Here is a 56990-nt window from a genome sequence, read left to right as displayed (position 1 = left end):
CGCGAGATCGCCTCGTGGATTCTCGGAAAGGAACTGTCTTAAGTGAGCTCCAACTCTCGCCTCCGCACCCTCGGCGACAAGATCGCCGGCCCCGGCCACCCGGTCTACGTCACCGGTGAGATCGGCATCAACCACAACGGCGACCTGGAGAACGCGTTCAAGCTGATCGACGTCGCCGCCGAGGCCGGCTGTGACGCGGTCAAGTTCCAGAAGCGAACCCCGGAGATCTGCACCCCCCGTGACCAGTGGGACATCGAGCGTGACACCCCCTGGGGCCGGATGACCTACATCGACTACCGCCACCGCGTGGAGTTCGGCGAGGCCGAGTACACCGCCATCTCCGAGCACTGCAAGAAGCGCGGCATCGACTGGTTCGCCTCCCCGTGGGACACCGAGGCCGTCGCCTTCCTGGAGAAGTTCGACGTCCCGGCCCACAAGGTGGCCTCGGCCTCGCTGACCGACGACGAGCTGCTGCGCGCCCTGCGGGCGACCGGCCGCACCGTCATCCTGTCGACGGGCATGTCCACCCCCAAGCAGATCCGCCACGCGGTGGAGGTGCTGGGCAGCGAGAACATCCTGCTGTGCCACGCCACCTCCACGTACCCGGCCAAGGCCGAGGAGCTCAACCTGCGCGTGATCAACACGCTGCAGGCCGAGTACCCCAACGTGCCGATCGGCTACTCCGGCCACGAGACCGGTCTGCAGACCACGCTGGCCGCCGTCGCCCTGGGTGCCGCGTTCGTCGAGCGCCACATCACCCTCGACCGCGCCATGTGGGGCTCGGACCAGGCCGCCTCCGTCGAGCCGCAGGGCCTGACGCGCCTGGTGCGCGACATCCGCACCATCGAGGAGTCCCTCGGTGACGGCGTCAAGAAGGTCTACGAGAGCGAGCTCGGCCCGATGAAGAAGCTCCGCCGCGTCGCGGGCGTCGTCGCCGAGTCCGACTCCGCCGACCGCGAGCCCGCCGCGGTCTGAGGCACTCTGCCGTGAATCCTCCGGCCGGTGTGCCCGGCCCTCGCCCGGAAGCGGCGGGCACCTCTGACGCGTCAGGGGCTGCCCGCCGCATCCGGGCCCTGCCTTTGGACGGTGCGATGGTCTCCGCTGCCCCCCTTGCCCCTCCGGCCACACTCGCCTTCGTCGAGAGCCCGGTTCAGCTCCTGAACGTGCTGGAGTGGGCGTACGCCGACGCCCGGCGCGCCCAGGGCCCGGAGGCCACGGCCCCCCAGGACCTCACCGTGGTGGTGCTCTCCCCGCACGACCCGATGACCCGCGGCCAGCTGCGCCGGATGGCCGAGCTGGCGCGGGACGAGGGCTTCGCCGTGCGCTGGGAGGACGCGCGGGGCGGGGCCGGTGCGCCGGTCAAGACCATCGGCGGGCTGCGCGGACCGCTGCGCCGGGCCGCACGGATCGTGATAGGCGATCCGTTCTCCCGCTATGTCCAGCTCCTGCTGACCCTCACCCGCGCCAGGGACCTGGTCGTGGTGGACGACGGCACGGCCACCATGGAGTTCATCTCCCAGCTCGCCAAGGGCGAGCCCCTGGTGCGCTGGCACCGGCGCGGCAACCGGGGGCCGCGCGACATGGTGTTCGCGCCGGTCTCCGCCACCGCGCGCCGTCGGCTCACCCCGGGCGCCAAGCGCCGGGTCGAGGTCTTCAGCTCGATGCCGGTGGAGGCGCCCGACGGGGTCACCATCACCGCCAACGACTTCGCCTGGACCCGGGCCCGGTTCGGCCCGCCCCGGCTCACCGGCGGCACCGACCTGGTCGGGACCTCCCTGGTGGAGACGGGCGTGGTGGACCTGGAGCGCTATCTGGAGGCGGTCGGCTCGCTGACCCGCGCCCATGGCGCCACCCGCTACTTCGCCCACCGCCGCGAGAGCGCCGAGAAGCTGCACCGGGTCTCGGCCGAGGTGGGTCTGGAGATCGTACGGCCCGATCTGCCGCTCGAGCTGATAGCCCGCCGAGGCCCCATCGGCCACACGATCGTGAGCTTCCCCTCGACCGTGGTGCACACCCTGCCGCTGGCGCTCGTGGGCACCGGGGTGCAGGTCGCGGTCTGCGATGTGGACCCCGCCTGGCTGACCAGCAACGCCTCCCCGCGCGCCCAGGGCTTTCTGTCCGGGGTCACCGGGACGGCCCGCGATGTGCGCCGGCTGAACTCGGGGCCGCCGACGGACCCGGCTCCGCCGAAGGGTTCGGTCCCGCCGAGGGATCCGGCCCCGCCGGGGAGCCCGGGTTCGCCCGCGGCACCGGTCGCGGCGTCCTGAGCTCATCGCCCGTACGGCCGTGTGGCGCTTCTCACCCGCGACCGGCCGCAAAATCGGCTGTTATACCCCCTGACTAGGGGGATCATGCACCGGGCCGGGTACTTTTGCGTACCCGAAGAGATTGAATTTTTGTTGATCGACATTCGGTGGGCCCACCTGGCGTTCTACGCTTCTTCAGGTGAAGCAATTGATGTCCCTCGATGCGACCGATGCCACACCCGCCGAAGCGCCGGCCCTGCCCGGCACGCTCCCCGACGAGCTGCGTGCCGAACTCATCGCCTTCCGGCGCGATGTACATATGCACCCCGAGCTCGGCAATTGCGAGTTCCGCACCACCGCCGCGATCAAGGCGCGGCTGGAGCAGGCGGGACTCGAGCCGCGGGTGCTGCCGTCGGGCACCGGCCTCATCTGTGACATCGGCCCGCGCGATGGCGTAGCGCCCCTGCTGGCCCTGCGCGCGGACATCGACGGACTGCCCATCCCCGACACCAAGACGGTCGACTACCGCTCGACCATCGCCGACCGCGCCCACGCCTGCGGCCACGATGTGCACACCACCGTGGTGCTCGGCGCCGGTCTGGTCCTGGCCGAGCTGGCCCGCGAGGGACGGCTGGCGCGCCCGGTGCGGCTGCTGTTCCAGCCCGCCGAGGAGGTGCTGCCCGGCGGCGCGGCCGACGCGATCGAGGCGGGCGTGCTGGACGGCGTCGGCCGGATCCTGGCGCTGCACTGCGACCCGAAGGTCGAGGTCGGCCGGATCGGGCTGCGCGTCGGGCCGATCACCTCGGCCTGCGACCGGCTGGAGATCTCGCTGGACGGGCCGGGCGGCCACACCGCGCGCCCCCATCTGACCACCGACCTGGTGACCGCCACCGCCAAGGTGATCACCGAGGTGCCCGCGCTGCTGGCCCGCCGGGTCGACGCCCGCTCGGGCATGGCCGTCACCTGGGGCCGGGTGGAGTCGGGCCACGCCTGCAATGTGATCCCGCAGCACGCCGAGCTGTCCGCCACGGTCCGCTGCCTGGACCTGCCCGCCTGGCGCGAGGCGCCCGACCTGGTGCATGCCGCGGTGGACGAGATCGCCACCCTGCATCGCGCCAAGTCGGAGATCAACTACATCCGCGGGGTCCCGCCGGTGGTCAACGAGGCGAGCTCCGCCGAGCTGCTGCGGGACGCCATGATCGCCCGCCGCGGCGCGCACGCGGTCGAGGACACCGAACAGTCCCTGGGCGGCGAGGACTTCTCCTGGTACCTGGAGCGGGTGCCCGGCGCGATGGCCCGCCTCGGCGTCCGCACGGTCGGCGACACCACCCGGCGCGACCTCCACGCGGGCGACTTCGATGTGGACGAGGGCGCGATCGCGGTGGGCGTGGAGCTGTTCACGGCGGCCGTGCTGCTGGACCGGAACGCGTAAGCCCTGACGGCCGGGTGGACCGCGCGTCGGCCCGGCCCCGGCATCGCCGACCGCGTCGGCACCGCACCGTCCGGCGCTTCTGCAGTACGTCTCCCCCTCGTCCGGCCCGCGTGCCGGACGAGGGGCTTTCGTCAGGCCCGGCGGGATGCCCCGTCCGGCCAGACGACATCCACAGGGATGTCCGCCTCGCGCGCCTGGTGCACCACGTCCGCCGTCCCGCCGCCCTTGCCCGTGGGCGGCCGGCCGTTCCACACGGCCACCAGCCGATCGGCACGCTCCAACAGCACGGCGTTCGCCGCTTCGTACGCTTGACGGCTTGCCGTGGCATGAGGCATCACCAGCACTTCGTCCGCTGCCTCCACCAGCCGGTCGAAGGTTTCGGCATGCTCTGGCTTCACCTTCGCCTGCCGATAGTCCTCCGAAGGGATCACCACGGCCAGGCGCCCGCCCGCTGCCAGGACCGCATCCGCGAAGAGGCTGTCGCTGCCTTTCGCGATGCACGACACTCCGACCAGGCTGGAGGGCTCATAGGCGGCAAGGATCTTGTCCAGCTCCCCTCGCACCAGCGGCGCCGATGCGTCGGTGATGTCCATGTGCCCCGTCACAGCGATCGTCGTCATCGCGCCTTCCTCGTTATGCGGTCAGCAGGCTCCGGATGCTACCGCGCACGTCAGCCACGGCTCGGGGTACGCCGTCTCCCACTGTGTAGGGGTACAGCTGTGCCAGCTGTACGCGCACGCGACCGGAGCGAAGGCTGGACGCGGCGTCGACGGCGCGTCGTGAGTGGTCGGCCGCGCTCTGCGTGGGTACCGCTCAGCGCTGTGGGCGTGCGATCAGCCTGACGTCCGGCCCGGACCGGGCCACGTCCACCAGCTCGCATCGGAGGATGTCGTCGATCGTCTCGATGGTGCCACCCTCCAGTCCGCTCTTTCCGCGGCCGAGGAGCGCGGGTGCGATGTAGGCGACGATGCGGTCCACCAGCCCGGCCGACACGAACGACGCGGCGAGAGTGGGGCCACCTTCGAGGAACATCCCGCGCACGCCGCGCTGGTGCAGTTCGCGGAGGAGCGCTTCCACGTCCAGGCCGACCTTCGCACGGGGGAGCCGTACGACGGTGGCCACGTCGTCCAGGTGGGATGCGTCGGCGTCGTCGGCGACGGCGATCATGGTGGGGGCGGCTTCATCGAGCACACGGGCATCAGCCGGGGTCCGGGCGTTGGTGTCGACGATCACGCGCCACGGCTGCTCATCGACCGGCACCGCCACCTTCAGGTTGGGGTCGTCCTTCACGGAGCGCACGGCGAGGTGGGGGTTGTCCGCCTGCTGGGTGCCGGAACCGACCACGGTCGCCTGGCAGGCTGCACGTAGGGCGTGGACTTCGGCCCGGGACTCGGCGCTGGTGATCCACTGGCTGGTGCTGTCCGCTGCGGCGATCCGGCCGTCCAGCGTGGCCGCGTACTTGTAGACGACGAACGGCCGCCCATCGACTGTGTGCCACTCGTCCGTGCCGACCAACTCGCTGATGTGCATGGCTCCTCCAGGCAGATCTTGGTTCCGGGCAGCGTAGTCACACGGCAGCGACTGCTTCCGTCAGTTCTTGCACCATCGCTGTGCGTCGCCACGGTGCCAAGCCGGTGATGACTCGTCGGAGCTCTGCCGTGGCGCGACGCGACTCGGTCTCACGACTGATCTCCAGTGCTTGCATGGCGGTGGCACAGGCTGCGTCCGGGGCACGGTCGGCGGCGTGTGCGATAGCGAGCCGGGCCAGGTGGAGGCCGCGCTCGCGCTGGTATATGGCCGGCCAGTGGCCGAGGGCTTGCCGGTAGGTGGTCACGGCGTCCGTGGGCTTGCCCAGCCGGAGGTAGCACGTTGCTCGCTGAGCGTGGACGTAGGCGTGGTTGCAGTAACCGCCGAGCTGATCGTTTACAGCCGCGTGTCCCTCGACGAGGGCCTGAGCGGCATCGAGCGCGCGGAGGGTTGGCAGTTCGCCTCCGGCGAGGGCATGGCCGTGTGCTGCCTGGAGGTGGGCGGAGGCGCGGACACGTGCCGGCACGTCGCCGCGTACCCGGAGGGCGGCCGACGCCAGGCCGACTGCTCGCTGCTGCTGTCCGAGCCCGACGGACTGCTGTGCCTTGCGCATCAGGATGAAGGCTTGTCGCACGGGATCGTCAGCTTCCTGTGCCCATTCCATTGCCCGGTCGGACCACCATAAAGCCTGCTCGGAACGGCCGAGGTCCTCGTACAACCACCCGGCGAACTCGGCCCACTCCGCACCGGTTTGGAGGATCTCCCGGCGGAGGGGGCCATGTGCTCCGGGAAGCAACTGCTGCTCGATAACCGTGAGGTGGTCATGGACGGCGCTGATCGCCGCGTGCGGCCCGTAAAGCCCGTCTGATTGCACCAGAGTGGCGCGGAGCTGCTGCAAATGACCAACGACCGCTGGATTGACGGGGCGACGGATCGCGGCGCTGGCCGGGGTGGAAAGGATGCCGAGACCGGCTGCTGCTGCGGTCGTGCCCAGGAAGTCGCGACGATTCACGCCAGCATTGTGTAGCGCGTCCCCTGCCAGCCCGACCTCGGAGGGGTCCATACCGAGCCGGTCGGCGACGAGCGCGAGCACATCGACGTCGCGGGCTGACTGGCGGCCGCGTTCGAGACGGCTGATGGTGCTTTGGCTGTACCCGCACAGATCGGCCAGCTGTTTCTGGGTCCATCCACGCGCGAGCCGAGCGGCTGAGATGGCCTCACCTGCGCTGGAGTGCTGCGCCAACTGTCCCATACACGGTCCCGGTCTGCGGTGACAGGCTCGATAAGGAGATACCCACAGTAGCGGTTCAGCTACATGCGTATGCAGGTTCCGCATACGCACAGCGTGTGATGCATGCGGTAGGGACGGCGATGTGGCGTGCGCGTTTTCCTGGACGTATGAGGCGAGACGCACTGCCGGAGGCATCCCTATGAAAGCCGCAGACCCGCTGTGGACACCGCAGAACGCCAAGGACATCGAGCTCTTACCGGTGGGCAAATGGTGGGACGCCGTCTCCGCCCCTACCACCGTCGCCGACCGAGCCCTGGAACTGCTCGGTGACCGATCCGGCGCCGTCATCCAGGACGACACCTACGGCAAGATGTACTGGCTGATCCGCATCGACACCGCCACCGCCCGCAGTTGGCGCATGCGCCAGGTCCGCGTCCTCACCGCACTCGCTGACGAGGGCACCCTCCTCGGCGTACCGCCCGCGTCCTGGGGCGCCGAGCACCGGACGTACTGGCGGATCCCGCTCGGACCGGACCGGTATCTGACTGACATCAATCACCTGGTCCGCGCCCTGCGCCAGGCCCTCGACGACGTCCTCGGCCCGACGCCGGACGGTCGACAGCTGTGCTACCGATGTCAGCTCCCCACCGACGAACCGGTCCCGGTGGCCATCGAGCACAGCAGCAGTGTGGCCAGCGCGACCGTCTACGCCTGTCCCTCTCACGCTCGGGACTACCCGCGCGCCGCCGTCGCCCAGGCCGTGCGGGGAAGGACCCGATGACGGCCGCCGAGCAGACCGCCGAGCAGACCAAGGACCCCTTCGCCGACGAGGCGTGGCGCGCGGCCATCGAGCATGCCGCGGGCTGCCTGTCCTGCCGGACGCCCGGCGCCAAGTGCGAGACCGGGGAGCGGCTGCTGCGCGCCTATGAGGAGGCCGCGCGGCAGGCCCGGCCGGGACGGGCCTTCACCACAGACGTCCAAGCACCCGCACCCAGGAGGTAGAACGGTGACCGCCGAGAACAAGCACAAGGGCGATCCCGCCCCGATCAAGCCGTGGACGCCCCCGCCGGACGGCACACCACCCCCGAAAGGGAAGTGAGGGCCCATGCACGAGGACTGGCGACCACGTCACACGGCGCTGCTGGAAGCCCTCGCCGCGTCCGGCGAACTCCCGGACGCATGGCGCCCGGCCTTCGACGCCGTTCCACGCCACCACTTCATCCCCGGTGACATCTGGGAACAGCGGACCACCTGCGTCCCCGTCACCACGGACGCGGCCTGGTGGGACCTCGTCTACCGGGATGTGCCGATCGTGACGCAGGTGGACGACGGGCGGAGTGACGGCCCCGGGATCGCGACCTCGTCCAACTCCATGCCCACGATGGTGGCGCGCATGCTCACCGCGCTGGAGGTCGCCGACGGGCAGCGGGTGCTGGAGATCGGCACCGGAAGTGGGTGGAACGCGGCGCTGCTCGCCGCGCGCCTGGGGAGTGAGAACGTCACCACCGTCGAGGTCGATCCGGTGCTGGCGGAGAAGGCCGCGAAGGTCATCAAGGAGGCCGGGTACGGCCCCGACGTCGTGTGGGGCGACGGCGCGCGGGGTGGGGATCCGGGGCGCCGTACGACCGGATCATCGCGACCTGTTCGGTGCGCCGTATCCCCTACGCATGGGTACGGCAGACCACGCCGGGCGGGCTCATCCTCGCCCCGCTGGCGGGGGACTTCTGGTCCGGGGCGCTGGTACGGCTCGATGTGGGCGGCGACGGGGTCGCCTCAGGCCGATTCGTCGGCGGTGCCCGGTTCATGCCGATGCGCTCGGAGCGCCCCGGCCCGGACCTCCCGGTGGACAGCGGAACCGGGCGGCGCGGCAGCACCGGCCCGCTTCCCATCGACACCATGACCGGCCTCGGCTTCGCCCTCTACGCGGGCGCGAAACTCCCCGGAGTGGTCATGGCCGACGGAGCACCGGACGGCAGGTATCAGATCTGGCTGCACGATCGAAACGGGTCGGCGGCCACGGTCACCCACGGGGAGGTGTGGCAGTACGGCCCACGCCGACTATGGGAGGAGGCCACCGCCGTGCACAAGGCGTACGTGAACGACGGCAGCCCGGACTCCGGCGACTTCGGGCTGACCGTGTCCCCCGACGGACAGCGGCTCTGGCTCCGCTCACCTGACGCACCCCTCGGCTGACGGACGAAGCCCACCCCGGCTCCGCCCGTGCGCCACCGCCGTAGTGCGCGGGCGGGGCCCGCACGCCTGGTGGTATGGGAGGACGGCCGGGCGACCCGGCCCTCCTCCTCGAACCCGGAGCCTCGTCCGGCGGATCTCATACCGGGACGTACCGGGCGTAATCGCGGCCGTTTTGCCCGCTCGAAACATTGTGTAGACCTGGCGGACACAAGAGGTTCGCGACGATCCGATAACGGCTTCCGAGGGGGGCGTTATCTGGCATCTACGCGCGTTACGATGCGGCGGAGCCAGCGCCGCAAGGGGCGCTTCGAGATCATCAGAGGGGAACCCTCGTGCGCCGGGTATCCACGATAGCTGTCGCGGGCATTGCCACCGCGGCTCTCGCATTTTCCGTCACCGCGTGTGGCAGCAGCTCAGAAGAGGGAAGCAAGGACGCCGGCATCGGCCTGGCCTACGACGTCGGCGGCCGTGGCGACCACTCCTTCAACGACTCCGCCGCCAAGGGCTATGACAAGGCCCTGAAGGACTTCGACGTCAAGGGCAAGGAGCTGACGGCGAAGGACGGCGACACCGACGCCGACCGCTACGACAAGCTGGCGAGCCTCGCCGAGGCGGGTTACAACCCCGTCGTAGGCGTCGGCTACGCGTGGACCCCCTCGCTCACCAAGGCCGCCAAGAAGTACAAGGACACCGACTTCGCCATCGTCGACTCGGTCGTCGAGGCCAAGAACGTGGCCAGCCTGGTCTCCGCCGAGCACGAGGGTTCCTACCTCGCCGGCGTGGCCGCGGGCCTGAAGACCAAGTCCAACAAGGTCGGCTTCATCGGCGGCACCGACAGCGCGCTGATCAAGAAGTTCGCGGGCGGCTTCCAGCAGGGCCTGAAGGACACCAACCCCAAGGCGTCCCTGGACGTCCAGTGGGTGCAGGTCGGTTCGCCCAAGGGCTTCGGCATGCCGGACCGCGGCAAGGACATCGCCGAGGGCATGCTCTCCAACAAGGTCGACGTGATCTTCTCCGCGGCCGGCGGCTCCGGCGCGGGCGCCATCGAGGCGACCGCCGGGAAGAAGGGCACCTGGTCGATCGGCGTCGACGGCGACCAGTACTACGACAAGGGCCTGGCCCAGTACAAGAACTCGATCATGACCTCCATGGTCAAGACCGTGGACGGCTCGGTCTACGACTTCATCAAGAGCGTCGTCAAGGACAAGAAGCCCGAGAGCGGCGTCCAGTCCTACGACCTCAAGCGCGGCGGCGTCTCCCTCTCGTACTCCGGCGGATTCATCAACGACATCAAGCCGAAGATCGAGAAGGCCAAGAAGAAGATCGTCGACGGCCAGATCAAGGTCAACGACACCTACAAGGACTGACCCTCGGGCCACGGACCCGTACGGCGCCCCTCCCGGGCGTCCGCCCGGGTCCGTGGCGTACCCGGCCGGTCCGGCCCCCGGCCAGCCCCACCCCCCTCCGCCCCTCAGGAGTGCGCCATCAAAGCCGCCAGCCCACCCAAGGGCGCTCCCGCCGGTGCCGTCACCGACGTCGCCGTAGAACTCCACGGAATCACCAAGCGGTTCCCCGGAGTCGTCGCCAACCACGACATCGACATCACTGTGCGCCGCGGCACCGTGCACGCCCTCGTGGGCGAGAACGGCGCGGGCAAGTCGACCCTGATGAAGATCCTCTACGGGATGCAGCGCCCGGACGAGGGCACCATCGCGATCGACGGCGAGACGGTGGAACTGAGCTCCCCGGCGGACGCCATATCCCGTGGAGTGGGCATGGTGCACCAGCACTTCATGCTCGCCGACAACCTCACCGTGCTGGAGAACGTGGTCCTCGGCGCGGAGAAGCTGCACGGCATCAGCGGCAAGGCGCGCGCCCGGATCAAGGAGATATCCGACGCCTACGGGCTGGGCGTCCGCCCCGATGTCCTCGTCGAGAACCTGGGCGTGGCGGACCGTCAGCGCGTGGAGATCCTCAAGGTCCTCTACCGGGGCGCCCGGACGCTCATCCTCGACGAGCCGACCGCCGTCCTCGTTCCGCAGGAGGTCGACGCGCTCTTCGACAACCTCCGCGAGCTCAAGTCCGAGGGCCTGACGGTGCTGTTCATCTCGCACAAGCTGGGCGAGGTGCTCTCCGTGGCCGATGACATCACCGTCATCCGCCGCGGCACCACGGTCGCCTCCGTCGCACCGTCCGAGACCAGCCCCCGGCAGCTTGCCGAGCTGATGGTCGGCAGCGAGCTGCCCTCGCCCGAGACCCGCGAATCCACCGTCACCGACACCGAGATGCTCGTCGTGGACGCGCTGCGGCTGACCGCCACCGATGTGGACGGGGTCGAGCGGGCCGTGCTCGACGACATCGCGTTCACCATCCGCAAGGGCGAAGTCCTCGGCATCGCCGGTGTGGAGGGCAACGGCCAGGCCGAACTGGTCGAGGCCATCATGGGCATGCGCGACCCCGACGCCGGCACCATCACGCTCGACGGCGCCGACATCTCCCACGCGCCCACCCGCAAGCGGCGCGAGGACGGCATCGGCTACATCCCCGAGGATCGCCACCGGCACGGACTGCTGCTGGAGGCGCCGCTGTGGGAGAACCGCATCCTCGGCCATGTCACCGAGGTGCCCAACAGCAAGGGCGGGCTGCTCAACCCGGCCGCCGCCCGGCGGGACACCGAACGGATCGTCGCCGAGTACGACGTACGCACCCCCGGGATCGAGGTCACCGCGGCCTCGCTGTCCGGCGGCAACCAGCAGAAGCTGATCGTCGGCCGGGAGATGAGCCACCACCCCAAGCTGCTGATCGCCGCGCACCCCACCCGGGGTGTGGACGTGGGCGCCCAGGCGCAGATCTGGGACCAGATCCGCACCGCGCGCCGTGAGGGCCTTGCGGTGCTGCTGATCTCGGCCGACCTGGACGAGCTGATCGGCCTGTCCGACACCCTGCGGGTGATGTTCCGCGGTCGGCTGGTCGCCGACGCCGACCCCGCCACCATCACCCCGGAGGAGCTGGGCTCGGCCATGACCGGCGCCGCCTCCGGCCGTCTGGACCACCCGGCCGACGAGACCGAGGCCGCGACCGGGGGAGAGGCCCGATGAAGAAGCTGGACAAGGAGCGGGTGCTGCTCGCGGTCGCCGCCCCGGTGCTGGCGCTCGCCGCCGCGTTCGTGGTGACCGCGCTGGTGCTGCTGGCGACCGGCAAGGAGCCGTTCAACGCCTTCGGCATCATGTTCGACTACGGGGTGAAGGCCGACAGCCAGGTCTACATCCTCAACAAGGCGACGACGTACTACCTGGCGGGGCTCGCGGTGGCCATCGGCTTCCGGATGAACCTCTTCAACATCGGCGTCGACGGCCAGTACCGGCTCGCCGCCTTCTTCGCCGCCGTGGTCGGCGGGGCGCTGGAGCTGCCGGGGCTGGTGCAGATCCCGCTGATCCTCCTGGTCGCCATGCTCGTCGGCGCCATGTGGGCGTCCATCGCCGGTCTGCTGAAGGTCTACCGGGGCGTCAGCGAGGTGATCAGCACCATCATGCTGAACTCCCTCTCCGGCATCCTCATCAGCTATCTCCTGGTGGACGGGCGGCTGGCCGACCTCGACAAGCAGACCAACATCGTGGCCACCGACCCGCTGCCGTCCTCCAGCCACTTCTTCACCTTCCCCGCGGGCGGCGACCTCGACCCCATCTGGGGCTTCATCGTCGTCGCGGCGCTCGCGGGCGTCGGCTTCTGGTTCCTGCTCGGGCGCACCCGGTTCGGCTTCGACCTGCGCGCGGTGGGCCGCTCCGAGTCCGCCGCCCAGGCCAGCGGCGTCAACGTCAAGCGCATGGTGCTCACCAGCATGGTGCTCTCGGGCGCGATGGCCGGTCTGATCGGCATGCCGACCCTGCTCAACGACACCCACCAGTTCACCTCCGACTTCCCGACCGGCATCGGCTTCACGGGTATCGCCATCGCGCTGCTCGGCCGCAACAACCCGGTCGGCATCGCGCTGGCCGCCGTGCTGTGGGGCTTCCTGGAGCGCGGCGCCAACCGCCTGGAGTTCGAGGGCTACGACAAGGAAATCGTCGGCGTGATGCAGGGCGTGATCGTCCTGTGTGTCGTCATCGCGTACGAACTGGTGCGCCGCTACGGGCTCAAGCGCCAGCAGCAGAGGGTCGGCGCGGAGCTCGCCGCCCAGGCCAGGGCCGACAAGGGTACGGACAAGCAGGAGGTGCCGGCATGAGTGCCACGGTGACCACCACCAAGAGCACGAGCACGCCGGGCAAGGGGAACGGGCCCGCCTCCCGGATGTCCCTGGGCAAGGTGCTGCTGATCGTCGCCGGGGCGCTGGTCGCGCTGTCGGTGCTGCGGGCGTTCGCCGACGCCGCCCAGCAGGCGGACTTCGACCGCGTCACCTCCTCCGGGCAGATCGCCGCCGCGCTCTCCATGGCCGTGCCGATCGGCCTCGCGGGCCTCGGCGGGCTGTGGTCCGAGCGGGCCGGTGTGGTCAACATCGGCCTCGAGGGCATGATGATCCTCGGGACCTTCTTCGGCGCCTGGGCGGGCTATCAGACCAACCCCTGGATGGGCGTGCTCGCGGGCGTCCTCGGCGGCGCGGTCGGCGGTCTGGTCCACGCGGTGGCCACCGTCACCTTCGGGGTGGACCACATCATCTCCGGTGTGGCGATGAACATCCTCGCCCTCGGCGCCACCACCTATCTGGCCAAGCGCTGGTTCGAGCCGCTGTCCGACATCGGCGGCTCCCCGAAGAACTCCCCGCAGGTCGACCCCATCCAGACGTTCACCGTCCCCGGACTGTCCGACTGGCTCGCGGACCTGGAGAACCACCACTGGTTCCTGGTCTCGGACATCGCCGGCATCCTCGGCGGTCTGGTCACCGACATCTCCGCGCTGACCGTCGTCTCCATCCTCCTGGTCGTCGGCAGCTTCTTCGCCCTGTGGCGGACCTCGTTCGGACTGCGGCTGCGGTCCTGCGGTGAGAACCCGACGGCGGCCGAGTCCCTCGGCGTCAACGTCTACCTCTACAAGTACGCGGCCGTGGTGATCTCCGGCGCCCTCGCCGGGCTCGGCGGCGTCTTCCTCGCCCTCGTCCGCTCGCACATCTACAACGAGGGCCAGACCGGCGGCCGCGGCTACATCGGCCTCGCCGCCATGCTCTTCGGCAACTGGCGGCCGGGCGGGCTCGCGATGGGTGCCGGTCTCTTCGGCTACTCCGACGCCCTGCAGCTGCGCAACGGCGGGGCGACCGTCCACGCCCTGCTGCTCCTGGTCGCACTCGGCCTCGCCGCGCTGGCGGTCTGGCGGATTGTCCGCAAGAGTTATGTCGCGGGCGCGGTGTCCGGCGCCGCGGCCGTCGCGCTGCTGCTGTGGTACGCCCTGACCGACACGGTCCCGGGCGGCCTGGTCAGCGCCACGCCGTACATCGTGACCCTGCTGGTCATGGGGCTCGCCTCACAGCGGCTGCGGATGCCCAAGGCGAACAACAGGCCCTATCGAAAGGGACAGGGCACATGAGCACTTCCGCTCCCGACTGGGACGGTCTGCGCGCACAGGCCCGGGACGCCATGTCCCGGGCCTACGCCCCCTACTCGGACTTCCCCGTCGGCGCCGCCGCGCTCGTCGACGACGGCCGCACGGTCAGCGGCTGCAATGTGGAGAACGCGGCGTACGGCGTCGCGCTGTGCGCCGAATGCGGTCTGATCTCCTCCCTCGTCGCCTCCGGCGGCGGCCGCCTCACCGCCTTCACCTGCTGCGACCGCGAGGGCGCCGTGCTGATGCCCTGCGGCCGCTGCCGTCAGCTCCTGTGGGAGCACGGCGGCCCCGAGCTCCAGATGGACACCCTCAGCGGCATCCGCCCGCTCGCCGAGCTCCTCCCGGACGCCTTCGGCCCCGCCGATCTGCGCCGCGCCGCCGCCCACGGCTGACGTTCCCGAACACGAAAGGCCCCGTACCGCCCTCATGGACGCCATCTCCGTCATCCGCGCCAAGCGCGACGGCACCCGCCTGACCGACGCCCAGATCGACTGGGTCATCGACGCCTACACGCGCGGCGAGGTGGCGGACGAGCAGATGTCCGCACTCGCGATGGCGATCTTCCTCAACGGCATGGACCGGGCCGAGATCGCCCGGTGGACCGCCGCGATGATCGCCTCCGGTGAGCGGATGGACTTCTCCTCCCTGCCGCGCCCGACCGCCGACAAGCACTCCACCGGCGGCGTCGGCGACAAGATCACCCTGCCGCTCGCCCCCCTCGTGGCGGCCTGCGGAGCCGCCGTACCGCAGCTCTCCGGCCGGGGCCTCGGCCACACCGGCGGCACCCTCGACAAGCTGGAGTCCATCCCCGGCTGGCGCGCACAGCTCTCCAACGAGGACATGCTGGCCGTCCTGCGCGACGTGGGCCCGGTCATCTGCGCGGCGGGCGAGGGCCTGGCCCCGGCCGACAAGAAGCTGTACGCGCTGCGCGATGTCACCGGAACGGTCGAGTCGATCCCGCTCATCGCCTCCTCGATCATGTCCAAGAAGATCGCCGAGGGCACCGGCTCCCTGGTCCTGGACGTCAAGGTCGGCTCCGGCGCCTTCATGAAGGACATCGACTCGGCGCGCGAACTGGCCACCACGATGGTCGGCCTCGGCAAGGACCACGGCGTCCGGACGACCGCCCTCCTCACCGACATGTCCACCCCACTCGGCCTCACCGCGGGCAACGCCCTCGAGGTCCGCGAGTCCGTGGAGGTCCTGGCGGGCGGCGGCCCCGCCGACGTCGTCGAGCTCACCCTGGCCCTGGCCCGCGAAATGCTGGACGCGGCGGGCCTGCCGGACGCCGACCCCGCCAAGGCCCTGGCCGACGGCACGGCCATGGACCACTGGCGCCGCATGATCGCCGCCCAGGGCGGCGACCCGGACGCCCCGCTCCCCACCGCCCGCGAACACCACGTCGTCACGGCCACCGCCGACGGCGTCCTCACCCGCCTCGACGCCTACGCGGTCGGCCTGGCCGCCTGGCGCCTGGGCGCGGGCCGCGCCCGCAAGGAGGACCCGGTCCAGGCGGGCGCGGGCGTCGAACTCCACGCCAAACCGGGCGACCGCGTCACCACGGGTCAGCCGCTCCTCACCCTCCACACCGACACCCCGTCGACCTTCGCCTACGCCCTGGAGGCGCTGAAGGACGCGGTCACCTACGCTCCCCAGAACACGGGCTTCACGCCTACCCCGATCGTGCTGGAACGCATCGCCTGATCGCCCACGGTCCGCACACCGGGTGCGGACCGTGGGCGCCTCCGGCGGAAAGCCCCCACCCCACCCCTTCCCGAAAGAGGGGGCTCCGCCCCCTCACCCCCGCCGGGGCTCCGCCCCGGACCCCGCTCCTCAAACGCCGGAGGGGCTGAATTCTCGCCCCGCTCCTCAAACGCCGGAGGGGCTGAATTCACGCCACCGACGGGGAGCCGCCGACGAGACGGGAGGGGGCGGGGTCGCAGGGGTGGTGTCCTGGACGCTTACGTGTATTTGTGGCGCCAATCCCCGGCCAACTCAACGCCCCCGGCCAACGGCGCCGTAAATATACGGTCCAGGGCGCCGCCCCGGAGGCCCCGCCCCCGGCACCCACCACAAACAGCAGGCGCACCACCCACACACCCGCACCCAGCGGAACGCGCACCCCAGCAACCACCACCGCACCCGCACCCGCACACAGCGGAACCCGCACCCGCACACAGCGGAACCCGCACCCGCACACAGCGGAACCCGCACCCGCACACAGCGGAACCCGCACCCACTACGTCAGCAGCTGACCCCGCCGTCCCAGCAGAAATTTCTTGAAGGCCGCCACCGGCGGCGTGTCCGGGTGCCCGTCCAGCCAGGCAAGACCGATCTCGCGGACGGCACGCGGCGCGGTGACGGTCAGCTCCGCCACCCCGGGGCGGGGAACGGCGGGCGGAGGGAGGAGGGCCACCCCAAGGCCCGCCGCGACCAGGCCGCGCAGCGTCTCCGCCTCCTCGCCCTCGAAGGCGATCCGCGGTGTGAACCCCGCCTCCGCGCACAGCGCATCGGTGATGCGCCGCAGCCCGTAGCCCGGTTCCAAGGTGACGAACAGCTCCGAGGCGGCCTCGGCGAGCCGGACCCGGCGGCGTCCGGCCAGCCGGTGGTCGTCGGGGACCACCAGCCGTAGCCGCTGTTCGTCCAGGCGGCGGGCGACCAGGTCGGGGGCGTCCGGCACCGGGGAGGTCAGGCACAGGTCGAGGCCGCCCGCGCGCATCCGCTCGATCATCGCCTCGCCGTAGTTCTGGACCAGCTGGAACCGCACGCGCGGATGGTCCACCCGAAAGCTCCGGATCAGACCGGGCACGGTCTCGGTCCCCAGCGTGTGCAGGAAGCCGAACGAGACCAGGCCCGCCGCCGGATCCGCGTCGGCCCGTACGGACTCGGCGGCGCGGTCGACCTCGGCGAGGGCCCGTTCGACCGAGCGCAGGAACGTCCGTCCCGCCGGGGTGAGCGCCACCGTACGGCCCCGGCGGGCGAAGAGCGCCACGCCCAGGTCCTCCTCCAGCCGGACCATCGCCCGGCTGAGCGTCGACTGGGGCACCCCCATCTCCTGTGCGGCGCGCGTCACATGCTCATGGCGGGCGACGGCGGCGAACTGGGCGAGGCGCGGCGTGAGGGCGGCGGCCCAGGACTCCGCCTCGACATCTGCTGTCACCGGAATGTCGTTTTCGTAACTGATGCGTGACACCTACGACCCTGACCTTTACTCATGCTGCAGTGGATTGATTATCGCCATTCCGTGCATTGGACGCATCAACCGTGCTTACGTACGGTCGAAGCATGCCTCCTGCTGATACCGGGGCGTCCACCGGAACCCACCGGGTGGACGCCTCCGCTTCGATGTCGACGACCCCGAACCCCTCCCACCCCTCGGCGACGAGTTCCGCCTCCAAGCAGATGAGCCCGGGCCACCCCGGCTACGCCCGGATGCGGCTCGCCCTCTTCACCTCCGGACTCGCCACCTTCGCGCTGCTCTACTCCACCCAGGCGCTGCTCCCCGCGATCTCCGACGATCTGCGGGTCCAGGCGGACCAGGCCAGCTGGAGCGTCTCCGCGGCCACCTTCGGCCTGGCGCTCGCGGTCGTGCCGCTGAGCGCGCTGTCCGAGCGATTCGGCCGACGCGCCATGATGACCGGCTCGCTCACGGTCGCGGTCCTCCTCGCCCTGCTGGTGCCGTTCGCACCGGACCTGGGCTGGCTGATCGGACTGCGCGCGGTCCAGGGCGTGGCGCTGGCCGGGATCCCGGCCAGCGCGATGGCGTATCTCTCGGAGGAAGTTCACCCGAAGGCGCTGGTCGGCGCGATCGGGCTGTTCGTGGCCGGTAACAGCGTCGGCGGTATGAGCGGCCGGATCCTCACCGGCTGGGTGGCGGACGCCTGGGGCTGGCGGGCCGCGCTGGCCGCGGTCGGCGCGATGGCGCTGCTGTGCGCGGTGGCCTTCCGGCTGCTGCTCCCCAAGGCCCGGAACTTCACCCCGGCCGCGGTGAGCCCGCGGGCGCTGGCCCGCACCCTCGCCGGGCATCTCTCCGATCCGCTGCTGTGCCGGCTGTACGCGATCGGCGCGCTGTTCATGACGGTCTTCGGCGGGGTCTACACGGTCATCGGCTACCGCCTGGTGGCCGAGCCCTTCGGCCTCTCGCAGAGCCTGATCGGCTCGATCTTCCTGATCTACCTGGTCGGCACGGTCTCCTCGGCGGCGACCGGCAAGCTGGTCGGCCGGCTCGGGCGGCGCGGCGCGCTGTACGTGGCGGTGTCCACGACGGCGGCCGGACTGCTGCTGTCCCTGCTCAACTCGATCCCGGCGGTGCTGGCCGGTCTGGTGCTGATCACCGCGGGCTTCTTCGCGGGCCACGCGGCGGCGTCCTCGGCGGTGAGCCGTACGGCAAGGACCGGGCGCGCCCAGGCCGCGGCGCTCTACCAGGCGTCGTACTACATCGGCAGCAGCGTGGGCGGTGCGCTGGGCGCACTCGCCTTCCACGCGGCCGGATGGGGCGGCACGGTCGCCATGGGCCTGGTGGCGGTGGGCGGCGCGGCGGCGATCACGGTGTACGCCACGCGCAAGGCGCAGGCCGAACGGCGCGCGGAGGCCGCACGCCGCGAACTGGTCGGCGCACCGGCCTAGCCCGGCCCCTGGCGCTTGCCCAGCGCAGCCCTCTGAGCCCGAAGGGGCCGCCCCGCCACTGTCCCGGCGGGGCGGCCCCTTCGCCCATGGGGGCGCGAGACGGCGACGCACCCGGTGACGTAAACCCCTACGCGCCCCCGCTACGCCCGCGCGGCCAAGCGCTCAGCGCCGCAGGTTCGCCCCGAACCCCGACGCCAGCGGCATCCGCAGCCCCAGCGGCGGCGGAGCCGCCAGCGCGTCGGCGACCGGGCGGGAGAAGCCGGAGTGGAAGAGGGAGCCGAGGAGGAAGTCCACGGCCAGCGCCTGCACCTCGGAGCGGTGCTGATGCAGCCCGTGCCCGTCGGTGTGCACCTCGAAGCGGCACACATCGCGGTTGGCCTTCTTCGCCCGCTCCGCCAGCCGGTAGGACAGCTCGGGGTCGGACCGCTCGTCGTTCGTGCCGTGAGCGATCAGCACCTGCCGTCCCACCAACTGCTTCACCGGCTCGGGTTCGAGCACCTCGTCCGGCGCCGGAAGCCATGGCGCCAGCGCCACCACCGAGGTGACGGCCGGGTGGCCGGCGGCGCGGAGGGCGGCGCGCCCGCCCATGCCGTGGCCCGCGAGGCAGACCGGCACATCGCCGTAGCGCCGCACCACCTCCTCCACGGCCCACGTGGCATCGGAGGCGGGATCGGCGGCGGCCCCGTTCCAGCCCCGGCGCCGGTAGTGGACGACATGACCGGCCAGCCCCTCCTCCCGGCCCGCCCGGATCAGCCGCCGGGCCAGTGGCAGGGTGGCGGCCGCCGTGAGTCTGGAGGGCCGTCTCGTCCCGTTGGGTTCGCCCTCGGGGAGGAGCAGCACCACACCGTGTACGGTCCTTTGCGCGGCGGCCGCGCCCATCGGCCGCCCCAGCCGTGCGCCCCGCTCGGGCAACGCTTGCTGAGCCATGGCGACACGATCGCAGAAGGATTGGTGTACTCCACTACCCGTGCGGGTCACTGTTCCGTATCTATCCCTCACGTTCTACGCGCGTAGGGGCTATGGTGCCCAGATGACGAGCGAGCACAGCCATGAGCCCACCCCCGAACAGATCCGCCGCGCCCCCAAGGTGCTGCTCCATGACCACCTCGACGGCGGGCTGCGCCCCGGCACGATCGTCGACCTCGCGAGGGAGACGGGGTACGAGGGGCTGCCGGAGAACGAGCCCGACAAGCTGGGCGTCTGGTTCCGCGAGGCGGCGGACTCCGGATCGCTGGAGCGCTATCTGGAGACGTTCTCCCACACCGTCGGCGTGATGCAGACCCGCGACGCGCTCGTCAGGGTCGCCGCCGAATGCGCCGAGGACCTCGCCCAGGACGGTGTCGTCTACGCCGAGATCCGCTACGCCCCCGAACAGCACCTCGAGGGCGGGCTGACCCTGGAGGAGGTCGTCGAGGCGGTCAACGAGGGCTTCCGCGAAGGGGAGCGGCGGGCCTGGGAGAACGGCCACCGCATCCGGGTGGGCGCCCTGCTGACCGCGATGCGGCACGCGGCCCGCGCCCTGGAGATCGCCGAACTCGCCAACCGCTACCGCGACTTGGGCGTGGTCGGCTTCGACATCGCGGGCGCCGAGGCCGGATTCCCGCCCACCCGGCACCTGGACGCCTTCGAGTATCTGAAGCGGGAGAACAACCACTTCACGATCCACGCGGGCGAGGCGTTCGGACTGCCGTCCATCTGGCAGGCGCTGCAGTGGTGCGGCGCCGACCGGCTGGGCCACGGCGTCCGCATCATCGACGACATCAAGGTCGCGGACGACGGCTCCCTCGCCCTCGGCCGCCTCGCCTCGTACGTCCGCGACAAGCGCATCCCGCTGGAACTGTGCCCGACCTCCAACCTCCAGACGGGCGCGGCCAGTTCGTACGCCGAGCACCCCATCGGGCTGCTCCGCCGACTGCATTTCCGTGCCACCGTGAATACGGATAATCGTCTGATGAGCGGGACGAGCATGAGCGCGGAATTCCAGCATCTTGTATCAACGTTCCATTACACGCTTGACGACATGCAATGGTTCACGGTCAATGCCATGAAATCGGCCTTCATTCCTTTTGACGAACGTCTGGCGATGATCAGTGACGTGATCAAGCCCGGATACGCCGAGCTGAAGTCCGAATGGCTGTTCCGAAATGTGGCCTCCGCGTCGGCTGTGACCAGGGATTCCGCGTCCGAGGGAAGCTGACCGAGCGCACGGGGCCCATGGCCCGGGCGGGGTTTCGGGGGCGGTTTTCGGCGTTTGCGGGCAGCCGAAATCCATGGCTACGTTTCCGTATCGGTCAAGCCCCCGTCTCAAGGACAGATTTCTGATGAAGCAGGGAACGCTCAAGACTCTCGGTGTCATTGCCCTCGGCGCCGTCGCCGTCATCACCGGAGGCAGCGCCGCGTCCGCGGCCCCCAGCGCGCCGGTCCCGGGCGGCTCCGCGGGCCGTGTCGCCGCCCCGGGGCAGCCCGCCGCCCAGCCCGGAAAGCCCGCCGCCCAGGCCAAGCCCGGCCAGGGCATGCTGGGTCAGCTCCCGCTGCAAGGTCTGCCGACCGGCAACCTCATCAAGCTGGGCTGATCTCCGCCTGGACACACGGCCGGGCCGCACATCCCGATGGGGTGTGCGGCCCGGCCGTTCCGTATGCCGGGGTCACGCCGCTACGCCGCGACGCCGGCCGAACCGGGTCACCACGCCTCGCGGTAGGCGTTCTCCGCCGGAAGCAGGAACCACAGCGCGAGATAGAGCAGGAACTGCGGCCCCGGCAGCAGACACGAGACCACGAAGAGCACCCGCATCGTCGTCGGGGTGGTCCCGAAGCGCCGGGCGAGACCCGCGCAGACACCGGCGATCTTCTTCTCGTGGCGGGGGCGGACCAGCGGTGCGCTCATGATGGGGACTCCTCCTCGTCGAGTGGGCTCGGGAAGAGCCAAGTTCCCGATGAACTCAACGCTATGTCCGCGTGCTGGAGGAGACGTCGCTCCACGGTGCGATCCCGACCCTGGGAATCGTCGGGGTCGGGGCCAGGGCGCCGTCGTCCCGGGGGAGGGGCGCGGCCCGGCCCCGGTCAGCCCGACGGCGGAGCCGCGTCCGGACGGCGGGGACCACCAATACGTGCGCGAGGGCGACCCCGACGGTGTTCAGCAGCACCGAGTCCACGTTCATGATCTGCCCGGTCATCTCGCTGCGCAGCAGCGCCACCCCCAGGGCCGCCATCGCCCCGCTGAAGGCCGTACGGGCCAGCGAGGCCAGCGGATACGCCTCCACCCGGCCCCCGGCGAGCGGCAGCAGCACCCCCAGCGGCGCGAGCAGCAGCAGCCCGCCTCCGATGGAACGGACGGCCTCCCAGGGGCTGAGCGCCAGATCGGCGCGGATGGTGGCCAGCGGTTCGAGGGTCGCGGCGGACACCCAGGGCACGTTGGTCGGTCGCAGGGTCAGCCAGCAGACGAACACGAGATGTGCGACGAGGAGGACGAAGCCCGCGACGCGGTAGCGAAAGGCGGCCCTGCGGCCGAAGGGACCCTGCACGAAAATCAGGACGCCGCCCGCGGGGGTCGTGGTTCCGCCCGCACCCCGCTGGTCAGCACCTTGTTACCGACAAGTCGCCGACCTGGGACGAGGCGGTACCGGCAGGTAACGAATCAGGAGACCAGGACCCCGGAGTTGACCGCGATCATGGGGTTGCGGCGCATCTCCTCGGTGCACTGGTACGCCTTGAGCGGATCCCGCTGGCTGTCCGGGCCGCCGAGCACCACCTTGCCGTCATCCCCGGCCACCGTGGTGTCCGCGAGAGTGCAGACGATCTGCGCGAGCGCCAGGGACTGGATCTCCTCCGGCGGCCGGCTCAGCCGCAGCGCGCTGTTCGGGTCGTCCTCGGCCGGACCGGAGATCTCCACCCAGTCCTCGACCGCCGTGGAGAACCCGGCCGCCGCCTCGGCCGCCGTCGGCGGCAGCCGCAGCTGCTCCAGCAGCGCCTGGGCGACCCGCACCGGCTCCGGGGACGTCTTCTCCTCGCCCAGCCGGGTCGTCCGGCTCACCGACAGGACCCGCGAGGAGCACAGCAGATAGATCCGTACGGAGCCCCGGCGCATCCCCTCGGCGGCCCGCTCCGACTCGGGCGCCCGGCAGGACGCCCGCGAGGGCGCGGCCCCGGCGTCCACCGGCACCGAGGTGCCGCGTATCCCGCAGCCGGCCGCCAGCAGGACGACCGCGCCGGACAGCAGAAGAGCGGCCGACCGGCTCCACCGCGCGCTCATGGCCTGCCCTCCTCGTTCCGGCCCGTGCCCCTGGCCGCATTCCCGCCCTTGCCCTTGCCCCAGGTCCTGCCCTTGCCCCTGGCCCTGGCCCTGCCGCCGTCGTCGCGCTCGCCCCCGGCGGCGCCCTCGCGGTCGAGACCGTCGAGACCATCGAGATCGCCGAGATCGTCCTCGGCCTCGTCGGAGGCGATCCGGGAGGCGTCCATCGGCAGCCGCAGCGTGAAGACGGCCCCGCCGTCCGGGGAGTTCGCGGCGCTGATGTCGCCGCCGTGGATATGCGCGTTCTCCATCGCGATCGACAGCCCGAGCCCGCTGCCCTCCGAGCGCGGGCGGGACGCGCTCGCCTTGTAGAACCGGTCGAAGACATGCGGCAGCACATCCTCGGGGATGCCCGGACCGTGGTCCCGGACCTTGATCAGCAGCTCATCGCCGTCGGTGCGCACCGAGACCCGCACCGGCGAGCCGCCGTGCTTGAGCGCGTTCCCGATCAGATTCGCCAGGATCACATCCAGCCGCCGGGGATCCAGCCGGGCCACGATCCCGCGCGCCGCGTCCAGCTCCACCGCGTCCAGCCAGGCGCGGGCGTCGATGCAGGCCGTCACCTGGTCGGCGACATCGACATCGTCGAGCACCAGCCGGGCCGTGCCCGCGTCGAAGCGGGTCACCTCCATCAGGTTCTCCACCAGGTCGTTCAGCCGCCGGGTCTCGCTCACCACGAGCTGCACCGCCGGAGCGATCATCGGGTCGAGCGAATCGGCCTCCTCCTCCAGCACCTCGGAGACGGCCGTGATCGCGGTGAGCGGGGTCCGCAGCTCATGCGACATGTCCGCGACGAAGCGCCGGCTGGACGCCTCCCGCGCGGACAGCTCCGCCACCCGCTTCTGCAGCCGCTCCGCGGCCCGGTTGAAGGTGTGGGAGAGATTGGCCAGCTCATCGGAGCCCGAGACCTGCAGCCGGGTGTCCAGATGCCCCTCGCCCAGCCGGTACGCCGCCTCCCCGAGCCGCTGCACCGGCCGCAGCACCGTGGCCGCGGCGGCCTGCGCCAGCAGCGCGGCGCCGATCAGCGCGAGCCCGGTGGCGATCCCCAGCGACCACGCCAGGGAGTTCAGATCCTGGCGCTCGGTGTCCAGGGACTTGAGCATGTAGCCGGTCGGGCCGCCGCCGTTCACCTTGGCCCCGCCGACCAGATACGGGGTGCCGTCCAGCGTGATCCGCTGCCAGTAGAGGTGGTACGGGGAGGCGTTCCCCTTGCCCACCGGGCGCTTCTGGTCCACCGCGCGCCGCAGAGACGCGGGCACCGCGTCGAGGGTGAACAGGCCCTTGTCCGAGGCCGCCGGACAGCTTCCGGCGTCCCGGGTCCGGGTGATCAGCAGCACCTCGTACTTCTGGGTGTTGTCCGCCATACGACCCGCGGCGTCCCGCAACTCGGAACAGGTCGGGACGGAGGGCAGCGGGTCGGTGTCGTCCTTCAGCGATTTACGGAACTCGTCCAGCGCCGCGTCCTGGGTACGGGTCAGCACCGCGTCACGGTTCAGCCAGTACGCGATGGCCGACGCGGACACGGCGGCGGTCAGCGCCACCAGGCCGAAGACCAGCATCAGCCGCAGCCGGAGGCTGAACCACCGCAAGAGCCCCGCGGCCCAGCCCCGGGCCCGGCCGGGCTCATCGCTCACTGCGCTCAATTCCGTACGTCTCCGCCCCGGCGCGCACCACTCATCGCCGCCGCTGTGCCGTCTTGTTCGCTTCTCCGCTCGTGCGGCGAAGGTGGGCGCATCGTCGTCGGCTGCGGGCCGGTGGCCGCACGTGCGTCGCTCGCTGTGCCGTCTTGTTCGCTTCTCCGCCCGTGCGGCGAAAGTGGGCGCATCGTCGTCGGCTGCGGGCCGGTGGCCGCACGTGCGTCGCTCGCTGTGCTGGTTTGTTCGCTTCTCCGCTCGTGCGGCGAAGGTGGGCGCATCGTCGTCGGCTGCGGGCCGGTGGCCGCACGTGCGTCGCTCACTATGGCGCGTCCAGCCGGTAGCCGACCCCACGCACCGTACGGATCAGTGTCGGCGACGACGGGACGTCCTCCACCTTCGCGCGCAGGCGCTGTACGCATGCGTCGACCAGCCGCGAGTCGCCGAGGTAGTCGTGCTCCCAGACCAGCCGCAGCAGCTGCTGCCGGGACAGCGCCTGCCCCGGCCGGCGGCTGAGCTCCAGCAGAAGCCGCAGCTCGGTGGGGGTGAGCTGCAGGTCCTCGCCGTTCTTGGTGACCGTCATGGCCGCGCGGTCGATCAGCAGACTGCCGAAGGCCGCGGAGTCATTGGCCTCCCGCTCGCCCCGCCGCAGTACCGCACGGATCCGGGCGTCCAGCACCCGGCCCTGGACGGGTTTGACGACATAGTCGTCGGCGCCGGACTCCAGGCCGACGACGACGTCGATGTCATCGCTGCGCGCGGTCAGCAGGATGATCGGCAACTGGTCGGTACGGCGGATCCGGCGGCACACCTCGAAGCCGTCGATCCCGGGCAGCATCACATCGAGCACGATCAGATCCGGCCGCTGCTCACGCAGCAGTTTCAGGCCGTCCTCGCCCGTCGCCGCGGTCGCCACACGGTGGCCCTGGCGGGACAGAGAGAGTTCGAGGGCCGTGCGGATGGCGTCGTCGTCCTCGATCAGCAACAGGAAAGGCACGTTGGTCATTCTGGCCTACAAGGGGCCTGTAGTTCGACCGTCAGGGGTTTATCGGCTCGATCCCCTGTGACGAGCCTGTGACAGTCGACAGACAGCCCCATGAAACTGACCCGGCAAAGTCTTCTGTGCACCGGGCGGAACGCCACCGGCCGGGGCAGCCAGCAGACCGATCAGGCTCCACCGACGGGGGGCGCGAAATGAGCACACTGCACTTCACGAACACCAGCGCAGTTCGCACGCGCCTCCACGACACCGGCCGGGGCAACGAGAAGTCCGGTGCCGTGAGCGGGCGGGGGTGCGCTCGCGGCGCCGGGCGTCAGCGGCCTCCTTACATGGTGGCCATTGACGCGATCACGGGGGAGAAGGAGGCCGGTCACGGCCTCGGGGGGGACAACGGGGGACCGGGGGGACACGGGGGAAGCTCGTACAGGGAGGCAGAGGGGGAGCGGCGCACCGCGTCGGAGGCGGAGTTCACCGCCTATGTCCAGGAGCGCCGCGCCTCCCTGTACGCAACCGCCTACCACCTGACCGGTGACCGCTTCGAGGCCGAGGACCTGCTGCAGAGCGCGCTGTTCTCGACCTACCGGGCCTGGGACCGGATCAGCGACAAGGCGGCGGTCGGCGGCTATCTGCGCCGCACCATGACCAATCTGCACATCAGCGCCTGGCGTCGGCGCAAGCTCAACGAGTACCCGACGGAGGAGCTGCCGGAGACGGTGGGCGACCACGACGCGATGCGCGGCACCGAGCTGCGCGCCGTGCTGTGGCAGGCCCTGGCCCGGCTGCCCGAGCTGCAGCGCACGATGCTGGTGCTGCGCTACTACGAGGGCCGGACGGATCCGGAAATCGCGGACATCCTGAACATCAGCGTCGGAACGGTCAAAAGCAGCATCTGGCGCTCGCTGCGCCGGCTGCGCGAGGACGAGAGCCTCAGCTTCGGCCGTGACGAGGAGGAGTCCTTCGGTGAACTGGTCGCCTGACGGCGGCGGGACGACCGAAGGCAGGGGGAAATCGGGGGAAATCGGGGGAAACGGGAGGGGAACAAGAAATCGGGGGAGTACGGGGGAAACAGGCGCGAGGCCGGACATCCGAGGGGGATTGTCCGGCCTCGCGCCTTTCCTTGCGCCCTTTTCCGTTATACGGATGCCTTCTGGCCGGAGGCGGGGACCCGCCCTCCCGCCGTCGCGGCCGCTATCCGGCCCATCGCCGTGCCCTTGCCGCACGCGTACGCGCCCAGCGCCGTCTGCCGGGCCACGATCCCGCGCTCCGCGCGCATCAGCCGCCAGCCGCGCCGCAGCAGATAGTGCGGAGGCTTACGGCCCTCCCGCAGATCGCGCAGCAGCCGGCGCCGGAAGGTGGTGGACGGACGGCCGCGCAGACAGAGCGCGTCCGCGAGGACCCCGAGATCGGCGCAGCGCCCGATGATGTCCGCGGCGAAGATCCCCTCGGCGATGAACAGCGGCGCCCGCCCGATGTCCAGCGTCTCCTCGCCGACGCGGGAGCTGGTGGCGATGTCGTACAGCGGCACGGTCGTCCGTGACGTACGGCAGAGCGTCTCGATCGCCGCGACCGCCGCGTCCGCGTCCCAGGAGCGTGGCGAGTCCCAGTCGGCGCCCCCGCCGTCGGCGAGTTGGGGGAGCGTCGGGTCGCCGCCCTCCTTGTAGAAGTCGTCGAGGTTGAGCACGGGCAATCCGGTGCGGGCCGCGAGCGAGGACTTTCCCGAGCCCGAGGGGCCGGTGAGCAGGACGACACGGGCGGAAGGCGGTTGGCTGGTCACGGAACACCAGTGTGACGCATCCTTTCTCACACGTGACCCCCGCGTGACCGATGACGTAACGTCCGACGTCGCCGTGTCACCACGTCACCACGTCACCACGTCGCCCTGTCACCACGTCGCCGCCCGTGTCTCCCCCGCCGTCAGACGACCGCGCGCGGTCGTTCCGCCGCCGCCGTACGGGCCGGGCGGGTGCGGGGGCCGAAGACCGCCAGGATGAGGGCGCCCAGGAGCCAGGTGCCGGCGATGAAGTAGAAGACGCTCTGATAGCCGGTGCGGTGATAGAGGGCCGCGATGATCAGCGGTCCGGCGGCGTTGGAGAGACGGCCGAGCCCGTAGGAGACGCCCGTGCCCAGTGAGCGGCCGCGGGTGTCGAACAGCTCGGGGGAGTAGGCGTATCCCAGGGCCGTGTAGCCGCGCTCGAAGAGGTTCACCAGGAAGCCGAAGACCACGATCAGGACCGGGTTGAAGGTCAGCCCGTACAGCAGACCGCACAGCGCGATCACCGCACCGAAGGCCACCAGACACCATTTGCGCTCGAAGCGGTCGGTGACCAGGGAGGCCAGGAACGAGCCGAGCGGAGCGCCGACGGTGGTGAGCGCCACATAGAAGACCGACTTCTCGACGCTGAAGCCCTCCTTGGCCAGCAGGGTGGGCGCCCAGCTCGAGTAGCCGAAGAAGCCGATGGTCTGGGTCACCCACAGGACCGTGAGCAGCAGGGTCGGCCCGAGGTAGCGCTTTTGCAGGAGGAGGCGGGGCGACGCCTTGGCGGGCCGGGTCTCGTCGATCGGCGGCGCGGGCTCGGGCAGCGGGCCCTTCTCGGCGGCGACCCGGGTCTCGATCCCGGTGAGGATCGCCTCCGCCGCGTCGTACTCGCCCCTGCTCTCGTGCCAGCGGGGGGACTCCTCCAGATGCCGGGTGAAGAGGACGAAGAGGATGCCGACGGCGCCCCAGAGGTAGACCAGCCGCCATGACCAGTCGCTGAGCGGTACGACGGCGCTGGCGATGAGGTTGGTGGCCGGGGTGCCGCAGATGCCGATGACGATCGCGTACGCCTGGAACTTGCCGCGTACGGCGGCCGGATACATCTCGTTGACATAGATGACCGCCACGACCGTCATCGCGGACAGCCCGGCCGAGGTCAGCACCCGGAACACGCTGAGTGAGGCGAGGTCCCAGGAGAAGGCCGAGGCCAGGGAGAAGACCCCGAAACAGAGCGTGGTGTGGATCAGCGCCTTCTTGCGGCCCCAGCGGTCGGCGAGGGTGCTCGCGACCACGGAGCCGATGAACATGCCGACGAACGACAGCGAGGTGACGTAGGCGATCTGGTCGACCGTGATGCCCCAGAGGTCGATGAGCTGGGGAGCGGTGGTGGCGAAGGTGTTGATGTCCGCGAACTCGAAGAAGTAGGCGAACGAGACGGCCAGCAAGGTGATCTTGTGAAACCGGGAGATGGGGAGTCTGTTCAGCCGGTTCACCGCATTGGAGTGCTGCATGGGCGGCCCTTGTCGAAGAGGCGGGGAGGAGGAGGCGGGGAGGGGGCGGGGGCGGGTCTCGGCGGGCGGTTCGGAGTCAGGCGCCTTCGCCGGGCCAGTAGAGCCTCATGGGGTTGTCGACCAGCAGCTTCCGCCGCTGCTCGGCGGTGACGGCCACCTGGGGCACGTAGTCGACCAGCAGCCCGTCGTCGGGCATATGGCCGGTGAGGTTGGGATGCGGCCAGTCCGTGCCCCACAGCACCCGGTCGGGGAACTCCTCGACCACGCGGCGGGCGAAGGGCACGACATCGGTGTACGGGTGCCGCTCCGCGTTCAGGGCCGGGGGCCCGGTGACGCTGAGGCGCTCGGGGCAGGTGACCTTCACCCACACCTCGTCGCGTTCGGCGAACCGCAGGAAGCGGGTGAAGTCGGGCCCCGTGACCGGTGCGGTCACATCGGGGCGTCCCATGTGGTCCACGACGAGGGGGGTGGGCAGGGAGTTGAAGAAACGTTCCAGCTCGGGCAGGTCGGCGCTTTCGAAGTAGAGGACGACATGCCAGCCGAGCGGGGCGATCCGCTGCGCGATGGCGGCCAGATCGTGCTGGGGCGCGGCGTCGGCCAGGCGCCGCAGAAAGGTGAAGCGCACCCCGCGCACGCCCGCCGCGTCCAGCCGGCGCAGCTCCGCGTCGGTGACATCCGGGCGTACGGTCGCGATACCGCGCGCCCGGCCGCCGGACGCCTGGACGGCGTCGACCATGGCGCTGTTGTCCGCGCCGTGACAGGTCGCCTGGACGATCACATTGCGGCCGACCCCGAGGTGGTCGCGGAGGGCGAAGAGGTCGTCCTTGCCGCCGTCACAGGGCGTGTACTTGCGTTCGGGTGCGAAGGGGAACGCGGCTTGCGGGCCGAAGACGTGGCAATGGGCGTCGACGGTGCCCGGCGGGAGGGCGAAGGCGGGCCGGGACGGGTCGGGGTGCCAGTCCAGCCAGCCGGGGGTCTTGGGGGAGAGCGTGCTCATGAGGGCTCCTCTGGGCGAGTGAGCGGCCCTGCGGTCGTCCTCGTGGGCCGTGCGGTCGTCGTCGCGGACCCTGCGGCCGTCATCGCGGACCGGAGGTCGTCATCGGGGACCTGTGATCGCGATCGGCGGACCGGGCGGTGGCCATCAGCGGCCCTGCTCGGTCAGCAGGGCGTCCAGGCGAGGGTAGACGGTGCGGGCGTTATGTTCGTAGATGCCGGTCAGATCGGTCGCGGAGAGCCCGGCGGCCTCGGTGTAGCGGTGGGTGTCGTCGAAGTGCCGGCCCGTCCGGGGGTCGACATCGCGGACGGCGCCGATCATCTCCGAGGCGAAGAGGATGTTCCGGGCCGGGATGACGTCGAGGAGAAGATCGATGCCGGGCTGGTGGTAGACGCAGGTGTCGAAGAAGACATTGCCCAGGACGTGCTTCTCCAAGGGCGGCTTGCCGAGGGCCATCGCCAGGCCGCGGAACCGGCCCCAGTGATACGGGACGGCGCCGCCGCCATGCGGGATGATCAGGCGCAGGGTGGGGAAGTCGGCGAACAGATCGCCCTGTACGAGCTGCATGAACACCGTCGTATCGGCGTTGAGGTAGTGCGCCCCGGTGGTGTGGAAGGCGGGGTTGACGCTGGTGCTCACATGCACCATCGCCGGGAGGTCGTACTCCACCAGCTTTTCGTAGATCGGGTACCAGGAGCGGTCGGTCAGCGGCGGGGCCGTCCAGTGACCGCCCGAGGGATCGGGGTTGAGGTTGACCGCCACGGCCCCGTACTCCTCCACGCAGCGGACGAGCTCGGGCACGCAGGTGGCCGGGTCGACGCCCGGCGACTGCGGAAGCATCGCGGCGGGGGCGAAGCGCTCCGGGTGGAGCGCGCTGACGCGGAAGCAGAGCTCGTTGCAGAGGGCCGCCCACTCGGCGGAGGTGTGGAGATCGCCGATGTGGTGGGCCATGAAGGACGCCCGGGGCGAGAAGACCGTCAGGTCGATGCCGCGTTCGTCCATCAGCCGGAGCTGGTTGGGCTCGATGCTGTGGCGCAGCTCGTCGTCACTGACCCGGAGATCGGCGCGGGAGGGGGTGCGGGCGGGGTCGGTGAGTCCGTTGATCTGCTGGGTGCGCCATGCCTCCAGCGCCGGTGGCGCGGTGGTGTAGTGGCCATGGCAGTCGATGATCATTCGCGGTTCCTTCTCGGCGTGCGGTTCCTCGCAACCTAACTGTCGATGAAATTGTTGACAATATGTGCGACGAAAAAAGACCCCCGCGATGTCCGGGATGCGGACGCCGCGGGGGCGGGGTGGGTCAGGCGCGGAGCTGCCGGGCTAGGCGCCCATCGGATGCCAGACGGTCTTGGTCTCCAGGAAGCCGAGGAGACGGCCGGTGCCGGGGTCGGCCGCCCAATCCACAGGCTGTGGACGAAGGACCCGCTTGAGGTTCTCCGCACTGGCCTTCTCCAGCTCGACCGCGAGCTCCGGGTCCGCGCCGGCGAGGTCGATCGCGTTGACGTCCTGGTGTGCGGCGAGCGGGGCGGCGATCTCGGCGGTGCGGCCGGAGAGGATGTTGACCACGCCGCCCGGGAGGTCGGAGGTGGCCAGCACCTCGGCCAGGGAGAGGGCGGGCAGCGGGGACTTCTCGCTCGCCACCACCACGGCCGTATTGCCGGTGACGATCGCGGGGGCGATCACGGAGACCAGGCCGAGGAAGGACGATTCCTGGGGCGCGAGGAGCGTGACCACGCCGGTCGGCTCGGGGGAGGAGAGGTTGAAGTACGGCCCGGCGACGGGGTTGGCGGACCCGGCGATCTGGGCCGTCTTGTCCGACCAGCCCGCGTACCAGACCCAGCGGTCGATCGCGGCGTCGACCTGGGCGGTGGCCTTGGACTTCGACAGGCCCTCGGCGTCGGCGACCTCCGCGACGAACTGGTCGCGGCGGCCCTCCAGCATCTCGGCGATGCGGTAGAGGATCTGGCCCCGGTTGTACGCGGTGGCCCCGGACCAGCCGCCGAACGCCTTGCGCGCGGCGGCGACCGCGTCCCGGGCGTCCTTGCGGGAGGCCAGGGGGGCGTTGGCGAGCCACTGGCCCTTTGCTGTGGTCACCTCGTACACCCGCCCGCTCTCGGACCGGGGGAACTTGCCCCCGACGAACAGCTTGTAGGTCTTCAGCACGGAGAGTCGGTCGTTGCGGTCAGACATCGAGGTATGCCTCCAGGCCATGCCGACCGCCCTCGCGGCCGTATCCCGACTCCTTGTAGCCGCCGAACGGGGAGGCCGGGTCGAACTTGTTGAACGTGTTGGACCACACGACGCCCGCCCGGAGCTTGTTCGCCATCCACAGGATGCGCGAACCCTTCTCCGTCCAGATGCCCGCCGACAGTCCGTACGGCGTGTTGTTGGCCTTGGCCACGGCCTCTTCGGGGGTGCGGAAGGTGAGCACCGACAGCACCGGGCCGAAGATCTCCTCGCGGGCGATCCGGTGGGCCTGGGTGACGCCGGTGAAGAGGGTGGGCGCGAACCAGTAGCCGGAGCTGGGCAGTTCGCACGCCGGGGCCCAGCGCTCGGCGCCCTCGGCCTCGCCCGCGTCGGCCAGCGCGCGGATCCGGGCGAGCTGCTCGGCGGAGTTGATGGCGCCGATGTCGGTGTTCTTGTCCAGCGGATCGCCCAACCGCAGGGTGCCCATGCGGCGCTTGAGCGCGTCGAGCAGCTCGTCCTGGACGGACTCCTGGACCAGGAGGCGGGAGCCCGCGCAGCAGACATGGCCCTGGTTGAAGAAGATGCCGCCGATGATGCCCTCGACCGCCTGGTCGATGGGGGCGTCGTCGAAGACGATGTTCGCGGCCTTGCCGCCGAGTTCGAGGGTGACCTTCTTCCTCGTACCGGCCACCGTACGGGCGATGGCCTTGCCGACCTCGGTGGAGCCGGTGAAGGCCACCTTGTCGATCCCGGGGTGGGCGACCAGCTCGGCGCCGGTCGAGCCGTCGCCGGTGATGATGTTGACCACGCCCTTGGGGAGCCCCGCCTGGCGGCAGATGTCCGCGAAGAAGAGGGCGCTCAGGGGCGTCGTCTCGGCGGGCTTGAGGACGACCGTATTGCCGGTGGCGAGCGCCGGGGCGATCTTCCAGGCCAGCATCAGGAGCGGGAAGTTCCAGGGGATGATCTGGCCGGCGACGCCCAGGGGCTTCGGGTCCGTGCCGCTCGTGCCGTTCAGCGGGCTACGCCCGCGGGTCGCGTACGCGAGCTTGTCGGCCCAGCCCGCGTAGTAGAAGAAGTGGGCCGCGACCAGGGGCAGATCTGAGTCGCGCGACTCGCGGATCGGCTTGCCGTTGTCCAGCGACTCCAGGACGGCCAGTTCGCGGGAGCGCTCCTGGATGATGCGCGCGATGCGGAAGAGGTACTTGGCGCGCTCGGAGCCGGGGAGCGCGGACCAGGTCATGAACGCCTTACGGGCGGCCTTGACGGCGCGGTCCACGTCCTCGGCGCCGGCCTGGGCGACCTCGGAGAGGACCTCCTCGGAGGAGGGGGAGAGGGTCTTGAAGACCTTGCCGTCGCCCGCCTCGCCGAACTCCCCGTCGATGAACAGGCCGTAGGACGGGGCGATGTCGACGACCGCGCGGGACTCCGGCGCCGGTGCGTACTCGAAAACGGGCATGGCGTATCAGTCCACCGTCACGTAGTCGGGACCGGAGTACCGGCCGGTGCTCAGCTTCTGGCGCTGCATCAGCAGGTCGTTGAGGAGGCTGGAGGCGCCGAAGCGGAACCAATCCGGGGAGAGCCACTCGCCGCCCAGCGTCTCGTTGACCATCACCAGGTACTTGATCGCGTCCTTGGAGGTGCGGATGCCGCCCGCCGGCTTCACGCCCACCTGCACGCCGACCGCGGCGCGGAAGTCGCGGACCGCCTCCAGCAGGACGAGGGTGACGGGCGGGGTCGCGTTGACGGCCACCTTGCCGGTGGAGGTCTTGATGAAGTCCGCGCCGGCGAGCATCGCCAGCCAGGAGGCACGGCGGACGTTGTCGTACGTCTGCAGCTCACCGGTCTCGAAGATCACCTTGAGGTGGGCGGCGGTGCCGTCCTCGCGGACGCAAGCCTCCTTCACCTGCCGGATCTCCTCGAAGACCTCGAGGTAGCGGCCGGAGAGGAAGGCGCCGCGGTCGATCACCATGTCGATCTCGTCCGCCCCGGCGGCCACCGCGTCCCGGGTGTCGGCCAGCTTGACCGGCAGCGCGGCCCGGCCGGAGGGGAAGGCGGTGGCGACGGCTGCCACGTGGATGCCGCTGCCCTTCAGGGCCTCCTTGGCGGTGGCCACCATGTCGCCGTAGACGCAGATGGCCGCGACCTGCGGGACGGTGCGGTCGGTGGGATCGGGGTTGATCCCCTTGGCGCACAGGGACCGGACCTTGCCCGGGGTGTCGGCACCCTCCAGGGTCGTCAGGTCGATCATCGAGATCGCCAGGTCGATGGCGTACGCCTTCGCCGTGGTCTTGATCGAGCGGGTGCCGAGGGTCGCGGCACGGGCCTGCAGGCCGACCGCGTCGACGCCCGGCAGGCCGTGCAGGAAGCGGCGCAGGGCGCGGTCGTCGGCGGTCACGTCCGCCATCGACGCGAGTCGCTCCGCGGCCTCTTTGCCGTATGCGGGAACTGTGGTGGGCATGGTCACCAGACGAGCATATCTACGCGCGTAGTCGGATGTCACCCCCGCCCCCGGATTCCACGCGGGCCGGGGTGAGCGATCCCTGGGCGCCCCCCACCTTCGGAGTGTGGTGCACAATCGGGCGCATGACGAGCCCGGACGACGACTCCGCCCCCGCCGCATCCTCCTCGGTGCCCGAGACCTTCTCGGACCGGGTCTACCGCTCCCCGAGCGGCATCGGAGGCGGGGTGCTGCTGCTCGCGCTCAGCGGCTGGCTGGGCATCGACGCGATGGTCCGGGGCGAGGGACGGACACCGTGGCTGGCGCTGGCCGGGCTGCTGTTCGCGGTGCCGGTGGTGATCGCCTTCACGGTGCGCCCGGCGGTGTACGCGGGGCAGGACCGGCTGCTCGTCCGCAACCCGTTCCGTACGGTCACGCTGCCCTGGGCCTCGGTCGAGGGGCTCCGCGCCGGATACACCAGTGAGGTGCTGGCGGGCGGGGCGACCTACCAGCTCTGGGCGATCCCGGTCTCGCTGCGGCAGCGCAAGCGGGCCGCGAGGCAGCAGGCCAGGGCGGCCTCCGAGGACCCCTTCAGCCGCACGTCGGCCCATGTGTCGGCGAACAAGGCCGGGGAGGACCGGCGGGCCCCCTCCGACGCGGCCATCGGCGACCTGCGCGAAATGGCCGAACTCAACGCCCAGCGCGAAGGCGCCCAGGGGGCGCCCGAGGTCCGGTGGGCCTTCGAGGTCATCGCGCCGACGCTGGCGGGTGCGGTGCTGTTGATCATCATGCTGGCCATCGGCTGAGCGCCTGGCGGCGCGGCTTCCGGGTCCGGCCGGCCGGGCCCCGGCCGCCCGGCTACTGGGCCGTCGACTCCCGGGTCGCGTACGGCGCCCTCGCGCTCCTCTCCGTACCCGAACCCGGGGCGCGGCGCCCCGCCCTCGGCCTCTACTGGGGCGACCTCGCCCTCCAGTCCCGCGTCGGACCCGATACCGGGTTCAGCTACCTCAGCCGGATCTGACGCGGCTCCGGCCCCGGCACCGTCACCGCCCCCGCTCAGATGCCCGCTGCCGCCGAAAGATCCTTCTTGAGCGCGGCCAGCACGCTGTCCGCCGTGGCGCGGGCCGGGACCAGGGCGACCGCCCCTTGCACATCGACGACCACCTCCAGGTAGCACTTCAGCTTCGGCTCGGTACCGCTGGGCCGGACGATCACCCGGGCTGACCGGACGGTGTCCTTTCCGGCGAGCTGGTAGCGCAGCCCGTCCGTCGGGGGCAGCGTCTCCGTACCCCGTGACAGATCCTCCGCCGAGGCCACGGCGAGCCCCGCGAGCTCGGTGGGCGGCTGTTCGCGCAGCCGCTTCATCGCGGTGCCGATCAGGGAGAGGTCCGTGACGCGGACGGACAGCTGGTCGGTGGCGTGCAGGCCGTGGGCGACCGCGATGTCGTCCAGCAGGTCGGTGACGGTGCGGCCCTGCTCCTTCAGCTCGGACGTCAGCTCGGCCACGAGCAGCGCGGCCGTGATGCCGTCCTTGTCGCGTACGCCCGCCGGGTCCACGCAGTAGCCGAGCGCCTCCTCGTACGCGTAGCGCAGCCCGTCCACCCGGGCCAGCCACTTGAAGCCGGTCAGCGTCTCGGCGTACGGGAGCCCGGCGTCCTCCGCGATCCGGGAGAGCAGCGACGAGGAGACGATCGTGGTCGCGAAGGAGCCACGGGCGCGCTTGTGGACGAGGTGGGTGGCGAGCAGGGCGCCGACCTCGTCACCGCGCAGCATCCGCCAGTCGGCGGCGTCCGTGGGGGCCGTGGGGTTCGTGATCGCGGGCACGGCGACGGCGCAGCGGTCGGCGTCCGGGTCGTTGGCGATGATGATGTCCGGAGCGACCTTGCGGGCCGTCGCGAAGGCCAGGTCCATCGCCCCCGGCTCCTCCGGGTTCGGGAACGCGACGGTCGGGAACGCCGGGTCGGGCTCGGCCTGCTCGGGGACGACCGCGGGCGCCGGGAAACCGGCCCGCGTGAAGGCCGCGATGAGCGTCTCGCGGCCGACGCCGTGCAGCGGGGTGTAGACGACGCGGGCGTTGCGGGGCGAACCCGGCGTGAGGACGGCGTCCGTACGGGCGAGATACGCGTCGAGGACGTCGTCGTTCAGCGTCTCCCAGCCGCTGTCGGGGCGGGGCACGTCGTTCAGGCCGCGGATGGCGGCGATCTCGGCGGCGATCTCGGCGTCCGCGGGCGGCACGATCTGGGAGCCGTCGCCGAGGTAGACCTTGTAGCCGTTGTCGCGGGGCGGGTTGTGGCTCGCGGTGACCTCGATACCGGCGACGGCGCCGAGGTGGCGGATGGCGAAGGCGAGGACGGGCGTGGGGAGCGGACGCGGAAGCACGGCCGCGCGGAATCCGGCGCCGGTCATGACGGCGGCGGTGTCGCGGGCGAAGTCGGCGCTTTTGTAGCGCGCGTCGTATCCGATGACGACGAGCCCCTGATCGTGATGCTTGCGCAGATACGCGGCGAGCCCGGCGGCGGCGCGGATGACGACGGCGCGGTTCATCCGCATGGGACCGGCGCCGAGCTCACCCCTGAGACCGGCGGTACCGAACTGCAGCATGCCGGAGAACCGATCGGCGATCTCGTCGAACGCGCCCTCCGCGCCCTCCGCGCCGCCCGCGTCCTCCGCGCCGTCCGTGGTGGCCTGGAGCAGCTTGCTGAGCTCGTCGCGGGTCTCGGGATCGGGATCCTCGGCGAGCCATGCGCGGGCCTGTGCGATGAGATCGGGCTCCGTGGCCATGGGGGCCTCCTGGGGGTGGTCGTTTGGTGGGTGCGGGTTCCGCTGTGTGCGGGTGCGCGTTCCGCTGTGTGCGGGTGTGTGGGTGGTGCGCTTGCTGTTTGTGGTGGGTGGCGGGTGCGGGGCCTCCGGGGCGGCGCCCTGGACCGTATATTTACGGCGCCGTTGGCCGGGGGCGTTGTGTTGGTCGGGGATTGGCGCCACAAATACACGTAAGCGTCCAGGACACCACCCCTGCGGCCCCGCCCCCTCCCGTCTCGTCGGCGGCTCCCCACCGGTGGCCTCCGGACCTGGCCCGGTTCCGGACCGCCAGGGTGCCCGGTGCGGCCCGTCTCCCGCTCGCTTGTCGGTGTCCGTGCGCTGGTGGCAGGGGGCGCGTGCCCGGAGGCGCTGGGCGGATGCCGTTCCGCCTCCTCTGGCCTCGTGGGCGACCGTGCCCTCGGCCTGTGGGACGGGCATCTTGTTGGCATCCGCTCCTGAGCGAGACCGGTCCGCTTCGGGTGAGCCCCCTCCAGCCTCGCGGCGGGGGAGGGACTGCCATCCGACGAACCGGGGCGGCCAGGACCCGTGTCACTTGGGCGCGTGCCGACGAGGTACGAGGGGGGCGTACCCACCCCCGCCACAGACGACTCGCAACCGGGCCAGGGCTGGAGGCCACCGGCGGGTGGCTGCCGACGAGCCGGACGGGCCGGGGCCGTACCGACTCCCACCCGACACCCAGCTCCCGGGCCGAACGCGGAACGGACGGGCGCCCTGGGCCACCGGCGGGTGGCTGCCGACGAGACGGGAGGGGGCGGGGTCGCAGGGGTGGTGTCCTGGACGCTTTCGCATATTTGTGGCGCCAATCCCCGACCAACACAACGCCCCCGGGCACCGGCGCCGTAAATGTGCGGTCCAGGGCGCCGCACCGGAGGCCCCGCCCCCGGCACCCACCACGCAACCCACCGCGCCCCGCCAGGCCCGGCGCGCCTCGCCCCGGCCCGCCCCGGCCCGCCCCGGCAGACGGTGCCGCGACGCTCTGTTCAGTTGGCTGAGGGGTGAGTACCCGCGCAGCACGCCGTGACGCCGCCGGCGCCGCTGCCCGGCGAGGGAACGGGGTCGCCCGGCCGGTGAGGTCAGATGCGGTCGAGGACCTGCGACAGCAGGCTGCCCATGCGGGAGGCGGAGTCGCGGCCGGCCTGGAGGACCTCCTCGTGGTTGAGGGGTTCGCCGGTCATACCGGCCGCCAGGTTGGTGACCAGGGAGATGCCCAGGACCTCCGCGCCCGCCTCGCGCGCCGCGATGGCCTCCAGGGTGGTGGACATGCCCACCAGGTCGGCGCCCAGGGTGCGAACCATGGTGATCTCCGCCGGGGTCTCGTAGTGCGGCCCGGGGAACTGGGCGTAGACGCCCTCCTCCAGGGTCGGGTCGACCTGCTGGCACAGGGCGCGCAGCCGCGGGGAGTAGAGGTCGGTGAGGTCGACGAAGTTCGCGCCCACGATCGGGGAGGTGGCCGTGAGGTTGATGTGGTCGCTGATCAGTACCGGCTGACCGGGGCGCATGCCCTCGCGGAGGCCGCCGCAGCCGTTGGTGAGGATGATGGTCTTGCAGCCGGCGGCGACGGCGGTGCGTACGCCGTGTGCGACGGCGGCGACACCGCGGCCCTCGTAGTAGTGCGTACGGCCGAGGAAGACCAGCGCCCGCTTGTCGTTGATCCGGTACGAGCGGATCCGGCCCGCATGGCCCTCGACGGCGGGCGGCGGGAAGCCGGGCAGCTCGGTGACGGGGAACTCGTGCTCGGGCGCGCCGAGGGCGTCGGTGGCGGGGACCCAGCCGGAGCCCAGGACCAGCGCGACGTCGTGGGTTTCCGCACCGGTCAGCTCGCGCAGGCGGGTGGCGGCGTCGTCGGCGGCGGCGTGGGGGTCGCCCTGGATGTCGTCCCAAGAAACTGATGCGTTCACGCGCACGAGGGTAGCCGGTAACTGCCTACGCGCGTAGACGGAGTCCGTGGAGGTATTCGGATCGTTGCATAACCCCTGGACCGGCCGGACCCCGGACCGGGTTCGCCCGGAGACGCGAACCCCCAGGCTCCCGGGCCGCCCGGAAACACAGCTCACCCGGAAACACCCGATACACCGGATACACCGGACTCAGCAGGGGCGCTTCCGCAGCTCCATCACATAGTCGTGCGGCGCGCCCGCGGATTCCGCCGCGTCGGCGATTTCGCCCAGGTAGCGGGCCGAGGGCAGGCCGCCCTCGTAGCCGTTGAGGACGTAGAGCCAGGCGGGTTCGTCGCCGTCCAGGGTGTGGACGCGGATCCGCATCCGGCGGTAGATGTCGAGGCCGACGCCCTCCCAGCGGTCCATGGAGTCCTCGTCCATGGGCGCGATGTCGTAGAGGGCGACGAAGACCTGGGAGCGCGGGGCCTCCACGATGGTCGCGAGGGCGCCTTCCCAGCCCATCTGCTCTCCGCCGAAGGTGAGACGCCAGCCGTTCAGCCAGCCCGTTCCGCGCAGTGGGGAGTGCGGTGCGCGGCGGGACATCAGCCGCGCGTCGAGGTTGCCGGCGTACGCGGCGTAGAGCGACATGGGTCTGAGGGTACGGGAGTGGGGCGGAACGGCCCTCGGGGTGGGAGGTTCGTACGTCAGTCGCCCCAGCGCAACCCCCCGGGCTGAAGCCAGTCGAACCGGTGCGGGACAATGGAGCATGTGACTCGGATCGTGATCATTGGTGGCGGACCCGGCGGCTATGAGGCGGCGCTGGTCGCCGCGCAGCTCGGCTCGGAGGTGACCGTCGTCGATTGCGACGGTCTGGGCGGCGCGTCGGTGCTCACCGACTGCGTGCCGTCGAAGACGTTGATCGCCACCGCAGAGGTGATGACGACCTTCGATTCCTCCTATGAGGAGCTGGGGATCATCGTCGCCGACGACACCCCGCCGATGGAGCAGGCGGCCCGGGTGGTCGGCGTGGATCTCGGCAAGGTCAACCGCCGGGTGAAGCGGCTCGCGCTCGCCCAGTCGCACGACATCACGGCGTCGGTCACGCGGGCCGGCGGCCGGGTCATGCGCGGGCATGGGCGGGTGGAGCCGCAGCAGTCGCTGGACGGCTCGCGGCGGGTGATCGTGCGGGCGGTGGACGGCACCGAGCAGACGCTGGTGGCGGACGCGGTGCTGGTGGCGACCGGTGCCCATCCGAGGGAGATCCCGGACGCGAAGCCGGACGGCGAGCGGATCCTGAACTGGACGCAGGTGTACGACCTGGACGAGCTCCCCAAGGAGCTGATCGTGGTCGGCTCCGGTGTCACGGGTGCGGAGTTCGCGGGTGCGTATCAGGCGCTGGGGTCGAAGGTCACGCTGGTCTCCAGCCGGGACCGGGTGCTGCCGGGCGAGGACCCGGACGCGGCGGCGGTGCTGGAGGACGTCTTCCGGCGCCGGGGGATGAACGTGATGTCCCGCTCGCGGGCGCAGGCCGCCAAGCGGGTCGGGGACCGGGTGGAGGTCACGCTCTCGGACGGGCGGGTCATCTCCGGCACTCACTGTCTGATGGCGGTCGGCTCGATCCCGAACACGGCGGACATGGGCCTGGAGGAGGCCGGGGTCAAGCTGGCCGAGTCGGGGCACATCCTGACCGACAAGGTGTCCCGGACCAGCGCGCCGGGCATCTACGCGGCCGGTGACTGCACCGGCGTGCTGGCGCTGGCGTCGGTGGCGGCGATGCAGGGCCGGATCGCGATGTACCACTTCCTGGGGGACGCGGTGGCGCCGCTGAACCTGAAGACGGTTTCCGCGAACGTGTTCACCGACCCCGAGATCGCCACGGTCGGCTACTCGCAGGCGGACGTGGACGGCGGGAAGATCGACGCCCGGGTGGTGAAGCTGCCGCTGCTGCGCAATCCGCGGGCGAAGATGCAGGGCATCCGGGACGGCTTCGTCAAGATCTTCTGCCGTCCGGGCACCGGCATCGTGGTCGGCGGTGTGGTGGTCGCGCCGCGGGCGAGCGAGCTGATCCACCCGATGTCGCTGGCGGTCGACAACAACCTGACGGTGGAGCAGGTCGCCAAGGCCTTCACGGTCTACCCCTCGCTGTCCGGTTCGATCGCCGAGGTGGCGCGGCAGTTGCACACCCGGAAGACTCAGGAAGAGTCGTAGATCCGGTCCTTATAGCACTTCGCGCCTTCAGAGATGTCCAACTTCTGCTAATTGGTGCAAGCTGCTGAAAACAGACGGTCGTTGGCATTACTGTCAGTTTCGTGTTCGCTGCAGAACGTCGCCAATTGATCCTTGAAATGGTGCGCGCGAACGGAGCGGTGTCGCTCCGGGAGCTCGCCCGCGTCGTCCAGACCTCCGAAGTGACCGTACGGCGTGATGTGCGGGCGCTGGAGGCAGAAGGACTGCTCGACCGCCGGCACGGCGGTGCGGTGCTGCCGGGCGGATTCACCAGGGAGTCCGGCTTCCCGCAGAAATCCCATCTAGCGACCGCGGAGAAGACGGCCATCGCCGATCTCGCGGCCGGTCTCGTCGACGAGGGCGAGGCCGTGGTCGTCGGCGCCGGAACCACCACGCAGGAGCTGGCCCGCCGGCTCGCGCGGGTTCCGGGGCTGACCGTGGTCACCAATTCCCTGCTGGTCGCACAGGCGTTGGCGCATGCCAACCGGGTCGAGGTCGTGATGACCGGCGGCACCCTGCGCGGCTCCAACTACGCCCTGGTCGGCAGCGGCGCCGAGCAGTCCCTGCAGGGGCTGCGGGTCTCGCGCGCCTTCCTGTCCGGCAGCGGGCTGACCGCCGAGCGCGGCCTGTCCACCTCCAACATGCTTTCGGCCAGCGTCGACCGGGCGCTGGTCCAGGCGGCGGCGGAGGTGGTCGTGCTCGCCGACCATACGAAGCTGGGCACCGACACCATGTTCCAGACGGTGCCCACCGATGTGATCACGCGGCTGGTGACCGATGAGCCACCCGCCCATGACGACCGTGCCCTGACCGAGCTCCAGGCCCTCGCGGACCAGGGGGTTCAGATCGCCGTGGCCGGGCCGGGCGCGGGGTCCGGCCCGGTCGGGGGCGGTGAGGGCGGCGGTTCGGCGGGCCGGCAGTCGGGGCGGCTGGGCGCGTCCCAGGGCCGTGGCGGCGGCGAGGAGGGCCTGCCGCTGCCGGGGCCGCGCCGTAACCACCCCCATCCGCCGGGCGGCCCCGGCTCCGCGCAGCTGCGCAGTGCGGTGCCGCTGGCGGAGCAGCCGGGGCGGGTGGCGGATCTGGCGCCGCGCCGTCGCTAGCGAGGGGGCGCCGGCCGGTGTCAGCGGGCCTTGAGACCGGTGAAGGCCAGCGCCAGCAGCCGGTCGGCCAACTCGGGGTCGTCCGGCGACTGCTCCACGGCCAGCGCGATCGCGTTGGTGAGCTGCATCAGATCGGCGATGACCACATCGGACCGTACGGCACCGCTCTGCTGCGCGCGGGCGAGCAGTTCGCTGCCCGCCTCGCGCAGCGGCAGACCGCAGCCGCGGGACAGTGCCGAGGTCTCGTCTCCCGAGCACGCCATCAGGGCCCGGGAGAGCCCTCGATAGGTGCTGGCGTGGTCGACGATGGCGCGCAGCCAGTCGATCAGCGCCTGACACGGCCGCGGGCCCTTGGCCAGCTCCCGCGACCGCTCCAGCAGGGCGCATATCTCGCCCTGGAAGACCGCGCCCATCAGCGCGGTGCGGTTGGGGAAGTGGCGGTAGAGCGTGCCGATGCCGACGCCCGCGCGGCGTGCGATGTCCTCCAGCGAGGCATCGGTACCGTGCCGGGTGAAGGCCGTGCGCGCCTCGGCCAGCAGCCGCTCGTAGTTGCGGCGCGCGTCGGCGCGCATGGGGCGCGGTGGCATCTGCGCCGTGGCTGTCTCGATCGCCATCGCGGTCCTCCCTGCCGTGGCTGCCCGTGAGTCAAGCATGCCATTTCGTGACCGGAGGCACGCCCTGGCCAGGCAACGCGGGTACCGCGAACGGCATCAAACGGGGCGATGGCCTCGTGCGTTGCGGTGCGCCGAAGTGGAAGAACGATGGGACTGACCAGTCGCTCACTCGAGTATGTGACGATCGCTCTCGCCGTGGGGTGCGCGGGGCTGACGCTCTGGCTGTGGCCGCGCTTCGCGGGCCGGGGCGTACGGGCCTGGCTGGGCCGGCTGGCCGCCCTCGCCGTGACGCAATGCGCGATCGTGGCCGCGCTGGCCCTCGGGGTGAACACCACCTTCCAGTTCTACGGGTCCTGGGACGAACTGCTGGGCGAGGACGAAGCCGCACCGGCGGCCCTGTCCCCTGTGCAGGGCGGCGCCGCGGGGCCGGTCGGGGCGTCGGGCGGGCTGGTGCGGCCGGCCCCGCCGCAGGGGCTGGACACGGTGCACGGACTGCCGGGCGGGCCCCCCGACAAGGCGGGCAAGGTCGAGTCGGTGCGGATCCTCGGCCGCCGCAGCCAGGTGGCCAACCCGGCGTATGTGTATCTGCCGCCGCAGTACTTCCAGCGCCAGTACGCCCGGCAGCGCTTCCCGGTGATCGTGGCGATCAGCGGCTATCCGGGCGGATCCTTCCTGCTGGCCCAGCATCTGCGGCTGCCCCAGACCGCGGGCGGGCTGATCCGCACCGGGGAGATGCAGCCTGCGGTCATCGTGATGGTGCGGCCCACCATCGCCCCGCCCCGCGACACCGAATGCGTGGACGTCCCCGGCGGCCCGCAGGCCGAGACCTACTTCGCCCAGGACCTGCCCGAGGCGCTGCGCGGGCACTACCGGATCGGCCATGACCCCAGCGCCTGGGGCGTGCTGGGCTACTCCTCGGGCGGCACCTGCGCCCTTGAGCTGACCCTGCGTCATCCCCGCGTCTACAGCGCGGCCGCGGCCCTGTCGCCCGACTACCGCGTGGTCAACGACCCCACCACCGGCGACCTCTTCGGCCCGGGCCCGGAGGGCGAGCGCGGTGAGCGGGAGCACGATCTGCTGTGGCGGCTGCGCCATCTGCCCCAGCCGCAGGTCTCGGTGCTGGTGTCCTCCAGCCGCCGGGGCGAGCCCAACTACACCGCCACCCGCGACTTCCTGGCCGCGGTCCGGCCGCCGATGAGCGCGCAGTCGATCATCCTGGACCGGGGCAGCCACAACTTCCGCACCTGGCGCCGCGAGCTGCCCACGGCCCTGCGCTGGATGAACGGCCAGCTCACCTTCCCCCAGGACGTGGTGCACGGCCGCTGAGCGGTCCGGGCACGACCGGGCACGACGACGGCGGGCCCCGGCCGGAGGATTCCGGTCGGGGCCCGCCGTCATGCGCGGGGGCGGGTCAGTCCTTGATTCCCGCCTCAGTCCCTGACTCGCGCGTCAGTCCTTGATCTCGCAGATGACCGCGCCCGAGGTGATGGACGCGCCGACGTCTGCGGTCAGGCCCTTGACGGTGCCCGCGCGGTGGGCGTTGAGGGGCTGTTCCATCTTCATGGCCTCCAGGACGACGATGAGGTCGCCCTCGGCCACGGTGTCGCCCTCGCCCACGGCGACCTTGACGATGGTGCCCTGCATGGGGGAGGCCAGGGCGTCGCCGGAGGCGGCGGAGCCGGACTTCTTGACCGCCTTGCGCTTCGGCTTCTTCGAGCCGCCCGCCGGGGCGGTGGCCACGCCCAGGGAGGCGGGCAGCGAGACCTCCAGCCGCTTGCCGCCGACCTCGACCACGACGGTCTCGCGGGCGGTGGGCTCCTCGTCCTCGTCGGGGCTGACGGGGGCGAAGGGGGCGATGGTGTTGTTGAACTCGGTCTCGATCCAGCGGGTGTGGATCGTGAACGGCTCGCTGGTGAACGCCGGGTCCACCACCACGGCCTGGTGGAACGGGATGGCGGTGGCCATGCCGTCGACCTGGAACTCGGCCAGGGCGCGGGCGGCGCGCTGGAGGGCCTGGGCGCGGGTGGCGCCGGTGATGATCAGCTTGGCCAGCAGCGAGTCCCACGCCGGGCCGATGACGCTGCCGGACTCCACGCCCGCGTCCAGCCGGACACCGGGGCCGGCGGGCGGGATGAAGGAGGTCACGGTGCCGGGGGCGGGCAGGAAGTTGCGGCCCGGGTCCTCGCCGTTGATGCGGAACTCGAAGGAGTGGCCGCGCACCTGCGGGTCGTCGTAGCCGATGGCCTCGCCGTCGGCGATGCGGAACATCTCGCGGACCAGGTCGATGCCGGTGACCTCTTCGGTGACCGGGTGCTCCACCTGGAGTCGGGTGTTGACCTCGAGGAAGGAGATGGTGCCGTCGTTGCCCACGAGGAACTCGACGGTGCCGGCGCCCACGTAGCCGGCTTCCTTGAGGATGGCCTTGGAGGCGGCGTAGAGCTGGTCGTTCTGCTCCGGGGTCAGGAACGGGGCCGGGGCCTCTTCGACGAGCTTCTGGTGGCGGCGCTGGAGGGAGCAGTCACGGGTGGAGACGACCACGACGTTGCCGTGGGTGTCGGCCAGGCACTGGGTCTCCACATGGCGGGGCTTGTCCAGGTAGCGCTCGACGAAGCACTCCCCACGCCCGAACGCCGCGACGGCCTCGCGCACGGCGGAGTCGTAGAGCTCGGGGACTTCTTCCATGGTGCGGGCGACCTTCAGGCCGCGGCCGCCGCCGCCGAAGGCGGCCTTGATGGCGATCGGCAGGCCGTGCTGCTCGGCGAAGGCCACGACCTCGTCCGCGCCGGAGACCGGGTCGGGGGTGCCGGCGACCAGGGGGGCGCCGGCGCGCTGGGCGATGTGGCGGGCGGCGACCTTGTCGCCCAGGTCGCGGATGGCGTGCGGCGGAGGGCCGATCCAGGTCAGGCCCGCGTCCAGGACGGCCTGGGCGAACTCGGCGTTCTCGGAGAGGAATCCGTAGCCGGGGTGGACGGCGTCGGCGCCGGATTCGGCGGCCGCGGCCAGGACCTTGGCCTGGTCGAGATAGCTGGCCGCCGGGGTGTCACCGCCCAGCGCATAGGCTTCATCGGCCGCGCGCACATGACATGCGTCCCGGTCCGGATCGGCGTAGACGGCTACGCTCGCGATCCCGGCATCCCGGCAGGCACGGGCAACACGGACAGCGATCTCGCCACGGTTGGCGATGAGCACCTTGCGCACGATGGCTCCCTCCTTGAAACAAGCCGAGTTTAGGTACAGGCGACACCTCGCGCCGAGAAGATCCCGGGCGTGAGCTTGACCACACGGAGCGTGAACCTCGCGTTGGGCGAGCGACCAGATCCCCCGTCGCTCCACCGTACGCCCGGTTTTCGGGGCTGGTGCGCCGTCCGAGGTGTGGGCAAGGTCTCTGGCCCGCCGTGCTGCGGCGCTTCGCGTTTCTTTGTGGAAACCCTACGAATGCCGGGCGGAAACTTTGCCATGGCGTTCAGCTCGTCCGCACCTCTTGTGGCGGCGCTTACCCGTTAGTAGCGTGCTTCGGCACTGACGGAGTGGAGGGGGAACACGGTGGCGCGCAGACCAGTGGCCGCGATAGCGGCTGTGACGCTCATGTTCGAAGCGGTCGGTATAGCGCTGCTGAACTGGATCCTCGGCCTGGTCGTGGACCGTCAGCAGATGTCCATGGGCGGCCTCGACACCGATGCGATGTCCATCGGCACCTGGGTCGCGGGCGGCCTCTTCGGCCTCTATCTGCTGGTGTGCGGGGTGGTGCTGCTGCGCACCGCCGTGCGCGACCGCGCCCCCGGCCGCCTCGCCCGCATCCTTCTCGTCACCTGTGCGGTGGTGCACGGGCTGGTGGGCGCGTTCGCGGTCGGCCTGGTGGGCTGGCCGGCGTTCGCGTTCTTGATGGTGGTGCTGGGGCTGATCGTGCTGAGCCTGCTGGGGTACGAGGCGGAGCCGCCCGCCGAGCCCTCCGCGGAGGCCGCGGGCGGCGGCCAGGACGCCCCCAGCCCGGCCTGATTCAGGGGAAATCCCTAGCCGGGCCCGGGCTGATTCGGGGGGAATCCCTAACCCTTGGCCCGGCCAGACTCAGGGGAATCCCCAGTCGCCCCGGAGCCAGGGAGACCCCTGGCTAGTCCCAGAGGGCCGTGATCCGCACGTCCAACTCGGCCAGCAGCCGGCGGAACAGCGGCAGGGAGAGCCCGATCACGGTTCCGGCGTCGCCCTCGATGCCGTCGATGAACGGCGCCGAACGGCCGTCGAGCGTGAACGCCCCCGCCACATGCAGCGGTTCGCCGCTGGCGACGTACGCAGCGATCTCCTCGTCCGCCGGCTCGCCGAAGCGGACGGTGGTGGACGCGGTGGCAGAGGTGCGGCGGCCGTTCGCCGTGTCGATCACGCAGTGCCCGGTGCGCAGCACCCCGGCCCGGCCGCGCATCGACTTCCAGCGGGCGGTGGCCTCCTCGGCGTCCGCCGGTTTGCCGAGCGCCTGACCGTCGAGCTCCAGCACCGAGTCGCAGCCGATGACGAGGGAGCCGGCCGCCTCCGGAAGCCCGGCCACGGCGGTGGCCTTCGCCTCGGCCAGCACCCGGGCCAGCTCGGCGGGTGTCTCGGCGCTCAGCGCGTCCTCGTCCACCCCGCTGACGATCACCTTCGGCGCCATTCCGGCCTGCCGCAGCAGTCCGAGCCGGGCGGGCGAGGCGGACGCGAGGATGAGAGTGCGCTGCGCAGTCATGCGCACCAGGGTAAGCCGCCCCCGGGGCGGCCCGGCCAGGGGCCGGAGCCGGGCCATGGCACCGGCCTCTCGCTCAGGTCGGGCCGGACGAGGTCAGACCGAGCCAGATCAGGCCGGGGTTCGGAGCAGGGCCGCGTTCACAGCCACAGGCCGAGGAGGCACATCGCGAGCAGCACAGAGACGGTCAGCACCGTGCGGGCGCGGCGGAGCATGGCCTCGGCGCGCCGCAGCTCCTCGGGCGGCTCGTCGGGCGGCTCGGACCACAGCATGGGACCGATCCTGAGGCCGCGGACGGCGGGGCGCCTGAGTACGCGTACTCAGGCGCCCCGGCGCGAAGGTGCCATTCCGGCCTTCCGGCCTTGCCGCGCGGCTCTCAGGCGGGCCAGTAGGTGGTACGCCACGCCTTGGGGCCGGGGTGCGGCACCCGGTGGCCGGGGACGGTGCGGGCCGGGTCGGACCACTCCTCCGGATCGTCCTCGCTCTGCGCAGCGGCCGTGACGGCCGCCGCGCGTGCTTGCACCACCGCCAGTGCGGCGGCCAACTCCTCGGGGGTCGGGTTGCCCCGGACAATTCGGATCATGGAATTAGCCCTTCGCTCGAGGGGGCTAGAGGGGGATGTTGCCGTGCTTCTTCGGGGGCAGCGACTCGCGCTTGTTCCGCAGGGTCCTCAGTCCGCGGACGATGTGGCGGCGGGTCTCGGACGGCATGATCACAGCATCCACATACCCTCGCTCGGCCGCGATATACGGATTCAGCAGGGTGTCCTCGTAGTCCGCGATCAGCTCGGTGCGGGTGGTCTCCGGGTCGTCGGAGGCGGCGATGGTGCGCCGGTGGAGGATGTTGACCGCGCCCTGGGCGCCCATGACCGCGATCTGCGCGGTGGGCCAGGCGAGGTTGAGGTCGGCGCCCAGGTGCTTGGAGCCCATGACGTCGTACGCGCCGCCGAACGCCTTGCGGGTGATGACCGTGATCAGCGGGACGGTGGCCTCCGCGTAGGCGAAGATCAGCTTGGCGCCGCGCCGGATGATGCCGTTGTACTCCTGGTCGGTGCCGGGCAGGAAGCCGGGCACGTCCACGAAGGTCAGCACGGGCACGTTGAACGCGTCGCAGGTGCGCACGAAGCGTGCGGCCTTCTCGGAGGCGTCGATGTCCAGACAGCCGGCGAGCTGCATCGGCTGGTTGGCCACGATGCCCACCGGGTGGCCCTCGACCCGGCCGAAGCCGGTGATGATGTTGGGCGCGAAGAGCGCCTGCGTCTCCAGGAACTCGTTGTCGTCCAGGACGTGCTCGATGGCCTTGTGCACGTCGTACGGCTGGTTCGCCGAGTCCGGGATGAGCGTGTCCATCTCCCGGTCCTCGTCCGAGACCTCCAGATCGGCCTCGTCGGCGAAGGCCGGGGGCTCGGAGAGGTTGTTGGAGGGCAGGTACGCCAGCAGGGCCTTGACGTACTCGATGCCGTCCTTCTCGTCCCCGGCCATGTAGTGCGCGACACCGGAGGTGGTGTTGTGGGTCCGGGCGCCGCCCAGCGCCTCGAAACCGACGTCCTCACCGGTGACCGTCTTGATCACATCGGGGCCGGTGATGAACATATGCGAGGTCTGGTCGACCATCACCGTGAAGTCGGTGATCGCCGGGGAGTAGACCGCGCCGCCCGCGCACGGGCCCACGACCAGGCTGATCTGCGGGATCACTCCGGAGGCATGGGTGTTGCGGCGGAAGATCTCGCCGTACATGCCGAGCGAGACCACGCCCTCCTGGATGCGGGCGCCGCCGGAGTCGTTGATGCCGATGACCGGGCAGCCGGTCTTCAGCGCGAAGTCCATGACCTTGACGATCTTCTCGCCGAACACCTCTCCGAGCGCCCCGCCGAAGACCGTGAAGTCCTGGGAGAAGACGGCCACCGGGCGGCCGTCGACCGTGCCGTAGCCGGTGACGACCCCGTCGCCGTAGGGGCGGTTCTGCTCGATGCCGAAGTTGGTCGAACGGTGCCGGGCGAACTCGTCGAGCTCGGTGAAGGACCCCTCGTCCAGGAGGAGGTCGATGCGCTCGCGCGCGGTCAGCTTGCCCTTGGCGTGCTGCTTCTCCACCGCGCGCGCGGACCCCGCATGGGTCGCCTCTTCGATACGGCGCTGCAGATCCGCGAGCTTCCCCGCGGTGGTGTGACGGTCTGGAATCTCGGGGGCGATCTCCGGCTCGGACATCGGGATGCGGCTCCTGCTCGTCCTGGGGGTGGATACGGCGGACTACTGGATACGGCGGACTTCTTCAGGGTCGGGGGAATCGGAGGAAGCGGTGGAAACGAGGTACGGGGTCGGAATCGTGATCGGTGGGGCCTATGGATGTTCGCTGGTTACGGACCGTTCGGCAGCTGTTGCGCCGGCTGGGCTACCGGCACGTAGCGTATCGGCGGCACCGCTTGGTGGCACTGCGTCGTTGGCCACACCTCCTGACCCTAGGCTGGCCCTCATGACGCCTTCTGACACCTCAGGGAGCCCAGGTGACGGGCCCGGCCGCTGGTCCGATCTCGAGCGGCCCCCCTTGAACGCCACCGCGCTGCGCCGGGGGCTGGTGCGCCCCGGCGGGCTGTGGACCGAGTTCGAGGTGGTGCAGGCGACCGGCTCGACCAACACCGATCTGGTCACCCGGGCCCGGGCCGGGGCCCCCGAGGGCGCGGTGCTCGTCGCCGAGGAGCAGACCGCGGGGCGCGGCCGGCTCGACCGCGCCTGGACGGCCCCGGCCAGGTCCGGGCTCTTCTTCTCCATCCTGCTACGGCCCGCCGACGCCGGCGTGCCCACGGAGCGCTGGGGCTGGCTGCCGCTGCTCGCCGGGGTCGCGAGCGCCGGGGCGCTCAGCCGCACGGCGGGCGTGGACACCGCGCTGAAGTGGCCGAACGACCTGCTGGTGACGGTCGCGGGCGAGGAGCGGAAGTTCGGCGGGATCCTCGCCGAGCGGGCCGGGGACGCGGTGGTCATCGGCATGGGGCTGAACGTTTCGCTGCGCGCCGATGAGCTTCCGGTACCCACCGCCGGGTCGCTGGCCCTGGCCGACGCGATCTCCACCGACCGCGATCCGCTGCTGCGGGCCGTGCTGCGCTCGATCGCTCAGTGGTACGGGGAGTGGTGCCGCTTCGAGGGCGACCCCGGGGCGAGCGGCCTCCAGGAGAGCTATGCGGCGGGCTGCGCGACCCTCGGGCGGCAGGTGCGCGCCGAGCTTCCGGGCGGCCGGGAGCGGGTCGGCGAGGCGGTCGCGGTCGACGGCGACGGGCGGCTGGTTCTGGCCACCGAGGGCGGGGTTCAGGAGCCGGTCTCCGCCGGGGACATCGTGCATCTACGCTCCGTACCGAGGGAGCAATGAACCCCTGCCGTGGAGAGTGAGCTACGGCACACCTGACGTATCGTGGTCGCGGTCGGTCCAGCTCGGGGCGGCTGTGGGCGATTCGGAACCCAACCGGGAAGAGGGAACGGAAGGGCAGTGCGCAGGGATCTGACAGGGGGCGGGCGGTGACCGCCGACGACGCGGGTTCCGGCACGGCCGAGGAGCGCGAGGCGTGGGACGCCACCGCGCCGGACGGGGCCGTACGGGACACCGGGGCGCGGGAGACCGCCGCCGCGGAGGCTCCCGAGGAGGCCCCCGATGAGGCCCTCGACGAGGAGGACCAGCCGGATCCCATCGCGCTCCGGCTCGAGCAGCTGATCCTCGGTGCCGAGCGGCGCTACACCCCCTTCCAGGCCGCCCGCAGCGCGGGCGTCTCGGTCGAGCTGGCCACCCGCTTCTGGCGGGCCATGGGCTTCGCCGACATCGGCCAGGCCAAGGCGCTGACCGAGGCCGATGTGCTGGCGCTGCGCCGGCTGTCCGGGCTGGTGGAGGCCGGGCTGCTGAGCGAGCCGATGGCCATCCAGGTGGCGCGGTCCACCGGCCAGACCAGCGCCCGGCTCGCGGACTGGCAGATCGACTCGTTCCTGGAGGGGCTCACCGATCCCCAGGAGACCGGGATGACCCGGACCGAGATCGCGTATCCGCTGGTCGAGCTGTTGCTGCCGGAGCTGGAGGAGTTCCTGGTCTATGTCTACCGGCGCCAGCTCGCGGCCGCGACCGGCCGGGTGGTGCAGGCGGCGGACGACGCGGAGATGGTGGACCGGCGGCTGGCGGTCGGCTTCGCGGACCTGGTGAGCTTCACCCGGCTGACCCGGCGGCTGGAGGAGGAGGAGCTCGGCGAGCTGGTCGAGGCGTTCGAGACCACGGCCGCCGACCTGGTGGCGGCGCACGGCGGGCGGCTGATCAAGACGCTGGGCGACGAGGTGCTCTACGCGGCCGACGACGCGGGCATCGCCGCCGAGATCGGGCTGCGCCTGATCGAGACGCTGACGCATGACGAGACGATGCCGGAGCTGCGGGTCGGGATCGCGTTCGGCACGGTCACGACCCGGATGGGCGATGTCTTCGGGACGACCGTGAACCTGGCGAGCCGGCTGACGTCCATAGCCCCCAAGAACGCGGTCCTGGTGGACGGCGCGTTCGCGGAGGAGCTGAGCCGCACCGGGGAGGCCCCGGTGTCGGAGGCGGAGGCCGCGGAGGCGGCCGCCGCGGCGGAGAAGGAGGGCGAGGAGCCGCCCTCGTACCGGTTCGCGCTCCAGCCGATGTGGCAGCGGCCGGTGCGTGGTCTGGGGGTCGTGGAGCCGTGGCTGCTGAGCCGTCGCGCATGACGCCGGGGGGCGGCCGGGGATGACCCCGGGGCGCGCCCCCGGGTAGGACGCGCTGGACGACGTTCGTCCGGATCCCTTCGGTGGCTGCGGCCGGATCGTTGAACTGGGCGCGGATCCGGGCCTGTTGGGCTAGCCTACGTCCGCAAGATCCACTCGGTGGATCCCAGGTCCTGTCGTCGAAGAAGCACCGTGCGCGTCCGCCCGCGGGGTGGGCCCGGCGGTGTCCAGGAGCACGTGTGACCCCGCTTTACGATTCGAGTGCTCAGCGTCCGGGCGCCTTACCTCCACCGGGCTGCCCCGCCCATGAGGGGGCCGGTGCCGAGCCGCTCCACGCGCCCGAGTTCGGAAAAGACCCCTTCGCGGTCTACCGGCGCCTGCGCGAGACCCACGGCCAGCTCGCGCCGGTGGAGCTGGACAGAGGCGTCCCGGCCATGTTGTGCCTGGGGTACGACACGGCGCTGGAGATCATGCGGCGCCCCGAGACCTTCTCCAAGGACCCTCGCCACTGGCGGGCCAGGAACGAGGGCGTGCTGCCCGGGACCAGCTATGCCCCGCAGGTCATCAGGCCCCGGCCACAGGTCGACTTCGTGGACGGCGAGGAGCACCGGCGGCTGCGCGGCGCCATCGAGGACTGCACCGGCCGGATCGACTCCGGTGCGCTGCGGAACTATGTCGAGCGCATCGCCGACTCGCTGATCGACCAGTTCTGCGAGGCGGGCGAGACCGAGCTGATCGGGACGTACTGCGCACTGGTCCCGGTGCTGGTGACCAGCCAGCTCTTCGGCTTCCCGCAGCAGGCCATGGACCCGCTGCTGCGGGGCGTGGTGGCGTTCATCGACGGCTCGGATCCCGCGGGCGGGGACCGGGCCGCGGCCGCGGCGCTGCGCGAGCTGATCGACCTCAAGCGGCGCGATCCGGGCGCCGACATCACGTCCTGGCTGATCGCGCATCCGGCGCGGCTGACCGACGAGGAGCTGGTCGAGCAGTTGCTGCTGCTGATCGGGATGGTGACCGGGCTGGTGCCCGGCCTGATCGGCAACTCGCTGCGGGTGCTGCTCACCGACGAGCGGTTCTCGGGCGAGCTGATGGGCGGCAGCATGCTCGTCGAGGACGCCCTGGACGAGGTGCTCTGGACCGATCCGCCGCTGGCCAACATGGGGCTCTACTTCCCGGTCCATGACACCAACCTCGCCGGGAAGCGGCTGCGCGCGGGCGACGCCGTGATGATCAGCTTCGCGGCGACCAACCGGGACGCCCTGCTGAGGTCCCCGCACAAGCAGGGCAACCGGGCCCATCTGGCGTTCGGCGCGGGCCCCCACGCCTGCCCCGGCCGGAGCTCGGCCCGGCTGATCGCCTCCGTCGCGCTGGAGAAGCTGCTGGACCGCATCCCGGACCTCGCGCTGGCCGGGGATGTCGAGGAGCTGAAGTGGCTGTCCGGGGTCTTCGTCAGGGGGGTGGTCTCCCTGCCGGTGCGGTTCGCGCCCGTCGCCAGGCCGGGGGGCCGGCGCCCGGGCCCGCCCGCCGTCGGCCCGGGCGAGCGGGACCCGCAGGACCAGCGGCACCAGGCGCCGCAAGGGGCGCTGCAGGGGATTCCGCAGGGCATGCCGCCGGGCATGCCGCAGGGGGTGCCGCAAGGGGCGCCCCCGCCGCCGTCCCTCCCGCCGCTCTCGCTGCCGCTCGCCACCGAGGGGGCGTCCGTGTCCGGAGGTGAGCCCCTGGAGGGGACGGACCTGGAGGAGCAGGGGGAGGACGGGCAGAAACAGTCGGTCCTGCTCGGCTTCCTGAACCGGTGGCGGCGGGCCCGCTAGGCCCGGTCCGGGTGGCTCACCGGTTCCGCACACCCCGGGGAGCTGAAATGATCGCCGCATGGGGTTCACGGTCGTTAACCGGGAGAGTGCGTGATGAGTGAGCAGCGGTACGGGGAGTGGGTCGCGGTCCGCAGGGACGGCTTCGTGGCCGAGCTGGTGCTGGACCGGCCCAAGGCCATGAACGCCGTCTCCTCCGAGATGGCGCGCTGTATCACGGCGGCCTGCGCGGCACTGTCCGAGGACCGTGACGTGCGGGCCGTCGTGCTGACCTCGACCCATGAGCGGGCCTTCTGCGTGGGCGCGGACCTCAAGGAGCGCAACTCGCTCTCCGACGCCGAGATGCTGCGGCACCGGCCGGTCTCCCGCGCCGCCTACACCGGGGTGCTGGAGCTGCCGATGCCCGCCATCGCCGCGGTGCACGGCTTCGCGCTGGGCGGCGGCTTCGAGCTGGCCCTGTCCTGTGACGTGATCGTCGCGGACCCCACCGCCGTGGTGGGGCTGCCCGAGGTGTCGGTCGGGGTGATCCCGGGCGGCGGCGGCACCCAGCTGCTGCCGCGCCGGGTCGGCGCCGCACGCGCGGCCGAGCTGGTCTTCTCCGCGCGCCGGGTGGCCGCCGCGGAGGCCCATGAGCTGGGCCTGGTGGACCGGCTGGTGGCGGAAGGCGAGGACCGGGCCGAGGCGATGGAACTGGCCCGGGGCATCGCCGCCAACTCCCCGGTGGGCCTGCGGGCCGCCAAGAAGGCGCTGCGGCTGGGGCAGGGGCTGGATCTGCGGGCCGGTCTGGAGGTCGAGGACGCGGCGTGGCGGACGGTGGCCTTCTCCGGCGACCGGGCGGAGGGTGTCGCCGCGTTCAACGAGAAGCGGTCGCCGAACTGGCCGGGGGAGTGAGGAGCGGCTCGGCCGGACCGGGCGGGGAGTGCCGGGCCGGCGGGGACCGGGGGAGTAGGGATCCCGGACCGGGGAAGCTGACCGGATCCGGGGAGTGGCCCCGGCCCGGGGAGCGCGCGGTCACCGGGGGTGACCGTTCGCTCGGATACCCGGGGTGAACGGCCCGCAGCGGATTGTTCTCGACGTTCTTACGCTGGAGAGCAGAGCGAACGATGCATGGCCGTGAGGAATGCGAGGCCGTCGTGACGGACAACGGGGAGATCGGCGGACGGCCCGTCGGGGTCGATGGACGATTGCGGGCCGTCGTGGGGCTCGCCCAGGGGATGGCGGCGGCGCACACCCCGCAGGAGTCGGTGGGTGCGGCGGCCGAGGCGGCCCGCCGCGCCCTCGACGGCGGCTTCGCGGCGATCTCGGTATGGGAGCGTGCGCGGGGGCGGCTGCGGGTGCTGGTCAACGTGGGCGAGCTGATGGCGGGCGAGGAGCCGCTGCCGGAGGACGAGTCGTATCCGGTGCACGACTTCCCGGAGATCGCCGAGTTCCTGCATGAGCACTGGGCCGCGGGCGGGGAGCCGCACGCCTGGGTCGAGACCGCCGAGGGCGTACGTCCTGGCGCGGCCCCGCCCGGCCGTCAGGGCGCGCCGGCCAGCGGTAGCTGGGGGAGGGTGGCCGCCCTGCGGCGGCGTGGCCGGGGCAGCTGTGTGGTGGCCCCGATCGTGCTGCACGGGCGGGCGTGGGGCGAGCTGTATGTGGCCCGGGCGGCCGGGCGTCCCGTCTTCGACCGCGACGACGCCGACTTCGCGACCGTGCTGGCCTCGGTGACCGCCGCCGGGCTGGCCCAGACCGAACGCCTGGAGGAGGCCCGCCGCCTCGCCTTCACCGATCCGCTGACCGGCCTCGGCAACCGCCGCGCGGTGGACATACGGCTGGACGAGGCGCTGGAGGCGTATCACGCGGACGGCACCGTGGTGAGCCTGGTGGTCTGCGATCTCAACGGCCTCAAGCGGGTCAACGACACGCTTGGCCATGCGGTGGGCGATCGCCTGCTGGAACGGTTCGGCTCATTGCTCTCGCTGTGCGGCGCGATGCTGCCCGGGGCGCTGGTGGCCCGGCTGGGCGGGGATGAGTTCTGTCTGTTGGGAGTCGGGCCGCCGGCGGACGAGGTGGTGCGGGTGGCGGATGAGCTGTGCCGCCGGGCCGCCGAGCTGGAGATGGGCGAGGGGGTCGCTTGCGGGATCGCCTCCACGGGCGATCCGATCGGGCCGGTGCCGTCGGCCCGCCGCCTCTTCCGGCTGGCGGACGCGGCGCAGTATCGGGCCAAGGCGGCGCGGTCGCTCAAGCCGGTGGTGGCGGGGCGGGATGGGGGTGCGGAGGACTCGGTGATTCGGCTGGCCGATACGTCTGCGGCTCACCCGCCGGAGCGACGCCGCTTCCGGGGCCGCCGCTAGGGCGCGAGGCGCGCCCTGTCCCCCCGGTCCCGGTGGGGCTCCGCCCCGGACCCCGGGGTACGGGTGAGGCGCGCTCCGTTTCTCAGCCCGCCCCGGTCCCGGTGGGGCTCTGCCCGGGCCCCGGCGTACGCGCGAAGCGCGTTTCGTTCCCCACCCCACCCCGCCCCGGTCCCGGTGGGGCTCTGCCCCGGACCCCGGCGTACGGGT

The 56990-nt window shown here is 71.4% G+C and carries 52 protein-coding genes and 2 pseudogenes (1 of these 54 running past the window's edge); 28 read left to right on the top strand and 26 right to left on the bottom strand.

Going from position 1 to position 56990, the window contains the following annotated elements; genetic code table 11:
- From BLV72_RS13550 to BLV72_RS13535, 4 genes and pseudogenes are all read left to right on the top strand, one after another.
- A pseudogene (locus tag BLV72_RS13550) lies at positions 1-42 on the top strand (cytidylyltransferase domain-containing protein); it begins 1175 nt to the left of the window's first position.
- Complete coding sequence (locus BLV72_RS13545; protein ID WP_093462492.1) at positions 43-975, top strand: N-acetylneuraminate synthase family protein; 933 nt, start codon at positions 43-45, stop codon at positions 973-975. It abuts the pseudogene before it with no gap.
- A 116-nt stretch (positions 976-1091) separates the two neighbouring features.
- A complete protein-coding gene (locus tag BLV72_RS13540) occupies positions 1092-2267 on the top strand; it encodes a hypothetical protein (protein WP_093462491.1) in 1176 nt (391 codons plus the stop codon).
- A gap of 190 nt (positions 2268-2457) precedes the next feature.
- On the top strand, positions 2458-3678 hold the full coding sequence (locus BLV72_RS13535; protein ID WP_093462489.1) for an amidohydrolase: 1221 nt from the start codon (positions 2458-2460) through the stop codon (positions 3676-3678).
- Between the two features lie 131 nt (positions 3679-3809).
- On the opposite strand, the gene BLV72_RS13530 is transcribed toward BLV72_RS13535, so the two are convergent.
- From BLV72_RS13530 to BLV72_RS47295, 3 genes are all read right to left on the bottom strand, one after another.
- Positions 3810-4298, bottom strand: coding sequence for a hypothetical protein (locus BLV72_RS13530; protein ID WP_093462488.1), 489 nt, complete (start codon positions 4296-4298; stop codon positions 3810-3812).
- Positions 4299-4491: 193 nt separating this feature from the next.
- Entirely contained in the window at positions 4492-5208 is a 717-nt protein-coding gene (gene ribD / locus BLV72_RS13525; protein WP_093462486.1) for a bifunctional diaminohydroxyphosphoribosylaminopyrimidine deaminase/5-amino-6-(5-phosphoribosylamino)uracil reductase RibD, read from the bottom strand.
- A 37-nt stretch (positions 5209-5245) separates the two neighbouring features.
- Positions 5246-6457: a helix-turn-helix domain-containing protein gene (locus tag BLV72_RS47295; RefSeq protein ID WP_167746351.1), complete on the bottom strand. Its 1212-nt coding sequence runs from the start codon at positions 6455-6457 to the stop codon at positions 5246-5248.
- A 178-nt stretch (positions 6458-6635) separates the two neighbouring features.
- Between BLV72_RS47295 and BLV72_RS13510 the strand changes: the two genes are divergently transcribed.
- The 10 genes and pseudogenes from BLV72_RS13510 (at position 6636) to BLV72_RS13470 (ending at position 15865) form a co-directional block, all read left to right on the top strand.
- Positions 6636-7217, top strand: a complete 582-nt coding sequence (locus tag BLV72_RS13510; RefSeq protein WP_093462483.1) for a hypothetical protein — start codon at positions 6636-6638, stop codon at positions 7215-7217.
- Complete coding sequence (locus tag BLV72_RS13505) at positions 7214-7438, top strand: hypothetical protein (protein WP_093462482.1); 225 nt, start codon at positions 7214-7216, stop codon at positions 7436-7438. Before BLV72_RS13510 ends, BLV72_RS13505 begins: the two co-directional genes overlap by 4 nt.
- 103 nt (positions 7439-7541) lie before the next feature.
- A pseudogene (locus BLV72_RS51515) lies at positions 7542-8194 on the top strand (methyltransferase domain-containing protein); the annotation flags it as partial.
- A 138-nt stretch (positions 8195-8332) separates the two neighbouring features.
- A complete protein-coding gene (locus tag BLV72_RS51505) occupies positions 8333-8629 on the top strand; it encodes a hypothetical protein (protein WP_342030732.1) in 297 nt (98 codons plus the stop codon).
- 332 nt (positions 8630-8961) lie between these two features.
- Positions 8962-9996: a BMP family lipoprotein gene (locus BLV72_RS13495; protein ID WP_093462480.1), complete on the top strand. Its 1035-nt coding sequence runs from the start codon at positions 8962-8964 to the stop codon at positions 9994-9996.
- Positions 9997-10113: 117 nt separating this feature from the next.
- Positions 10114-11727 (top strand): ABC transporter ATP-binding protein, encoded by a 1614-nt coding sequence (locus tag BLV72_RS13490; RefSeq protein ID WP_093462479.1) that lies wholly within the window; start codon positions 10114-10116, stop codon positions 11725-11727.
- Positions 11724-12851, top strand: coding sequence for an ABC transporter permease (locus BLV72_RS13485; RefSeq protein ID WP_093462478.1), 1128 nt, complete (start codon positions 11724-11726; stop codon positions 12849-12851). Before BLV72_RS13490 ends, BLV72_RS13485 begins: the two co-directional genes overlap by 4 nt.
- A complete protein-coding gene (locus tag BLV72_RS48740) occupies positions 12848-14143 on the top strand; it encodes an ABC transporter permease (RefSeq protein WP_093462476.1) in 1296 nt (431 codons plus the stop codon). The genes BLV72_RS13485 and BLV72_RS48740 overlap by 4 nt, the downstream gene beginning before the upstream one ends.
- Positions 14140-14553, top strand: a complete 414-nt coding sequence (locus BLV72_RS13475) for a cytidine deaminase (RefSeq protein WP_093462475.1) — start codon at positions 14140-14142, stop codon at positions 14551-14553. The genes BLV72_RS48740 and BLV72_RS13475 overlap by 4 nt, the downstream gene beginning before the upstream one ends.
- A 34-nt stretch (positions 14554-14587) precedes the next feature.
- Complete coding sequence (locus BLV72_RS13470; protein ID WP_093462474.1) at positions 14588-15865, top strand: thymidine phosphorylase; 1278 nt, start codon at positions 14588-14590, stop codon at positions 15863-15865.
- A gap of 535 nt (positions 15866-16400) precedes the next feature.
- On the opposite strand, the gene BLV72_RS13465 is transcribed toward BLV72_RS13470, so the two are convergent.
- Positions 16401-17327, bottom strand: coding sequence for a LysR family transcriptional regulator (locus BLV72_RS13465; protein WP_208906024.1), 927 nt, complete (start codon positions 17325-17327; stop codon positions 16401-16403).
- 119 nt (positions 17328-17446) lie between these two features.
- Between BLV72_RS13465 and BLV72_RS13460 the strand changes: the two genes are divergently transcribed.
- Positions 17447-18787, top strand: coding sequence for an MFS transporter (locus BLV72_RS13460; protein WP_093462471.1), 1341 nt, complete (start codon positions 17447-17449; stop codon positions 18785-18787).
- Positions 18788-18949: 162 nt separating this feature from the next.
- Here BLV72_RS13460 and BLV72_RS13455 read toward each other — a convergent pair whose 3' ends face one another.
- Positions 18950-19714: an alpha/beta hydrolase gene (locus BLV72_RS13455; protein WP_093462470.1), complete on the bottom strand. Its 765-nt coding sequence runs from the start codon at positions 19712-19714 to the stop codon at positions 18950-18952.
- Between the two features lie 103 nt (positions 19715-19817).
- Here BLV72_RS13455 and BLV72_RS13450 point away from each other — a divergent pair, with 103 nt between their 5' ends.
- Complete coding sequence (locus BLV72_RS13450) at positions 19818-20984, top strand: adenosine deaminase (RefSeq protein ID WP_093462468.1); 1167 nt, start codon at positions 19818-19820, stop codon at positions 20982-20984.
- A 124-nt stretch (positions 20985-21108) separates the two neighbouring features.
- The gene (locus BLV72_RS13445) at positions 21109-21360 is read left to right on the top strand and encodes a hypothetical protein (protein WP_093462467.1); all 252 of its coding nucleotides are present in this window, start codon (positions 21109-21111) and stop codon (positions 21358-21360) included.
- 107 nt (positions 21361-21467) lie between these two features.
- Here the strand turns inward: BLV72_RS13445 and BLV72_RS13440 are convergent, their stop codons facing one another.
- The 5 genes from BLV72_RS13440 to afsQ1 form a co-directional block, all read right to left on the bottom strand.
- Entirely contained in the window at positions 21468-21671 is a 204-nt protein-coding gene (locus tag BLV72_RS13440) for a PspC domain-containing protein (RefSeq protein ID WP_093462465.1), read from the bottom strand.
- Positions 21672-21732: 61 nt separating this feature from the next.
- Positions 21733-22308 (bottom strand): VanZ family protein, encoded by a 576-nt coding sequence (locus tag BLV72_RS13435; RefSeq protein ID WP_093462464.1) that lies wholly within the window; start codon positions 22306-22308, stop codon positions 21733-21735.
- Positions 22309-22421: 113 nt separating this feature from the next.
- Positions 22422-23036 (bottom strand): hypothetical protein, encoded by a 615-nt coding sequence (locus tag BLV72_RS13430; protein ID WP_093462463.1) that lies wholly within the window; start codon positions 23034-23036, stop codon positions 22422-22424.
- Positions 23033-24634: a sensor histidine kinase gene (locus BLV72_RS13425; protein ID WP_244321401.1), complete on the bottom strand. Its 1602-nt coding sequence runs from the start codon at positions 24632-24634 to the stop codon at positions 23033-23035. Before BLV72_RS13425 ends, BLV72_RS13430 begins: the two co-directional genes overlap by 4 nt.
- A gap of 397 nt (positions 24635-25031) precedes the next feature.
- Positions 25032-25706 carry a two-component system response regulator AfsQ1 gene (afsQ1, locus tag BLV72_RS13420; protein ID WP_174887374.1) on the bottom strand — a complete coding sequence of 225 codons (675 nt, stop codon included), beginning with the start codon at positions 25704-25706 and terminating at the stop codon, positions 25032-25034.
- A gap of 197 nt (positions 25707-25903) precedes the next feature.
- On the opposite strand from afsQ1, the gene BLV72_RS13415 reads away from it, so the two are divergent.
- The gene (locus BLV72_RS13415; RefSeq protein ID WP_093462460.1) at positions 25904-26686 is read left to right on the top strand and encodes a SigE family RNA polymerase sigma factor; all 783 of its coding nucleotides are present in this window, start codon (positions 25904-25906) and stop codon (positions 26684-26686) included.
- Between the two features lie 155 nt (positions 26687-26841).
- On the opposite strand, the gene BLV72_RS13410 is transcribed toward BLV72_RS13415, so the two are convergent.
- From BLV72_RS13410 to deoC, 7 genes are all read right to left on the bottom strand, one after another.
- On the bottom strand, positions 26842-27483 hold the full coding sequence (locus tag BLV72_RS13410; protein ID WP_244320748.1) for a uridine kinase family protein: 642 nt from the start codon (positions 27481-27483) through the stop codon (positions 26842-26844).
- Positions 27484-27623: 140 nt separating this feature from the next.
- Positions 27624-28976 (bottom strand): MFS transporter, encoded by a 1353-nt coding sequence (locus BLV72_RS13405; protein ID WP_093462457.1) that lies wholly within the window; start codon positions 28974-28976, stop codon positions 27624-27626.
- Between the two features lie 76 nt (positions 28977-29052).
- Positions 29053-29973 (bottom strand): amidohydrolase family protein, encoded by a 921-nt coding sequence (locus BLV72_RS13400; RefSeq protein ID WP_093462456.1) that lies wholly within the window; start codon positions 29971-29973, stop codon positions 29053-29055.
- Between the two features lie 144 nt (positions 29974-30117).
- Positions 30118-31143 carry an amidohydrolase family protein gene (locus tag BLV72_RS13395; RefSeq protein WP_093462454.1) on the bottom strand — a complete coding sequence of 342 codons (1026 nt, stop codon included), beginning with the start codon at positions 31141-31143 and terminating at the stop codon, positions 30118-30120.
- 144 nt (positions 31144-31287) lie between these two features.
- Positions 31288-32157: an aldehyde dehydrogenase family protein gene (locus BLV72_RS13390; protein WP_093462453.1), complete on the bottom strand. Its 870-nt coding sequence runs from the start codon at positions 32155-32157 to the stop codon at positions 31288-31290.
- Positions 32150-33610 (bottom strand): aldehyde dehydrogenase family protein, encoded by a 1461-nt coding sequence (locus tag BLV72_RS13385; protein ID WP_093462451.1) that lies wholly within the window; start codon positions 33608-33610, stop codon positions 32150-32152. The genes BLV72_RS13390 and BLV72_RS13385 overlap by 8 nt, the downstream gene beginning before the upstream one ends.
- Before the next feature lie 6 nt (positions 33611-33616).
- The gene (deoC, locus tag BLV72_RS13380; protein ID WP_174887527.1) at positions 33617-34612 is read right to left on the bottom strand and encodes a deoxyribose-phosphate aldolase; all 996 of its coding nucleotides are present in this window, start codon (positions 34610-34612) and stop codon (positions 33617-33619) included.
- 125 nt (positions 34613-34737) lie between these two features.
- Here deoC and BLV72_RS13375 point away from each other — a divergent pair, with 125 nt between their 5' ends.
- On the top strand, positions 34738-35397 hold the full coding sequence (locus BLV72_RS13375) for a PH domain-containing protein (protein ID WP_167746349.1): 660 nt from the start codon (positions 34738-34740) through the stop codon (positions 35395-35397).
- A 250-nt stretch (positions 35398-35647) separates the two neighbouring features.
- Here the strand turns inward: BLV72_RS13375 and BLV72_RS13370 are convergent, their stop codons facing one another.
- The 3 genes from BLV72_RS13370 to BLV72_RS13360 all read right to left on the bottom strand — a co-directional run bounded on the left by BLV72_RS13370 (position 35648) and on the right by BLV72_RS13360 (position 39936).
- Positions 35648-37372: a phospho-sugar mutase gene (locus BLV72_RS13370; protein WP_093462447.1), complete on the bottom strand. Its 1725-nt coding sequence runs from the start codon at positions 37370-37372 to the stop codon at positions 35648-35650.
- 1112 nt (positions 37373-38484) lie between these two features.
- Complete coding sequence (locus BLV72_RS13365) at positions 38485-39309, bottom strand: purine-nucleoside phosphorylase (protein WP_043237321.1); 825 nt, start codon at positions 39307-39309, stop codon at positions 38485-38487.
- A 189-nt stretch (positions 39310-39498) separates the two neighbouring features.
- Positions 39499-39936, bottom strand: coding sequence for a gamma-glutamylcyclotransferase family protein (locus tag BLV72_RS13360; RefSeq protein WP_014061302.1), 438 nt, complete (start codon positions 39934-39936; stop codon positions 39499-39501).
- Positions 39937-40047: 111 nt separating this feature from the next.
- Here BLV72_RS13360 and BLV72_RS13355 point away from each other — a divergent pair, with 111 nt between their 5' ends.
- Positions 40048-41496 carry an NAD(P)H-quinone dehydrogenase gene (locus tag BLV72_RS13355; protein WP_093462445.1) on the top strand — a complete coding sequence of 483 codons (1449 nt, stop codon included), beginning with the start codon at positions 40048-40050 and terminating at the stop codon, positions 41494-41496.
- A gap of 137 nt (positions 41497-41633) precedes the next feature.
- Entirely contained in the window at positions 41634-42614 is a 981-nt protein-coding gene (locus tag BLV72_RS13350) for a DeoR/GlpR family DNA-binding transcription regulator (protein WP_237515371.1), read from the top strand.
- A gap of 20 nt (positions 42615-42634) precedes the next feature.
- Here the strand turns inward: BLV72_RS13350 and BLV72_RS13345 are convergent, their stop codons facing one another.
- Entirely contained in the window at positions 42635-43228 is a 594-nt protein-coding gene (locus tag BLV72_RS13345) for a TetR/AcrR family transcriptional regulator (protein ID WP_093462442.1), read from the bottom strand.
- 147 nt (positions 43229-43375) lie between these two features.
- On the opposite strand from BLV72_RS13345, the gene BLV72_RS13340 reads away from it, so the two are divergent.
- On the top strand, positions 43376-44554 hold the full coding sequence (locus BLV72_RS13340) for an alpha/beta hydrolase (RefSeq protein WP_093462441.1): 1179 nt from the start codon (positions 43376-43378) through the stop codon (positions 44552-44554).
- 123 nt (positions 44555-44677) lie between these two features.
- On the opposite strand, the gene BLV72_RS13335 is transcribed toward BLV72_RS13340, so the two are convergent.
- Positions 44678-46426, bottom strand: coding sequence for an acetyl/propionyl/methylcrotonyl-CoA carboxylase subunit alpha (locus BLV72_RS13335; protein WP_093462439.1), 1749 nt, complete (start codon positions 46424-46426; stop codon positions 44678-44680).
- Between the two features lie 345 nt (positions 46427-46771).
- On the opposite strand from BLV72_RS13335, the gene BLV72_RS13330 reads away from it, so the two are divergent.
- Positions 46772-47224, top strand: coding sequence for a hypothetical protein (locus BLV72_RS13330; protein WP_093462438.1), 453 nt, complete (start codon positions 46772-46774; stop codon positions 47222-47224).
- Positions 47225-47336: 112 nt separating this feature from the next.
- Here the strand turns inward: BLV72_RS13330 and BLV72_RS13325 are convergent, their stop codons facing one another.
- From BLV72_RS13325 to BLV72_RS13315, 4 genes are all read right to left on the bottom strand, one after another.
- The gene (locus tag BLV72_RS13325; protein ID WP_093470326.1) at positions 47337-47939 is read right to left on the bottom strand and encodes a Maf family protein; all 603 of its coding nucleotides are present in this window, start codon (positions 47937-47939) and stop codon (positions 47337-47339) included.
- 137 nt (positions 47940-48076) lie between these two features.
- Positions 48077-48208 (bottom strand): morphogenic membrane protein MmpB, encoded by a 132-nt coding sequence (gene mmpB, locus BLV72_RS51040; protein ID WP_260613761.1) that lies wholly within the window; start codon positions 48206-48208, stop codon positions 48077-48079.
- 104 nt (positions 48209-48312) lie between these two features.
- Positions 48313-48519 (bottom strand): acyl-CoA carboxylase subunit epsilon, encoded by a 207-nt coding sequence (locus BLV72_RS13320; protein WP_059144442.1) that lies wholly within the window; start codon positions 48517-48519, stop codon positions 48313-48315.
- Between the two features lie 25 nt (positions 48520-48544).
- A complete protein-coding gene (locus BLV72_RS13315; protein WP_093462436.1) occupies positions 48545-50140 on the bottom strand; it encodes an acyl-CoA carboxylase subunit beta in 1596 nt (531 codons plus the stop codon).
- A gap of 265 nt (positions 50141-50405) precedes the next feature.
- On the opposite strand from BLV72_RS13315, the gene BLV72_RS13310 reads away from it, so the two are divergent.
- From BLV72_RS13310 to BLV72_RS13290, 5 genes are all read left to right on the top strand, one after another.
- On the top strand, positions 50406-51293 hold the full coding sequence (locus tag BLV72_RS13310; RefSeq protein ID WP_093462435.1) for a biotin--[acetyl-CoA-carboxylase] ligase: 888 nt from the start codon (positions 50406-50408) through the stop codon (positions 51291-51293).
- 146 nt (positions 51294-51439) lie between these two features.
- A complete protein-coding gene (locus BLV72_RS13305) occupies positions 51440-52642 on the top strand; it encodes an adenylate/guanylate cyclase domain-containing protein (RefSeq protein ID WP_093462434.1) in 1203 nt (400 codons plus the stop codon).
- Between the two features lie 236 nt (positions 52643-52878).
- On the top strand, positions 52879-54450 hold the full coding sequence (locus tag BLV72_RS13300) for a cytochrome P450 family protein (protein ID WP_093462432.1): 1572 nt from the start codon (positions 52879-52881) through the stop codon (positions 54448-54450).
- 93 nt (positions 54451-54543) lie between these two features.
- On the top strand, positions 54544-55338 hold the full coding sequence (locus tag BLV72_RS13295) for an enoyl-CoA hydratase/isomerase family protein (RefSeq protein ID WP_093462431.1): 795 nt from the start codon (positions 54544-54546) through the stop codon (positions 55336-55338).
- A gap of 323 nt (positions 55339-55661) precedes the next feature.
- Positions 55662-56783, top strand: a complete 1122-nt coding sequence (locus BLV72_RS13290; protein ID WP_093470325.1) for a GGDEF domain-containing protein — start codon at positions 55662-55664, stop codon at positions 56781-56783.
- Positions 56784-56990 lie beyond the last annotated feature (207 nt).

Source organism: Streptomyces melanosporofaciens, assembly GCF_900105695.1.
In the GTDB taxonomy this organism is placed as follows: domain Bacteria; phylum Actinomycetota; class Actinomycetes; order Streptomycetales; family Streptomycetaceae; genus Streptomyces; species Streptomyces antimycoticus.
The sequence above is the reverse complement of the archived record's forward strand: the minus strand, read 5'-3'. Positions and strand labels throughout refer to the sequence as shown.

Coding starts and splice junctions, on each gene's coding strand:
- BLV72_RS13540 (WP_093462491.1), top strand. CDS start 1,092: ATGGTCTCCGCTGCCCCCCTTGCCCCTCCGGCCACACTCGCCTTCGTC.
- BLV72_RS13535 (WP_093462489.1), top strand. CDS start 2,458: ATGTCCCTCGATGCGACCGATGCCACACCCGCCGAAGCGCCGGCCCTG.
- BLV72_RS13530 (WP_093462488.1), bottom strand. CDS start 4,298: ATGACGACGATCGCTGTGACGGGGCACATGGACATCACCGACGCATCG.
- ribD (WP_093462486.1), bottom strand. CDS start 5,208: ATGCACATCAGCGAGTTGGTCGGCACGGACGAGTGGCACACAGTCGAT.
- BLV72_RS47295 (WP_167746351.1), bottom strand. CDS start 6,457: ATGGGACAGTTGGCGCAGCACTCCAGCGCAGGTGAGGCCATCTCAGCC.
- BLV72_RS13510 (WP_093462483.1), top strand. CDS start 6,636: ATGAAAGCCGCAGACCCGCTGTGGACACCGCAGAACGCCAAGGACATC.
- BLV72_RS13505 (WP_093462482.1), top strand. CDS start 7,214: ATGACGGCCGCCGAGCAGACCGCCGAGCAGACCAAGGACCCCTTCGCC.
- BLV72_RS51505 (WP_342030732.1), top strand. CDS start 8,333: ATGACCGGCCTCGGCTTCGCCCTCTACGCGGGCGCGAAACTCCCCGGA.
- BLV72_RS13485 (WP_093462478.1), top strand. CDS start 11,724: ATGAAGAAGCTGGACAAGGAGCGGGTGCTGCTCGCGGTCGCCGCCCCG.
- BLV72_RS48740 (WP_093462476.1), top strand. CDS start 12,848: ATGAGTGCCACGGTGACCACCACCAAGAGCACGAGCACGCCGGGCAAG.
- BLV72_RS13475 (WP_093462475.1), top strand. CDS start 14,140: ATGAGCACTTCCGCTCCCGACTGGGACGGTCTGCGCGCACAGGCCCGG.
- BLV72_RS13470 (WP_093462474.1), top strand. CDS start 14,588: ATGGACGCCATCTCCGTCATCCGCGCCAAGCGCGACGGCACCCGCCTG.
- BLV72_RS13460 (WP_093462471.1), top strand. CDS start 17,447: ATGCCTCCTGCTGATACCGGGGCGTCCACCGGAACCCACCGGGTGGAC.
- BLV72_RS13455 (WP_093462470.1), bottom strand. CDS start 19,714: ATGGCTCAGCAAGCGTTGCCCGAGCGGGGCGCACGGCTGGGGCGGCCG.
- BLV72_RS13450 (WP_093462468.1), top strand. CDS start 19,818: ATGACGAGCGAGCACAGCCATGAGCCCACCCCCGAACAGATCCGCCGC.
- BLV72_RS13445 (WP_093462467.1), top strand. CDS start 21,109: ATGAAGCAGGGAACGCTCAAGACTCTCGGTGTCATTGCCCTCGGCGCC.
- BLV72_RS13440 (WP_093462465.1), bottom strand. CDS start 21,671: ATGAGCGCACCGCTGGTCCGCCCCCGCCACGAGAAGAAGATCGCCGGT.
- BLV72_RS13430 (WP_093462463.1), bottom strand. CDS start 23,036: ATGAGCGCGCGGTGGAGCCGGTCGGCCGCTCTTCTGCTGTCCGGCGCG.
- BLV72_RS13425 (WP_244321401.1), bottom strand. CDS start 24,634: ATGCTGGTCTTCGGCCTGGTGGCGCTGACCGCCGCCGTGTCCGCGTCG.
- BLV72_RS13415 (WP_093462460.1), top strand. CDS start 25,904: ATGAGCACACTGCACTTCACGAACACCAGCGCAGTTCGCACGCGCCTC.
- BLV72_RS13405 (WP_093462457.1), bottom strand. CDS start 28,976: ATGCAGCACTCCAATGCGGTGAACCGGCTGAACAGACTCCCCATCTCC.
- BLV72_RS13400 (WP_093462456.1), bottom strand. CDS start 29,973: ATGAGCACGCTCTCCCCCAAGACCCCCGGCTGGCTGGACTGGCACCCC.
- BLV72_RS13395 (WP_093462454.1), bottom strand. CDS start 31,143: ATGATCATCGACTGCCATGGCCACTACACCACCGCGCCACCGGCGCTG.
- BLV72_RS13390 (WP_093462453.1), bottom strand. CDS start 32,157: ATGTCTGACCGCAACGACCGACTCTCCGTGCTGAAGACCTACAAGCTG.
- BLV72_RS13385 (WP_093462451.1), bottom strand. CDS start 33,610: ATGCCCGTTTTCGAGTACGCACCGGCGCCGGAGTCCCGCGCGGTCGTC.
- deoC (WP_174887527.1), bottom strand. CDS start 34,612: ATGCCCACCACAGTTCCCGCATACGGCAAAGAGGCCGCGGAGCGACTC.
- BLV72_RS13375 (WP_167746349.1), top strand. CDS start 34,738: ATGACGAGCCCGGACGACGACTCCGCCCCCGCCGCATCCTCCTCGGTG.
- BLV72_RS13370 (WP_093462447.1), bottom strand. CDS start 37,372: ATGGCCACGGAGCCCGATCTCATCGCACAGGCCCGCGCATGGCTCGCC.
- BLV72_RS13360 (WP_014061302.1), bottom strand. CDS start 39,936: ATGTCGCTCTACGCCGCGTACGCCGGCAACCTCGACGCGCGGCTGATG.
- BLV72_RS13355 (WP_093462445.1), top strand. CDS start 40,048: ATGGAGCATGTGACTCGGATCGTGATCATTGGTGGCGGACCCGGCGGC.
- BLV72_RS13350 (WP_237515371.1), top strand. CDS start 41,634: ATGGTGCGCGCGAACGGAGCGGTGTCGCTCCGGGAGCTCGCCCGCGTC.
- BLV72_RS13345 (WP_093462442.1), bottom strand. CDS start 43,228: ATGGCGATCGAGACAGCCACGGCGCAGATGCCACCGCGCCCCATGCGC.
- BLV72_RS13340 (WP_093462441.1), top strand. CDS start 43,376: ATGGGACTGACCAGTCGCTCACTCGAGTATGTGACGATCGCTCTCGCC.
- BLV72_RS13325 (WP_093470326.1), bottom strand. CDS start 47,939: ATGACTGCGCAGCGCACTCTCATCCTCGCGTCCGCCTCGCCCGCCCGG.
- mmpB (WP_260613761.1), bottom strand. CDS start 48,208: ATGCTGTGGTCCGAGCCGCCCGACGAGCCGCCCGAGGAGCTGCGGCGC.
- BLV72_RS13320 (WP_059144442.1), bottom strand. CDS start 48,519: ATGATCCGAATTGTCCGGGGCAACCCGACCCCCGAGGAGTTGGCCGCC.
- BLV72_RS13315 (WP_093462436.1), bottom strand. CDS start 50,140: ATGTCCGAGCCGGAGATCGCCCCCGAGATTCCAGACCGTCACACCACC.
- BLV72_RS13310 (WP_093462435.1), top strand. CDS start 50,406: ATGACGCCTTCTGACACCTCAGGGAGCCCAGGTGACGGGCCCGGCCGC.
- BLV72_RS13295 (WP_093462431.1), top strand. CDS start 54,544: ATGAGTGAGCAGCGGTACGGGGAGTGGGTCGCGGTCCGCAGGGACGGC.
- BLV72_RS13290 (WP_093470325.1), top strand. CDS start 55,662: ATGGCGGCGGCGCACACCCCGCAGGAGTCGGTGGGTGCGGCGGCCGAG.